At 36.4% G+C, this 57,671-nt stretch carries 50 protein-coding genes and 1 tRNA gene (2 of these 51 running past the window's edge); 34 read left to right on the plus strand and 17 right to left on the minus strand.

Going from position 1 to position 57,671, the window contains the following annotated elements; genetic code table 11:
* The 8 genes in view from ilvD to thrC are tightly spaced (at most 34 nt apart) and all read left to right on the plus strand, a layout consistent with a single transcriptional unit that may run on beyond the window.
* Positions 1-1,311 carry the 3' portion of a dihydroxy-acid dehydratase gene (ilvD, locus tag ACTIEI_RS04830; protein WP_439505153.1) on the plus strand. 369 nt of this gene lie to the left of the window's left edge, so the window shows 1,311 of its 1,680 coding nt (coding positions 370-1,680); its start codon lies off the left edge, out of view; the stop codon is at positions 1,309-1,311.
* Between the two features lie 9 nt (positions 1,312-1,320).
* A complete protein-coding gene (ilvB, locus tag ACTIEI_RS04835) occupies positions 1,321-3,084 on the plus strand; it encodes a biosynthetic-type acetolactate synthase large subunit (RefSeq protein ID WP_439505154.1) in 1,764 nt (587 codons plus the stop codon).
* Positions 3,085-3,089: 5 nt separating this feature from the next.
* Complete coding sequence (gene ilvN / locus ACTIEI_RS04840) at positions 3,090-3,677, plus strand: acetolactate synthase small subunit (RefSeq protein WP_439505155.1); 588 nt, start codon at positions 3,090-3,092, stop codon at positions 3,675-3,677.
* A gap of 34 nt (positions 3,678-3,711) precedes the next feature.
* Positions 3,712-5,196, plus strand: a complete 1,485-nt coding sequence (gene ilvC, locus ACTIEI_RS04845; RefSeq protein WP_439505156.1) for a ketol-acid reductoisomerase — start codon at positions 3,712-3,714, stop codon at positions 5,194-5,196.
* Positions 5,197-5,207: 11 nt separating this feature from the next.
* Positions 5,208-6,470, plus strand: a complete 1,263-nt coding sequence (ilvA, locus tag ACTIEI_RS04850) for a threonine ammonia-lyase (RefSeq protein ID WP_439505157.1) — start codon at positions 5,208-5,210, stop codon at positions 6,468-6,470.
* Between the two features lie 12 nt (positions 6,471-6,482).
* Positions 6,483-8,921 carry a bifunctional aspartate kinase/homoserine dehydrogenase I gene (thrA, locus tag ACTIEI_RS04855; RefSeq protein ID WP_439505158.1) on the plus strand — a complete coding sequence of 813 codons (2,439 nt, stop codon included), beginning with the start codon at positions 6,483-6,485 and terminating at the stop codon, positions 8,919-8,921.
* Positions 8,922-8,923: 2 nt separating this feature from the next.
* A complete protein-coding gene (locus ACTIEI_RS04860) occupies positions 8,924-9,853 on the plus strand; it encodes a homoserine kinase (RefSeq protein WP_439505159.1) in 930 nt (309 codons plus the stop codon).
* Positions 9,850-11,145: a threonine synthase gene (gene thrC / locus ACTIEI_RS04865; RefSeq protein WP_439505160.1), complete on the plus strand. Its 1,296-nt coding sequence runs from the start codon at positions 9,850-9,852 to the stop codon at positions 11,143-11,145. Before ACTIEI_RS04860 ends, thrC begins: the two co-directional genes overlap by 4 nt.
* Position 11,146: 1 nt before the next feature.
* Here the strand turns inward: thrC and ACTIEI_RS04870 are convergent, their stop codons facing one another.
* Positions 11,147-12,619, minus strand: coding sequence for an amidohydrolase (locus tag ACTIEI_RS04870; RefSeq protein WP_439505161.1), 1,473 nt, complete (start codon positions 12,617-12,619; stop codon positions 11,147-11,149).
* Positions 12,620-12,688: 69 nt separating this feature from the next.
* Here ACTIEI_RS04870 and ACTIEI_RS04875 point away from each other — a divergent pair, with 69 nt between their 5' ends.
* On the plus strand, positions 12,689-13,999 hold the full coding sequence (locus ACTIEI_RS04875) for a sugar porter family MFS transporter (RefSeq protein ID WP_439505162.1): 1,311 nt from the start codon (positions 12,689-12,691) through the stop codon (positions 13,997-13,999).
* On the opposite strand, the gene ACTIEI_RS04880 is transcribed toward ACTIEI_RS04875, so the two are convergent.
* On the minus strand, positions 13,996-14,556 hold the full coding sequence (locus ACTIEI_RS04880) for a hypothetical protein (protein WP_439505163.1): 561 nt from the start codon (positions 14,554-14,556) through the stop codon (positions 13,996-13,998). The genes ACTIEI_RS04875 and ACTIEI_RS04880 overlap by 4 nt on opposite strands.
* A gap of 41 nt (positions 14,557-14,597) precedes the next feature.
* Positions 14,598-16,016, minus strand: coding sequence for a hypothetical protein (locus ACTIEI_RS04885; protein ID WP_439505164.1), 1,419 nt, complete (start codon positions 16,014-16,016; stop codon positions 14,598-14,600).
* Between the two features lie 81 nt (positions 16,017-16,097).
* Between ACTIEI_RS04885 and ACTIEI_RS04890 the strand changes: the two genes are divergently transcribed.
* The 3 genes from ACTIEI_RS04890 to ACTIEI_RS04900 all read left to right on the plus strand — a co-directional run bounded on the left by ACTIEI_RS04890 (position 16,098) and on the right by ACTIEI_RS04900 (position 23,836).
* The gene (locus ACTIEI_RS04890) at positions 16,098-18,515 is read left to right on the plus strand and encodes an alpha-L-rhamnosidase-related protein (protein ID WP_439505165.1); all 2,418 of its coding nucleotides are present in this window, start codon (positions 16,098-16,100) and stop codon (positions 18,513-18,515) included.
* 195 nt (positions 18,516-18,710) lie between these two features.
* Positions 18,711-20,114: a hypothetical protein gene (locus ACTIEI_RS04895; RefSeq protein WP_439505166.1), complete on the plus strand. Its 1,404-nt coding sequence runs from the start codon at positions 18,711-18,713 to the stop codon at positions 20,112-20,114.
* Between the two features lie 185 nt (positions 20,115-20,299).
* Entirely contained in the window at positions 20,300-23,836 is a 3,537-nt protein-coding gene (locus ACTIEI_RS04900; RefSeq protein ID WP_439505167.1) for a PKD domain-containing protein, read from the plus strand.
* Between the two features lie 250 nt (positions 23,837-24,086).
* Here the strand turns inward: ACTIEI_RS04900 and ACTIEI_RS04905 are convergent.
* The 3 genes from ACTIEI_RS04905 to ACTIEI_RS04915 form a co-directional block, all read right to left on the minus strand.
* Positions 24,087-24,158: transfer RNA gene (locus tag ACTIEI_RS04905), tRNA-Arg, on the minus strand.
* 54 nt (positions 24,159-24,212) lie between these two features.
* The gene (locus ACTIEI_RS04910) at positions 24,213-25,793 is read right to left on the minus strand and encodes an amidohydrolase family protein (protein ID WP_439505168.1); all 1,581 of its coding nucleotides are present in this window, start codon (positions 25,791-25,793) and stop codon (positions 24,213-24,215) included.
* Positions 25,794-25,834: 41 nt separating this feature from the next.
* Complete coding sequence (locus ACTIEI_RS04915; RefSeq protein ID WP_439505169.1) at positions 25,835-26,617, minus strand: carboxypeptidase-like regulatory domain-containing protein; 783 nt, start codon at positions 26,615-26,617, stop codon at positions 25,835-25,837.
* A gap of 142 nt (positions 26,618-26,759) precedes the next feature.
* On the opposite strand from ACTIEI_RS04915, the gene ACTIEI_RS04920 reads away from it, so the two are divergent.
* Both ACTIEI_RS04920 and ACTIEI_RS04925 read left to right on the plus strand, forming a co-directional pair.
* Complete coding sequence (locus ACTIEI_RS04920; RefSeq protein ID WP_439505170.1) at positions 26,760-27,410, plus strand: tetratricopeptide repeat protein; 651 nt, start codon at positions 26,760-26,762, stop codon at positions 27,408-27,410.
* A gap of 2 nt (positions 27,411-27,412) precedes the next feature.
* Positions 27,413-27,886: a GNAT family N-acetyltransferase gene (locus ACTIEI_RS04925; protein ID WP_439505171.1), complete on the plus strand. Its 474-nt coding sequence runs from the start codon at positions 27,413-27,415 to the stop codon at positions 27,884-27,886.
* Here ACTIEI_RS04925 and purN read toward each other — a convergent pair.
* Complete coding sequence (gene purN / locus ACTIEI_RS04930) at positions 27,878-28,450, minus strand: phosphoribosylglycinamide formyltransferase (RefSeq protein ID WP_439505172.1); 573 nt, start codon at positions 28,448-28,450, stop codon at positions 27,878-27,880. The two genes, ACTIEI_RS04925 and purN, sit on opposite strands and share 9 nt — an antisense overlap.
* A 3-nt stretch (positions 28,451-28,453) precedes the next feature.
* Entirely contained in the window at positions 28,454-28,735 is a 282-nt protein-coding gene (locus tag ACTIEI_RS04935; protein WP_439505173.1) for a hypothetical protein, read from the minus strand.
* 186 nt (positions 28,736-28,921) lie between these two features.
* On the opposite strand from ACTIEI_RS04935, the gene ACTIEI_RS04940 reads away from it, so the two are divergent.
* The 14 genes from ACTIEI_RS04940 (at position 28,922) to ACTIEI_RS05005 (ending at position 44,819) form a co-directional block, all read left to right on the plus strand.
* Positions 28,922-30,178 carry a c-type cytochrome gene (locus ACTIEI_RS04940; protein WP_439505174.1) on the plus strand — a complete coding sequence of 419 codons (1,257 nt, stop codon included), beginning with the start codon at positions 28,922-28,924 and terminating at the stop codon, positions 30,176-30,178.
* An 84-nt stretch (positions 30,179-30,262) separates the two neighbouring features.
* Positions 30,263-33,373 carry a TAT-variant-translocated molybdopterin oxidoreductase gene (locus ACTIEI_RS04945; protein WP_439505175.1) on the plus strand — a complete coding sequence of 1,037 codons (3,111 nt, stop codon included), beginning with the start codon at positions 30,263-30,265 and terminating at the stop codon, positions 33,371-33,373.
* A gap of 63 nt (positions 33,374-33,436) precedes the next feature.
* Positions 33,437-34,879: an NrfD/PsrC family molybdoenzyme membrane anchor subunit gene (gene nrfD / locus ACTIEI_RS04950; protein ID WP_295190302.1), complete on the plus strand. Its 1,443-nt coding sequence runs from the start codon at positions 33,437-33,439 to the stop codon at positions 34,877-34,879.
* Positions 34,880-34,964: 85 nt separating this feature from the next.
* Positions 34,965-35,555: a DUF3341 domain-containing protein gene (locus ACTIEI_RS04955; protein WP_439505176.1), complete on the plus strand. Its 591-nt coding sequence runs from the start codon at positions 34,965-34,967 to the stop codon at positions 35,553-35,555.
* Positions 35,556-35,582: 27 nt separating this feature from the next.
* Positions 35,583-36,221 carry a c-type cytochrome gene (locus ACTIEI_RS04960; RefSeq protein ID WP_439505177.1) on the plus strand — a complete coding sequence of 213 codons (639 nt, stop codon included), beginning with the start codon at positions 35,583-35,585 and terminating at the stop codon, positions 36,219-36,221.
* A gap of 56 nt (positions 36,222-36,277) precedes the next feature.
* The gene (locus ACTIEI_RS04965; RefSeq protein ID WP_439505178.1) at positions 36,278-37,507 is read left to right on the plus strand and encodes a quinol:cytochrome C oxidoreductase; all 1,230 of its coding nucleotides are present in this window, start codon (positions 36,278-36,280) and stop codon (positions 37,505-37,507) included.
* 54 nt (positions 37,508-37,561) lie between these two features.
* A complete protein-coding gene (locus ACTIEI_RS04970; RefSeq protein WP_439505179.1) occupies positions 37,562-38,629 on the plus strand; it encodes a cytochrome c oxidase subunit II in 1,068 nt (355 codons plus the stop codon).
* Positions 38,630-38,684: 55 nt separating this feature from the next.
* Positions 38,685-40,502: a cytochrome c oxidase subunit I gene (locus ACTIEI_RS04975; RefSeq protein WP_439505180.1), complete on the plus strand. Its 1,818-nt coding sequence runs from the start codon at positions 38,685-38,687 to the stop codon at positions 40,500-40,502.
* Between the two features lie 89 nt (positions 40,503-40,591).
* Positions 40,592-41,500 (plus strand): heme o synthase, encoded by a 909-nt coding sequence (gene cyoE, locus ACTIEI_RS04980; protein WP_439505181.1) that lies wholly within the window; start codon positions 40,592-40,594, stop codon positions 41,498-41,500.
* Positions 41,501-41,518: 18 nt separating this feature from the next.
* Entirely contained in the window at positions 41,519-42,094 is a 576-nt protein-coding gene (locus ACTIEI_RS04985; protein ID WP_439505182.1) for a cytochrome c oxidase subunit 3, read from the plus strand.
* A gap of 75 nt (positions 42,095-42,169) precedes the next feature.
* A complete protein-coding gene (locus ACTIEI_RS04990) occupies positions 42,170-42,850 on the plus strand; it encodes a cytochrome c oxidase subunit 3 (RefSeq protein WP_439505183.1) in 681 nt (226 codons plus the stop codon).
* A 28-nt stretch (positions 42,851-42,878) separates the two neighbouring features.
* Positions 42,879-43,325, plus strand: coding sequence for a cytochrome C oxidase subunit IV family protein (locus tag ACTIEI_RS04995; RefSeq protein ID WP_439505184.1), 447 nt, complete (start codon positions 42,879-42,881; stop codon positions 43,323-43,325).
* Between the two features lie 78 nt (positions 43,326-43,403).
* Positions 43,404-44,216, plus strand: a complete 813-nt coding sequence (locus ACTIEI_RS05000) for an SCO family protein (RefSeq protein WP_439505185.1) — start codon at positions 43,404-43,406, stop codon at positions 44,214-44,216.
* Between the two features lie 18 nt (positions 44,217-44,234).
* Entirely contained in the window at positions 44,235-44,819 is a 585-nt protein-coding gene (locus ACTIEI_RS05005) for a DUF420 domain-containing protein (RefSeq protein WP_439505186.1), read from the plus strand.
* A gap of 100 nt (positions 44,820-44,919) precedes the next feature.
* On the opposite strand, the gene ACTIEI_RS05010 is transcribed toward ACTIEI_RS05005, so the two are convergent.
* Positions 44,920-45,258: a single-stranded DNA-binding protein gene (locus ACTIEI_RS05010; protein WP_439505187.1), complete on the minus strand. Its 339-nt coding sequence runs from the start codon at positions 45,256-45,258 to the stop codon at positions 44,920-44,922.
* Between the two features lie 365 nt (positions 45,259-45,623).
* Here ACTIEI_RS05010 and ACTIEI_RS05015 point away from each other — a divergent pair, with 365 nt between their 5' ends.
* A complete protein-coding gene (locus tag ACTIEI_RS05015; protein WP_439505188.1) occupies positions 45,624-45,866 on the plus strand; it encodes a hypothetical protein in 243 nt (80 codons plus the stop codon).
* On the opposite strand, the gene ACTIEI_RS05020 is transcribed toward ACTIEI_RS05015, so the two are convergent.
* The 5 genes from ACTIEI_RS05020 to ACTIEI_RS05040 form a co-directional block, all read right to left on the minus strand.
* Positions 45,853-46,206 carry a septal ring lytic transglycosylase RlpA family protein gene (locus ACTIEI_RS05020; protein WP_439505189.1) on the minus strand — a complete coding sequence of 118 codons (354 nt, stop codon included), beginning with the start codon at positions 46,204-46,206 and terminating at the stop codon, positions 45,853-45,855. The genes ACTIEI_RS05015 and ACTIEI_RS05020 overlap by 14 nt on opposite strands.
* A gap of 44 nt (positions 46,207-46,250) precedes the next feature.
* Entirely contained in the window at positions 46,251-47,336 is a 1,086-nt protein-coding gene (gene gcvT / locus ACTIEI_RS05025; RefSeq protein ID WP_439505190.1) for a glycine cleavage system aminomethyltransferase GcvT, read from the minus strand.
* 115 nt (positions 47,337-47,451) lie between these two features.
* Positions 47,452-49,692, minus strand: coding sequence for a PspC domain-containing protein (locus tag ACTIEI_RS05030; RefSeq protein ID WP_439505191.1), 2,241 nt, complete (start codon positions 49,690-49,692; stop codon positions 47,452-47,454).
* A 20-nt stretch (positions 49,693-49,712) separates the two neighbouring features.
* Complete coding sequence (locus ACTIEI_RS05035) at positions 49,713-50,051, minus strand: PadR family transcriptional regulator (protein ID WP_304759018.1); 339 nt, start codon at positions 50,049-50,051, stop codon at positions 49,713-49,715.
* A gap of 46 nt (positions 50,052-50,097) precedes the next feature.
* On the minus strand, positions 50,098-50,295 hold the full coding sequence (locus tag ACTIEI_RS05040) for a hypothetical protein (protein ID WP_295233286.1): 198 nt from the start codon (positions 50,293-50,295) through the stop codon (positions 50,098-50,100).
* A gap of 391 nt (positions 50,296-50,686) precedes the next feature.
* Between ACTIEI_RS05040 and ACTIEI_RS05045 the strand changes: the two genes are divergently transcribed.
* From ACTIEI_RS05045 to ACTIEI_RS05060, 4 genes are read left to right on the plus strand one after another with little or no spacing between them, the layout of a single operon-like run.
* The gene (locus ACTIEI_RS05045) at positions 50,687-51,019 is read left to right on the plus strand and encodes an ArsR/SmtB family transcription factor (protein ID WP_439505192.1); all 333 of its coding nucleotides are present in this window, start codon (positions 50,687-50,689) and stop codon (positions 51,017-51,019) included.
* Between the two features lie 29 nt (positions 51,020-51,048).
* Positions 51,049-51,936, plus strand: a complete 888-nt coding sequence (gene arsM, locus ACTIEI_RS05050) for an arsenite methyltransferase (protein WP_439505193.1) — start codon at positions 51,049-51,051, stop codon at positions 51,934-51,936.
* Between the two features lie 11 nt (positions 51,937-51,947).
* Complete coding sequence (gene arsB, locus ACTIEI_RS05055; RefSeq protein WP_439505194.1) at positions 51,948-53,003, plus strand: ACR3 family arsenite efflux transporter; 1,056 nt, start codon at positions 51,948-51,950, stop codon at positions 53,001-53,003.
* 38 nt (positions 53,004-53,041) lie between these two features.
* On the plus strand, positions 53,042-53,683 hold the full coding sequence (locus tag ACTIEI_RS05060) for a hypothetical protein (protein WP_439505195.1): 642 nt from the start codon (positions 53,042-53,044) through the stop codon (positions 53,681-53,683).
* Here ACTIEI_RS05060 and ACTIEI_RS05065 read toward each other — a convergent pair.
* From ACTIEI_RS05065 to ACTIEI_RS05075, 3 genes are read right to left on the minus strand one after another with little or no spacing between them, the layout of a single operon-like run.
* Positions 53,676-54,956, minus strand: coding sequence for a M16 family metallopeptidase (locus ACTIEI_RS05065; RefSeq protein WP_439505196.1), 1,281 nt, complete (start codon positions 54,954-54,956; stop codon positions 53,676-53,678). The two genes, ACTIEI_RS05060 and ACTIEI_RS05065, sit on opposite strands and share 8 nt — an antisense overlap.
* Positions 54,957-54,968: 12 nt before the next feature.
* Positions 54,969-56,204, minus strand: coding sequence for a M16 family metallopeptidase (locus ACTIEI_RS05070; RefSeq protein WP_439505197.1), 1,236 nt, complete (start codon positions 56,202-56,204; stop codon positions 54,969-54,971).
* 38 nt (positions 56,205-56,242) lie between these two features.
* Complete coding sequence (locus tag ACTIEI_RS05075) at positions 56,243-57,436, minus strand: aspartyl protease family protein (protein WP_439505198.1); 1,194 nt, start codon at positions 57,434-57,436, stop codon at positions 56,243-56,245.
* Between the two features lie 118 nt (positions 57,437-57,554).
* Between ACTIEI_RS05075 and mqnC the strand changes: the two genes are divergently transcribed.
* Positions 57,555-57,671, plus strand: partial view of a cyclic dehypoxanthinyl futalosine synthase gene (mqnC, locus tag ACTIEI_RS05080; protein ID WP_439505199.1) — the beginning only. The gene runs 1,011 nt beyond the window's last position; only the first 117 of its 1,128 coding nucleotides appear in the window; its start codon is at positions 57,555-57,557; its stop codon lies beyond the right edge, outside the window.

Below are 57,671 nucleotides of genomic sequence, written 5' to 3' on the forward strand. Positions count from 1 at the left end.
GATAAAAATATGCCTGGGGCTTTAATTGCTATGGGTAGATTAAATCGACCCGCTCTCATGGTTTACGGCGGTACTATTGCACCTGGTCATTACAAAGGCCAAGACTTAAATATCGTTTCTGCTTTTGAGGCACTTGGTCAAAAATTAGCTGGGCAGTTAGATGAAAATGATTTCAAAGGAATCATACAACATGCCTGTCCTGGGGCAGGCGCATGTGGAGGTATGTACACAGCCAATACAATGGCTTCTGCTATTGAAGCATTGGGGATGAGTTTGCCCTATTCGTCTTCTAATCCTGCTTTGAGTGTAGAAAAGCAACAAGAATGCTTAGATGCAGGAAAAGCGATTCAATTGTTAATGGAAAAGAATATTCTTCCATCCGCTATTATGACGCGTAAAGCATTTGAAAATGCAATTACTATCATTATGGTATTGGGCGGAAGTACCAATGCAGTATTGCATATGATTGCGATGGCTAAAAGTGTTGGAGTTGCTTTAACACAAGATGACTTCCAAACGATTTCGGATCGAGTACCTGTGTTGGCAGATTTTAAACCGAGTGGTAAATATTTAATGCAAGACTTACACCAATATGGTGGTGTGCCTTCTGTAATGAAATATCTTTTATCTAAAGGATTATTACACGGGGATTGTTTAACTGTTACAGGGAAAACCCTTGCAGAAAATTTAGTAAATGTGCCCGATTTAGATTTTGATCAACAAAAAATAATACTACCAATTGAATCTCCTTTAAAAGCAACTGGTCATTTGCAAATTCTTTATGGCAATTTGGCAACAGGGGGTAGTGTTGCAAAAATTAGTGGTAAAGAAGGAGAATTATTTGAAGGACCTGCAAGAGTATTTGATGGTGAACAAGCATTAATTGAGGGTATTCAATCAGGAAAAATTCGAGAAGGTGATGTGGTAGTCATTAGAAATGTTGGGCCCGTTGGAGCTCCTGGTATGCCTGAAATGTTGAAGCCAACATCGGCTATTATTGGTGCAGGGTTAGGCAAGTCTGTCGCGCTTATTACGGATGGTCGTTTTAGTGGAGGCACTCACGGATTCGTGGTGGGTCATATCACCCCCGAAGCGGTAAATGGCGGTTTAATTGGCCTAGTGCATGATAATGATATCATTGAATTAAATGTGGCTACCAAAAAAATGACCTTAAAGGTTTCAGATGAAATCATCGCTACTAGAAGGGCTCAATGGGTTAAGCCCGCTTTGAATGTAACCAAAGGCGTTTTGTTTAAATATGCTAAATCTGTAAAGGATGCTTCTGAAGGTTGTGTAACGGATGAAGCTTAAATTTTTTGTATGAGTTCAATTGTAAAAGAAGCCGATCAAATTGAGACATTAATTGAACTTGCTTCAACTGAATCTTTTGAAGCGAGAGAGATTTCTGGTTCACAAGCAGTATTGGAAGCCTGTATTGCTGAAGGAGTAGACACCATATTTGGTTATCCTGGCGGTGCTATTATGCCCATTTATGATGCTTTGTACGATTATAATGATCGTTTAAAGCATGTGCTAGTAAGACACGAACAAGGGGGTATTCATGCAGGTCAAGGTTATGCAAGAAGTAGTGGTAAAGTGGGGGTAGTATTTGCGACAAGCGGACCCGGGGCAACTAATTTAGTTACTGGTTTAGCAGATGCAATGATTGATAGTACACCCTTGGTTTGTATTACCGGACAAGTATTTGCTCATCTATTAGGAACAGATGCTTTTCAGGAAACTGATGTAATTAATATTACTACCCCTGTAACTAAATGGAATTATCAAATTACCGATGCTACAGAAATTCCACATGTTTTATCGAAAGCATTTTATATAGCAGGTTCTGGAAGACCAGGTCCTGTATTAATTGATATTAGCAAGAATGCACAGATTCAAAAATTTAATTACGAAGGATATACAAAGTGCACTCATATTCGGAGTTATAGACCCAAGCCGATTGTGCGAAAAGAATATATAGAAGCTGCCGCTCAATTAATTAATGAGGCTAAAAAACCATTTGTGATTTTTGGACAAGGGGTAATATTGGGAAGGGCAGAAAAAGAATTTAAAGCATTTATAGAAAAAGGCGGGTTGCCTGCTGCTTGGACCATTTTAGGTTTAAGTGCATTGCCTACTGATCATCCACAAAATGTAGGCATGTTGGGCATGCATGGCAACTATGGTCCGAATGTGTTAACCAATGAGTGCGATGTGTTAATTGCGGTAGGAATGCGTTTTGATGACCGCGTTACAGGTAGGTTAGATAAATATGCCAAACAAGCAAAAATTATTCATTTAGATATTGATCCTGCTGAAATAAATAAGAATGTAACGGCAACTATTCCTGTATGGGGAGATTGTAAAGAAACATTGCCGCTGCTCACGCAATTGATTAAAGAAAAACAACACAAAGAATGGTTGGCGCTATTTAATCAATATACCAAAGACGAACAAGCGGCAGTCATTCAGGCTGAATTACATCCAACCCAAGGAGAGCTAACAATGGGGGAAGTCATTCAATTATTGAATGAGTTAACGGGTGGAGACGCAGTTGTTGTAACAGATGTTGGTCAACATCAAATGGTAGCATGCCGATATGCAAAGTTTAATGAAACCAAAAGCAATATCACTTCTGGTGGATTAGGCACTATGGGTTTTGCATTACCTGCTGCAATTGGAGCAAAATTTGGTGCACCTCAAAGAACCGTTGTTGCAGTGATTGGAGATGGTGGTTTTCAAATGACATTGCAAGAAATGGGAACCATTATGCAAACTGGTCTGAATGTAAAAATCTTGATTTTAAATAATCGGTTTTTGGGAATGGTGCGTCAATGGCAAGAATTATTTAATGATAAAAGATACTCTTTTGTAGATATACAAAGTCCTGATTTTGTTCAATTAGCTAAAGCGTATGCTATTGATGGCGCAAGTGTTGATGATCGAGCATCGCTAAAAGACGCTTTGCAGAAAATGTTGGATCATGATGGATCTTATTTACTGGAAGTAATCGTTGGAAAAGAGAATAATGTTTTCCCAATGGTTCCACAAGGATGTAGTGTTTCTGAAATAAGATTAAAATAATTGCAATGAAAAAAGAATATACCATTACTGTTTACACAGAGAACCAAGTAGGGTTACTCAACCGTATTGCGATTATTTTTTCTAGAAGAAAAATAAATATCGATAGTTTAAATGTTTCTCCTTCAGAAGTAGAATCTATTCATCGTTTTACCATTGTGATTAATGAAACAGTAGAAATAGTTAGAAAACTCTGCCTGCAAATTGAAAAACAAGTGGAAGTGCTGAAAGCTTATTATAATACCAATGATGAAATCATTTGGCAAGAAATGGCTTTGTACAAAGTGCCTACCGATGCAGTGGCTGAAAAACTACAAGTAGAACGTTTGCTAAGAGAATATGGTGCAAGGGCAGTAGTCATTAGAAAAGACTATACCATTTTTGAAACTACAGGGCACAGAGAAGAGACTGATCGATTAATCCAATTTTTAGAACCTTATGGGTTGATAGAATTTGTAAGAACTGCTAGAATCGCAATTATTAAAGCCAGTAGCGGATTCCATGAAAAGATTCGTGAATTTGAAGCAGTAGAACCTGCTGAAGAATTAATTGAGAACGAATTCCTAGATAAGGGTCAGGCTGTTTTTACTATGTAATCTAAATTTTAAATAAAACAACAAAACAAATAATATGGCAAACTATTTCAATTCTCTACCACTACGTGAGCAACTCAATCAATTGGGTGTTTGCGAATTCATGGACCAGTCTGCTTTTGCTGATGGAATCAATGCATTGGTGGGAAAAAAACTAGTCATAATCGGATGTGGTGCACAAGGGTTGAATCAGGGATTGAATATGCGTGATTCAGGCTTAGATATTGCGTATGCGTTGCGCAAAGAAGCTATTGAACAGAAAAGAGCTTCCTATATAAATGCAACTGAAAATAATTTTGTAGTTGGAACTTATGAAGAATTGATTCCAACAGCCGATGTGGTGATTAACCTTACTCCTGATAAGCAACATAGCGCTGTTATAAAAACAGTTATGCCACTCATGAAAAAAGGGGCTACGCTTTCTTATTCTCATGGATTCAATATTGTAGAAGAGGGAATGCAAATTAGAGCAGACATTACAGTAATTATGGTTGCTCCCAAATGTCCAGGTACCGAAGTGCGTGAAGAATATAAAAGAGGTTTTGGGGTACCTACTTTAATTGCTGTTCACCCTGAAAATGATCCTGAAGGGAAGGGCTGGGATTATGCCAAAGCTTATTGTGTTGCAACAGGTGGTCATAAAGCGGGGGTATTAAAATCTTCTTTTGTTGCCGAAGTAAAATCAGATTTAATGGGAGAGCAAACGATACTTTGTGGTTTGTTACAAACTGGTTCTATTTTATCATTCAATAAAATGATTGAAAAAGGAATTAATGCAGGGTATGCTGCCAAACTCATTCAATATGGATGGGAGGTAATTACCGAAGCGCTTAAGCAAGGGGGCATTACTGCTATGATGGATCGTTTGTCTAATCCCGCTAAGTTAAAAGCATTTGAATTATCTGAAGAGCTAAAAAATATCATGCGTCCCTTATTTCAGAAACACCAAGACGATATTATGAGCGGTGCTTTTTCTTCAGGTATGATGGAAGATTGGGCCAATGGGGATAAAAAATTATTGACTTGGAGAGAAGCAACGGGGTCAACTGCTTTTGAAAAAACAGCACCTGGCACTATGAAAATAAGTGAGCAGGAATATTTTGATAATGCACTGTTATTGGTAGCTTTTGTTAGGTCAGGTGTTGAATTGGCTTTTGAAACAATGGTTGAAGCTGGTATTAAAGAAGAATCTGCTTATTATGAATCCTTGCATGAAACACCTTTAATTGCTAACACTATTGCGAGAAAGAAATTGTACGAAATGAATAGGGTTATTTCGGACACTGCAGAATACGGATGTTATTTATTTGACCATGCTTGTAAGCCTTTATTGGCAGGCTTTATGGAAAATATCCAATCCGACGTGATTGGGAAAAATTTTAATGAGGGCAAAGACAATGGGGTTGATAATAAAACTTTAATAGCGGTTAATGCCGTTATACGTTATCATCCTGTTGAGATAGTAGGTGAAAAATTAAGACAAGCAATGACCGATATGAAAACCATTGCAACTAACCTTTGATTCAATCAATTATGATCGACAACCATACTATCACAGAAACTTTTGGTTTAGATATTGAGGCAGCTAGTTTAAAACTACGTCAAGTGGTAAAACATACCCCTTTGATTTATAATGCTTCCTTGTCTAAAAAATACGAATGTGCCGTGTACCTCAAGAGAGAAGATTTACAAATTGTTCGTTCGTATAAGTTGCGTGGTGCTTACAATATGATTAGTAGTTTGTCTGAAACCCAAAGAGCCAATGGCGTTGTTTGTGCTAGTGCGGGCAACCATGCGCAGGGTTTTGCTTATAGTTGTAAAGTGCTCAATATAAAAGGAGTAGTCTTTATGCCTATTATAACACCTAATCAAAAAGTTTCTCAAACTAAAATGTTTGGAGATGGTCATATCGAAATAAAATTAGTAGGGGATACTTTTGATGATTGTGCCACAGCTGCAAAAGCTTACACGGAAGCCAATGGAATGACTTTTATTCCACCATTTGATGATCTAAAAATTATTGAAGGTCAAGCAACAGTGGGAGTAGAAATTTTAGAAGAGCTGGCGCATATAGATTATTTATTTGCTCCTGTGGGAGGTGGTGGATTGATTGCTGGCGTTGGGGCTTATTTTCACAGCAAGTCTCCATCCACCCAAATTATTGGGATTGAACCTGAAGGAGCTCCTTCAATGACTGCTGCTTTACAAGCAGGTCATCCTGTGAAATTAGATCATATTGATCCTTTTGTAGATGGAGCAGCAGTTAAAAGAGTAGGTGATCAGCCATTTGTGATTTGCAAGGAAGTTATTGATGAAGTGGCATTGGTAAACGAAGGGAAAGTTTGCTCAACTATATTGAAACTATACAATGAAGATGCCATTGTAGTGGAGCCAGCTGGTGCTTTATCTATAGCAGCATTGGATGATTTTGCTCAAGTAATTAAAGGTAAAACAGTGGTTTGTATTGTAAGTGGAAGCAATAATGATATAGACCGAATGCAAGAAATAAAAGAACGTTCTTTACAGTATGAAGGGTTAAAACATTTTTTCTTAGTTCGTTTTGCACAACGGCCAGGTGCATTAAAGGAATTTGTAAATCTTGTACTAGGTCCAACGGATGATATTGTTCGTTTTGAGTATATGCAAAAACATAACAAAGAAACGGGTCCTGCTTTGGTAGGGATTGAAATGCAGAACAAAGCAGATTATGATCGTCTACTAGAGAACATGAAACGATACCATATTAATTTTACCCCTATCAACAAGAATGATAATTTATTTGGTTACTTAATTTAATAATAATTTTTTATGCAGGTATTGAAGTTTGGGGGAAGTTCTGTTGCGAACGCAGAAAACATCAATAAAGTTGTAGCCATTGTTTCAAGCGCTATGCAGAAAGATGCTACGATTCTGGTGGTGTCTGCATTGGGTGGAGTTACGGATGAATTAATTGCGATTGGTGTTTTGGCTTCAACCGGAAATGAAAAATATAAAGAACAAATTCAAGCCCTTGAAAATAAACATTTAACTGCGGTAAGAGCTTTGCTGCATATTCAAAATCAAAGCGCAACCTTAAGTTGGGTAAAGCAACAATTGAATGAATTAGAGCGAGTAGCTGATGGAATATTTTTGTTGGGCGAATTATCAGCTCGAATAAAAGACCGTTTGGTAAGTTATGGTGAGTTATTGTCTTCTTATATCATTAATGCAAAATTAACCGAGATGAATTTGCAGCCAGTTTGGGCAGATTCAAGACAGTTGATTTTGACTAATGAGCAATATGGTAATGCAACTGTTCAATTTGAACAAACGAATAATCAAATTGGTGCTTTTTTGCAAACATATCCTGCACAACTATATGTTGCTCCTGGTTTTATTGCTTCCAATAATAAAAAATATACGACTACTTTGGGTAGGGGTGGTTCTGATTATACTGGGGCTATTTTTGCAGCAGCTACCAATGCAACTATTTTAGAAATTTGGACAGATGTAACTGGTATGATGACCGCAGATCCACGGTTGGTTCAAAATCCAAAACCCATCGAAGCCATATCTTATCAGGAAGCGATGGAACTTTCTCATTTTGGGGCAAAGATTATTTATCCTCCTACTATACAACCGGTAATGAAAAAAAATATTCCGGTATGGGTGAAAAATACCTTTGAGCCAGATGCAGCTGGTACAGTAATTCAGCAGCATGCCGTCACTAATAATGATATAGTTAGAGGTATTTCAAGCATCAATAAAATTGCATTATTGAGTTTAGAGGGAAGTGGCATGATTGGTATACCTGGATTTAGTAAGCGTTTGTTTGAAGTGTTGGCTATGCGCAATATCAATGTGATTTTAATTACACAAAGCTCTTCTGAATATTCTATTTGCGTAGCTATTAATGAAGCTGATGCGCTGCTTGCTCAACAATCTATTGATGCTTTTTTTGCTTACGAAATTGAAAATGGAAAAGTTAATCCGGTAACGGTAGAAACCGACTTAAGTATTCTTGCAGTAGTAGGCGAACAAATGAAAAGCCACCCAGGCATCAGTGGTAAAATGTTTGGCGGCTTGGGGAGAAATGGGATCAATGTTCGCGCAATAGCTCAGGGCTCTTCAGAAAAAAATATCTCTGCTGTTATTGCAGCTACTGATGTTAAAAAAGCCATCAATGTATTGCATGAAGACTTTTTTGAAACTACCTATAAACAACTAAATGTATTTATTGCGGGGGCAGGGAATGTAGGGAGTAAGTTATTGAGTCAATTGCATAATCAAATGCAATACTTAAAAGAACATATGCGTTTGCAAATACAAGTTGTTGGAATTGCAAATAGTAGAAGAGTGCTTTTGGATGATGCGGGTATTGATTTAACCAATTGGAAATCTTTATTGGATCATGCACCAGAAGCCAATATTCATTCGTTTGCAGCTTCAATCATTCAAAAGAACTTGCGCAATAGTGTTTTTGTTGACGTAACAGCTAACGATACAGTTGCATCGGTGTATGGAAGTTTATTGTCGAAGAGTATTGCAGTGGTTGCATGTAATAAGATTGCTTGTTCAGCATCCTATGCAGATTATAAAAAGCTGAAATCATTAGCCAGAACATTTAATACCCAGTTCTTATATGAAACCAACGTAGGAGCTGGTTTGCCGATCATTGGAACCTTAAATGATTTATTAAGAAGTGGTGATAAAATCAATAAAATTCAAGCGGTATTATCAGGCACGTTGAATTTTGTTTTTAATCATTATAATGGAACCATTCCTTTTGCACAGGTAGTAAAGCGTGCACAGGATGAAGGGTATACTGAACCCGATCCTCGATTAGATTTAGGAGGAACCGATGTCATGCGTAAAATCATGATTTTGGCTAGAGAAGCAGGGGAGCCTATGGAAATGAGTCAAATTACTAATGAAGCATTTTTACCAGCCAGTTGTTTTGAAGGCTCAGTAGATGATTTTTATGCAGAGATGGAAAAACAAGAACCACATTTTAAACAATTGTACGAAGCCGCAAAAGCAAATAATGCAAAATTAAAATTTGTTGCTGAGTATGATAAAGGAATAGCTAAAGTTGGTTTGCAACATATTCCCGCTAATTCTGATTTTTATCATTTGTATGGAAAAGACAATTTGGTGTTGTTCTATACGGAGCGCTATCCAGAACAACCTTTGGTAGTTAAGGGAGCTGGCGCTGGAGCGGAAGTAACTGCATCTGGAGTATTTGCTGATATTATTAGAGTAGCATAATCATGGCAAATAAAATAATTATACATAGTCCTGCTACCGTTGCCAATATGGTTTGTGGGTTTGATATATTAGGGTTTGCGGTAAATGAGCCTTTTGATATCATGTATATTGAATTCAAAGACGAGCCGGGCATTACCATTGTAAATGAAGACGAATTCAACTTGCCTACAGATCCACAACAAAATGTAGCAGGTGCTGCTTTAATGGCACTAATGGAAGCCTATTCCACTCCAGTTGGGTTTAAGCTTACCATTAATAAACAAATTAAACCCGGTAGTGGGGTAGGGTCAAGTGCAGCCAGTTCTGCTGGTGCAGTTGCTGGAGCAAATGCATTATTGGGAAATCCATTTTCAAAAGAAGACTTAGTTCGGTTTGCCATGAATGGAGAAAAACTGGCTTCAGGAGTAAAACACGCGGATAATATTGCACCCTGTATTTATGGAGGTGTTACATTGATTCGTTCTGTTTTTCCATTAGACATTATTAAACTTACAGTCCCTGATTTATTTGTAACAATTGTACATCCACAGATAGAAGTAAGAACTGCTGACGCAAGGAGTATATTGAAACAGCAAATTTTATTGAAGGATGCCATTAAACAATGGGGAAATATTGCTGGGCTGGTTGCAGGCTTAGAACAGGGAGATTATGATTTGATTGGAAGATCTTTAGAAGATGTATTGATAGAGCCTACCAGAAGTATTTTAATTCCTGCTTTTGATCAGGTAAAAAATATTAGTAAAGAATTAGGTGCTTTGGGTGGAGGAATTTCAGGTTCAGGCCCTTCCATATTTATGTTGAGTAAAAATGAACATACTGCTAAAGCAGTGCAAATGGCAATGAACCAAATTTATGATTCAATTGGATTAAGCTGCCATACGTATGTAACTACCATTAATACCAATGGGATTCAATTAATGGATGCGTCATGAAATATTTTAGTTTAAATAAGCAATCGCCCCTTGTTAATTTTAAAGAAGCTACTATATTGGGGCAGGCCCCTGATAAGGGGTTATACTTTCCTGAACAAATTCCTATTCATGCACCCGATTTTATCGACCAGCTTACAAAGCTATCGAAAGAAGAAATTGCTTTTCGTGTAATGGAGCCATTTGTAGGAGACGTAATACCTGCTGATGAATTATATCGTATCGTTAGTGAAACAGTCAACTTTCAATTCCCTTTAAATTTTATTCACGCTGGAATTGCATCACTTGAATTATATCATGGTCCCACTTTTGCATTTAAAGATGTGGGTGCTAGATTCATGAGCAGGTGTCTTTCTTACTTCTCAAAAAACCAATCTAACAAGATTACTATTTTGGTGGCAACTTCTGGAGATACGGGTGGTGCAGTAGCCAATGGCTTCTTAGGCGTAGAAGGGATTGATGTAATCATTTTATATCCTTCCGGAAAGGTAAGTCCAGTTCAAGAATTACAACTGACTACTTGTGGTGAAAATATTACCGCATTAGAAATTGATGGAAGCTTTGACGATTGTCAGGCGATGGTGAAAGCAGCCTTTGCAGATGATGACATTAATGCTGCAATGCAGTTGAGTTCTGCCAACTCTATTAATGTTGCCAGATGGCTTTCACAACAGATTTATTATTTTTTAGCCTACCAACAATGGGAAGAAAAAACTGCTCCAGTGATAGCGGTACCTAGTGGTAATTTTGGAAATCTTTGTGCGGGAATTATGGCGTATAAAACCGGGTTACCTGTTAAGCATTTTATTGCTGCTTGTAATGTAAATGATGCAGTGCCTTATTATTTACAAACCAGTATTTTTAAGTCAAAGCCTACTACGCCCACTATTTCAAACGCAATGGATGTGGGCAATCCCAGTAATTTTGTAAGAATATTGGAATTGATGAATCATGAGTATATTGCTTTTAATTCATTGGTTTCTGGATATACTATTTCAGATGAAACAACTATTCAAACGATACGTGAAGTTTATCAACAAAATAATTATTTATTAGATCCTCATGGAGCAGTTGCGTATGCTGCTTTACAGCAATATCAACAAAATCATAATAATGCTGCTGGCTATATTTTAGAAACAGCTGATCCAATAAAGTTTCCCGATGCCATTAACACCGCAATTGGCGTAGCGCCTAAAATCCCGCTTGCGGCAATGGAATTGTTTACGAAAGAAAAAAGAAGCATACCGATGTTAAACGAATATGCTTCCTTTAAAGATTATTTATTGAGTAGATAATTTAGTCTCTATAATTCAGTGCTGGTTTTCTATCTCCTAACAAGGGCTTGTATTTATAGTCTCCTACGCTCTTTATGAATTCTTCTTTTGCTTTAACAATCACAGCAGGTTTACTAAATAAATCAATTGCAGTCAGCGCCATTGTTTTTGAGGCAACTAGCATTCCTTTGGTGCCTATTTCTGTACCGCCGCTGGCAACCGCTTGCCAGCTATGGGCAGATGTTCCAGGTATCCAAGTAGCCGCTTCCAATCCTACTGTTGGAACTACATAGCTTACATCACTTACATCGCTTGAACCTCCCCCTGCATTGGTTTCTTTTTGTAAAGGTTTTATGGTACTAGCTTCTTCTATTGCAGGAGCTTTGTTAAAAAAGCTTGCTTGTAATTTTTTCCCAAATGCTTTTTCTTCTTCTGTATAAACAACACCCCCAACTTTTTCTAAATTTTCTTGCATGAGGGAAGCCAATGTTTTATTAATCAATAAATCATGGGTTCCTCCTACTATTTCATATTGCATGGTGGTTCCAGTACCCAATGCTGCTCCTTCTGCAGCCTTGGTAATTCTATCAAATACATCTACTGTTACTTCTCTTTTTGGGTGGCGTATATAATAGTATACTTCGGCATAGTCGGGTACTACGTTGGGTGCTTTACCTCCATTGGTAATAACATAATGTATTCTTGTTTCTTGTGGAATATGTTCACGCATCATATTGGCCATATTGTTCATGGCTTCTACCGCATCTAAAGACGAACGCCCATTCTCTGGAGACATTGCAGCATGAGAGGATATTCCATAAAATTTAAATTTCGCAGATTTATTGGCAATAAAGCTGGTCATATATACTTTATTTTCATCATCAGGGTGCCAATGGATTACGGCATCCACATTGTTGAATAATCCTTCACGAACCATATATACTTTACCGCTACCACCTTCTTCCGCTGGGCAACCATACACTTTAATAGTGCCGCTGATTTTTTTCTCTTCAATCAATTTCTTAATAGCAATGCCAGCCGAAACAGAAGCGGTTCCAAATAAATGGTGACCACATCCATGGCCTCCTACTTTTCCCTCGATGGATTTTTTCTCTGCAATGGCTTCTTGCGCTAAACCTGGCAATGCATCATATTCTGCTAGAATGCCAATTACCGGACTGCCTGAACCATAAGTGGCTACAAAAGCGGTTGGAATACCCGCTACACCTGTTTCTACAGTGAATCCCGCGTCTTTTAAGTTTTGTACATGTAAAGCTGCACTTTTGGTTTCTTTATAACCCAACTCTGCATAATCCCATATCTGCAAAGCTGTTTGCTTGTCTTTTAGGTAGCTAGCGTCTAGAAATTTCAAAGTACTTTCTTTTAATCCGCTTAATTCAGTTGCTGCTGAAATGGACGGCGCTTGTTTGATATTTTTTTTCTGTCCGTAACTATTAACTGCAACGAGTAAACAAAAGACAAAGACTTTTTTCATAAGATCAAATTTCGGTTTATATTGTTCTGCATTCAACTATTGAATATATTACTTTTTACAAAGCTTGCTATGAATAATAAATTAGCCATTTGGTCTATTACCGTTGGGTTAGGAGGTTTTTTGTTTGGGTTAGATGTTGCCGTAATTTCAGGCGCCGAACAAGCCATTCAAGAATTATGGTCGTTATCCGATTGGATGCATGGAACAGCCATTGCGATGGCCTTATATGGTACAGCTTTTGGAGCGGCATTAGGAAATATTCCTGCAAATAAAATAGGTAGAAAGCAAACCCTAATTTGGATAGGTATTCTTTTTTTGGTCACTTCCATCGGAGCTGCATTATCTACCAATGTGTATGTCTTTATGTTTTTCCGTTTTGTTAGCGGCTTAAGTATCGGTGCATCTTCTGTTGTTGCCCCTGTTTATATTTCAGAAATCGCACCTCCTAAATACAGAGGCCGAATGGTTATTTCATTTCAATTAAATGTTGTTGCAGGAATATTGATAGCTTACTTTTCTAATTATTTGTTAGCAGGAGTGGGTGGAGAAAACGATTGGCGTTGGATGTTAGGTGTGGTTGCAATCCCCTCCTTGTTTTTTTCTTTATTAATGTTGATTACACCAGAAACCCCGAGGTGGTTGGTGCTTTTTAAAAAGGATGATGTAGCTGCTGCAAAGGTATTGTCATTAACTGGAGAAGATGCACCTAAAGTAATTGCAGATATTAAAGCCTCAGTTGGAAAAACAGTAACGGAGTCCTTGTTCAATAAAAAGTTTTTCAAACCCCTTCTACTCGCTTTCTTGATTGCTTTTTTTAATCAGCTATCTGGCATTAATGCCATTATCTATTTTGCGCCAAAGGTTTTTGAAATGGCAGGAATTGGCCGTGAGGGAGCACTGCTGTCTACTGTTGGAATTGGGGTAATGAATTTGATCTTTACTATTACAGGCTGGTATTTGATCGATCGTTTTGGAAGAAGGGTGTTGATGTTTATTGGCTCAATCGGTTATATTTTCTCCTTAACCATGATTGCGGTTTCTTTTAATAGTTCAGATCAATCAATGGTAGTGTACTATGTTTTTGTATTTATTGCCGCCCATGCAGTAGGGCAAGGTGCTGTTATTTGGGTTTTCTTATCTGAACTGTTTCCAAATTCGGTTAGAGCAAGTGGTACTTCTTTTGGAAGTTTGGTCCATTGGGTTTTTGCAGCACTAATTGCGCAAGTATTCCCCTACTTTGCCGCCAATGTTTCGGGCACTATTATTTTTGGATTCTTCGCATTCATGATGGTATTACAATTACTGTATGTTTGGAAGATGATGCCAGAAACCAAGGGAGTTGCTCTAGAAGATATGGGAGGAACAATAGTGTTACACTAATCCTTCCAACCCCATGGGGCAAGAGGTGTTTCAATTGGTTTCTTTAGATTGAAGGAAACGGTAAATAATCTATCTGATCCAATTCTTCTTAAGTTATAAGTAAAACTACTATCGTTAATAGTAATCCACCATACATTAGAGGCTGCTGCAGGAATTGTTTTTTGTGTTTGAATGTCTGCAGGGAATATTTGCATATTCGCAAATCCGTCATTAGTGGATGTTCCGCCGTATTGTGTTATTATATCTTCTGATCCATCTTCGTGTCGATGATCGTGTTTAAGTGTTATGCTTGCTTTCTTTTTGGTAAGTACCCATGTTCTGGATCGATTATCACCCACATTAAATGGAATACGAATACGATTTTCTTCGCAGGCTTTTACATGCATCACCAATTTCTTATCCTTAAAATCTGCAGTAGCTCCACTGATAATTATACCTTCATAAGCTTTGCCGCAATGTTGCTGCAATACAGTCCAAAAGCTATCTAATTTGCTAATGGGTTTTTGTGCAAATCCTTTTAGTGAAATAAACAATATTACTATGGTTATATATTTCATTTTTTAATTTTGAAACAATATACAGCATTGATTTTTTTAAATTAAAATAAATAACCATAAATCTCATTTCTAAAAATATAATTCAACCATACCACATCATCTATGCACATAATGGCAAATACTTGGTATTGATTATTTCCTAAAAGGGCATCTTTTTTATACTGAAGAACGTATAATTTACCACCATTGATATTTCTTGGTTCACTTAAGTAAAATTCAATAGGCTCTTCGCCTGGTTTTAATGTTATACTCGCTTCTTCAGCAACTAGTTTGGCCAATTGAAAAGCAGTTTGTTCTGCATCAAAACGATTAACACTTTTTTCAAGGGGTATCATTAATTGATAAGTACTCAATTTATCTTTTCTATGAATTACTTGACCAGCTGCTTTTGGGTTAAGCACATATAAATCTGTTGGAATCATGCCAGCACCTTTGTCATTTATATCCCATTTACTACCTGGTTTGTACAAGCTCCTAAAGGCTCGGTCATCAGCATAAGCAATCATTGCTTTGCGCATTACTTCTATAATATTTTTGATCCTAAAATCTTTAGGAGGTTTGTTTTCTGCCCAAGTGATATAATTGCTATCATTTTGAATAGTATAGTAAAGGTCATGGTTTGGTATGAATCCGATTTGCGGGAAGATGGCTGCATTCTCTTTTGCGGGTATCCTGATATATAAATTCTCTTGATTCTCATTCCAAAAACTAAATAAATAATAGGCTTTTAGTTTTTTCAAATCTTCTGTACTTAGTGTAGTTATGCCTTTGGGCCAAACATTGGCATTTTCAGTTCTAAGCAGCTCTAATGAATCAATCTGAAAATGTTTTTTCATCCTGGCTGTTTTTATTTCCTTGAAAGGCAGATATGAAGTGAAGCTGGAATTATTTGTATACGTTGAAAGTTTATTTAATTGAACAGGATATTTGGTAAATGCCTGCATTTTTTTGAAGGAAGTACTCGTGTCTGCCGTTTGCTGAATTTTACTAAAACTAGTACTCAAAACAACATGATAGTGCTCAACTACTAAGCAAAATGGTTTTTTAAATTGATACATTTCAGGTATATGCTGATTTGAATGAGGATAAAATTCTAAAACGTGAAATTCATTTGTTAATGCTTGAACATTCCATCCATTTAAGCTTTGAATAATTTTTTCTTCAGCTTCAGTAATACCATCTTGAATCCATTCTGGTTGTCCTTCTTTTTCAAGTCCATTTAATACCCTTTTTGCGTCAGATCCTGAATAGCCCCATCCTTCTTGTAGGCTCTTATTATAACGTTTCCTGGTTTCTTTGTCTTTTACCATAGGGGCATCAAAAACAATGCCTTTAGCGCTAAGTATGCGAAAATGATTCCTATAATTATCAGTTTCGCTCCAACTTTTTGCTGTTGCATTTTTACCAAAGCAACTTGAAACAGTAACTAATAGTAAATAGCAGTAATGTTTGAAATCCATATTCAGATAATTAGCAAGTAAAAATAAGTTCCATTAACTTTAATCAGATACCGTTTAGACGGTACAATAAATTTACATTTTATGAGAAAGTTGGATCAGCTAATTGTACTAATCGCATTGGTGTTTTCTAAAGGAATACTTTATGGGCAAGGCAATGCCAATAACTCAATAGTACCCCATTTTAAATATGCCCCCTCTTTAAAAGGGAAACCAGTATTCTTAGGAACCCCTTTTAATACTGCAGGCGATAAATTGTATTTGATTGGACATCAGGATGGGAGTTTCCCTGATTTAGGTTGGCATGTAAAAGATGAAATGGGCGGCATCTGGCATCACCCCATTAAATTAATGGATGGCTTTGAAGCGAGTATTCAGGTAGGAGCAAAAAAGTATATGTTTGATAAGGCCACTGATTTTGTCAATTATCCCTTTGGCAATAAACATATTTATACGGTGGGATCAACACCGCTAAGTATTGAGCGGTATCAGTTTGTTCCAGACCAATTGCCTGGTGTACAGATTGAGTATGCGATTAAAAATTCGAGTAATCAAACTATTCAAATCCAATTCCATTTTGAAGCTGTTTCTAATTTGATGCCTGTATGGTTGGGTGAAAGAACGGGAATGGTCAACTCCAAAGATTTAGCCAGCTATGATCCGCCCAATAACAGATGGATGGTAAAAGATTCATTGAATCCATGGTATGTTATTTATGGTACAACTGTAAAAGGTGATGCAAGTCAAATGATCTACTCTAAAAAGAATAAGCCCAATACCACTATTACGAATACCACTTACAAAATCGAGATTAAACCTAATAGTATATTTTATTTACCATTCACCATTGCGGGTTCGGCTATATCTAAGGAACAAGCTATTCTACATTATACTCAACTCAATAATACTGCAGCACAGCTTTTGACAATAAAGAAAAAGCGGGTTTTAAATCTGAATAATTTTGCTCGCTTAACATTAAATGATCATGCAATTACAACTAGTTTTGAATGGTTGAAGTATAACAGTGATTGGTTAACCTTGGATGTTGATGGAATTGGTAGGGGAGTGGTTGCGGGATTGCCCGATTATCCTTGGTGGTTTGGCGGAGACATGGCTTATACATTAAAGGGTTTAATTGCGTTGGGTAGAAAAGACTTAGTGTATAGTTCAATTGATTTGATTCATCGTATTTCAGAAAAGACCAATGGAAATGGAAGAATAGTTCATGAAGTTTCAACCAATGGTGCTGTTTTTAATCCAGGGAATGTAAATGAAACACCACAGTTTATATCGCTGATTTGGGAAGTTTTTTGTTGGACTGGAGATAGAGAATTTTTGCTAAAATATTTGCCATCTGTCGTTAAGGGATTGAACTGGGTCTTAACTGAAAATGATGCTGATAAGAATTTATTACCTGACGGTGCAGGAATGATGGAAATTCATGGATTAACTTCTGAAATGATTGATGTTGCTGCTTATACACAGAAAGCTTTTGCAGATGCAGCTAAAATGGCATGGTATTTAAAACAGGATTCATTAGCTAGAGATTATCAGCAAAAAGCGGACCTACTAAAAGAAAAAATCAATAGCCAATTTTGGGTGGAGAAAAATCAATCCTATGCCGACTTTATTGCAACAAAATCACAAGCATTGCATTTGATAGAAGACGCAATTGTAAGAGCAGATACATTGGGGAATAAATGGGCAGTTGCTGCATTGAAACAAATGCAGTCTCAAACTATAGCTGATACGGCTACAAATAATAAAGGTTTTGTAATGCACCATAACTGGGTAGTGAATACGCCACTTGAAACGGGAATTGCTGAAAAAGATCAAGCCATTAAAGCATTGAATACCGCCAAAAGATTTTCTAATGGGTTCGGAATGTATGTGACCGGCATTGATAAAAATGAAAAAAGAGACTTGCAAGAGTATTCATATGCAGCAAGCGTGGGCAAAAATGATTTCACCTATACTGGTACAGTAATGACCTTACCCACTGCAGTTCAAATTATAGCCGAGAATAATTATAGAAGGCCTAATGAAGCATTTAATTTATTAAAACGAGTAGATAAAACCTTTGGCTATGCGTTGCCTGGTTCTATGTATGAAGTATCGCCTGATTATGGAATGATGACGCAGGCTTGGAATGTATATGCATATGGAGAGCCAATTGTAAAGCAGTTTTTTGGCATTCAACCACAGGCATATAATAAACAATTAAAACTATCTCCATCATTACCTACGGCCTTAACCTATGGTAAATTAGATAATGTAATCATGGGGGAGAATAGTGTATCTGTAGACTTTAAGAAGACAAGCAATGCAATCACTTTTACTGTAAAGCAAACGGCTAATGATTGGGATATTTTGTTTGAACAACCAGCAGGTAAATACAAAGTATGGAAGCTAAATGGAAAGCTTATTCAACCTGAAAAAATAGGGTCGGTTGCTCGTATAAAAATCGGTTCAAAAAATGCACATATTTCTTTAAGTAATTAACTTATTTGTGTTATTTAAATTGATTTAATTTTAATATCAAGAAAAGAATAGTTTCTACATAAAATAATTAAATGCTTAAAAGTTGATTTTTATTATCTAAATAATTATACTTTGAATTAATTTAAGGAATAAATATCCTACAGTTGTTGGCGTATTTTTGGAAAATCCATATCCACAGAATACCCTACACCAATCATGCATACTCTTTTTCAGTACTTCAATATTATTGCTCTTTCCTTGTGTTTCTTTGGTTTAATTATCGTTTTTGCTAAGGGAAAAAGAAAATCACCTATATTCTATTTATTTGTTTCAAATGCTATTTTGATATTATCATCAATAGTGTATTGGTTATTTACAACAAAAGCAATCCTTCAACATCCCCATTTTATAAGGGTTCCGGGTCCGTTTTATTATTTATTAGGTCCTAGCATGTACTTGTTTGTTCGGTCTATGCTTAACAGGGAAGCCTATTTTATCAAAAAAGATTGGTTGCATGCTATTCCATTCTTGTTAGGTGTAATTGAATTAATTCCTTTTTATTTTAGTGGCGCGGAGAATAAATTAGCCATTCTTCAAAATTCTAATTTTGATTTTGCTACCCATATTGCTAATTTTAATGAGGGCGTTATTCCTAAAGAACTTAATTATATTTTAAAAGCGTGTAGTTGGTGTATCTATTTTATTATTTCCGTTAAAATATATTACACTTACAGGAAAAAAATTAAATCAGATATTATCACTGATTATAAGCGAAAATTTGCTTTTATCCGTTTTTTCCTATGGACTCGTTTAATTGGTTTTATTCTTTTGAATCTTACAACGCTTTTAGTCCATAATAATCAATTTTACACCATCTTTTTATTAGCGAGTAATTTTATCAGTATCATTAACATTTTCCTTTTAGCATTTGAGTACCCTGAAATGGTTTATAATAAAGATTTTTATTCTATTGCAGACAATAATCGGGAGAATTTGATGAAGATTGTTTTGAGTCAAACTGAAAACCTGAAGCTGCTTGAAAATAGTAAGTATGAAGCCAATATTTTATTAGACTATCAATATCGGGTTATCTATTTTAATAAATTGGCAGAGCTCAAATTTTTTGAATTATATAATCACCAATTGAAGCTTGGCGACGATTTTACCAGTTATTTAGAGCCTGCTTCAGAGAATAACTTTATTTACTATTTTGAACAGTCTTTACAGGGTAAAACAGTCACATTAGAAGAAAAATTTATGCTCTTTGATAATTCTGATTTTATTTGGTTTTTAATGAGCTTTACTGCCCACCATGCTAAAAATGGGGAATTAATTGGCGTTTCAATCAGCGCAACGGAGATTGATGCAAAGAAAAAGATGGAGGAGTTGCAGACTAAATACCTTCAAAGTCTAGATGAATTGGCTTGGAAAAGCTCTCATACCTTACGTGCACCAGTTGCTAATATGATGGGTATACTTCAACTCTTAAATGAACCATCTGTTGATTTGGAAGAAGACGAGACCAAAATGTTTTTAGCACATCTATCAAAGGAAGTACATGTTTTAGATACCGTTATTAAAGAAATGGTTAGTAATGCAAGAAACGAGATAGATAGTTAGTTTTTTATTTTCTGGGATAGATTAATGTATGTGTATATATAATTGAAATTCAATTTGTTATATCTAAATAGGGAGAATTATTTTCTATTATATTAAAAAAACTTTAACAATTATAAATAAATCCATATGTTTACTGTCTGAAATCCAAGCTTGTGAAGGGCTAATAAATAATTAATTAGCCATTTATGATCAAAAACTTTACACTAAAAGTATTCCTACTTTTTGTTGCCGCTGCTTTAACAGGGTCAACTTTGAGTGCTCAAAACACAGTAAATTTTACTGTAAATAATGCTGAGCAGTGTTTGCCAGACCATAGTTTTACATTTACCAATACTTCAACAGGCACTTTCGCCAGTTATAGTTGGAATTTTGGAGATAATACTACTTCATCAGCTGTAACTCCTCCAGCTAAAATCTATGCTCAGCCTGGAGATTATAATGTCACCCTAATTGGGACTGACGCTGCTGGTAACACTTCTACTGTTGTAAAAAAAGTTACCGTGCATCCTTTGCCAGTGATGAATTTTGCAGTTTACAATGGGGGTACTGCTGGCTCAACTTATAATTTTGTAAGTCAAGGAACGATCAATGTTGGTCTTATCGCTACCAATGCATGGGATTTTGGCGATAACACTACTGCTACGGGAGCGAACGTGAATAAAGTATTTGCTAGTGCGGGTACTTATACTGTTAAATTAACGGGAACAAGTTTGGCTGGTTGTGTGAGTAGTGTACAGCGAGATATTATAGTAGCAGCAGCACCACCAAATAACACAAATAATAGTGTAGGTTTTGCTGTGAATAATGCTGAACAGTGTCTACCAAGCCATAGTTTCACATTGACCAATACATCAACAGGCAACTTTGCAAGTTACAATTGGAACTTTGGAGATAATACTACTTCAACGCTAGAAACGCCTCCTGCTAAAAGCTATGCTCAAGCTGGAGATTATAATATTACCTTAGTTGGCACTGACTTTTCTGGCAAAACTTATACTATTGTAAAAAAAGTTACCGTGCATCCTTTGCCAGTAATGAATTTTGCAGTTTATAACGGCGGATGGGTAGGCGCCACTTATAATTTTGTAAGTCAAGGAACAATTAATGCTGGTCTTATCTCCACTAATGCTTGGGATTTTGGCGATAACACTTCTGCAATGGGAGCAAACGTTAATAAAGTATTTACCAGTGCAGGTACTTATACTGTTAAGTTAACTGGAACAACGCTGGCGGGTTGCGTTAGTAGTGTAGAGAGAGATATTGTTGTTGCTGCAACAGCCCCACCAAGTAGTCCTACTCCACCTAGTACGAACGCATCTTTTACCGTAAATGACAATGCACAATGCGTTACTGGAAATAGTTTCACTTTTACCAATACAACATCAGTTACTGGCGGCGAAACCTATTTATGGGATTTAGGAAACGGGACAACCGCAACAACTAAAGATGCTAGTGTGTCTTATACAACAGCTGGTAATTATTTAGTTAAATTAACCGTAACTAAGGATGGTCAAAATTTTATTACAACACAACAAGTGGTTGTATATCCGAAGCCTGTCGTGAATTTTAAAATTTTAGAAAAACAAGTAAATGGTAATTCTTACACATTTATAGATGAATCTACGGTAGCTTTTGGTAATCTTACTTACTTATGGGATTTTGGCGATGGAACTACTTCTACCTTAAGTAATCCTTCAAAAGAATATACGGCTGCAGGTACAACCTATACTGTTACTTTAACAGTGAGCAATTCTGAGGGATGTTCGGAGAGCTTAAGTAAAACAATCACTACTTGCCCTAAAATTAGTACTACCGATTTCACTATCCAATCAACTGGAGTTTGTGAAGGTGCCAATAGTTTCAACTTTACGAATACAAGTGTTGCTACAGCAACTGGTGGTAGTGTTATTTCTTATCGTTGGGTATTGGGTGACGGAACCGAAGCTACTACCCAAAATGTTTTAAATAAATCCTACACTGCTGATGGCGATTATGAAGTGAAGCTATTTGTAACAAATACATTGGGTACTTGCACAGTAACTGAAACTGTTTCTAAAAAAATAACAGTATATCCTAAGCCTAAAGCGGGTTATGTATTGTATTTAAATACGAATTTGCAAACTATCGTTCCTTCAGATATTATTGAGATTTGCAATAATGGTGGCACACCAGGCGGTGGACACGACTTCCAATACATTAGCAATTCTACGATTAAGAGAGGTCAAATGTTGTATGATTGGAATTTTGGAACAACCAATATTACTTTCCGTGAAGGCGATAAAACTTTTGTTAACCCAAGAATTATTTTCCGTGAAAATGGATTGTTCCCTGTTGAGTTAACAGTAACTTCATTAGAGGGTTGTACCGATAAATTCTTGCATTATATCAATATAATCGACTTGAGCAATACTGATTTTTCAATTAGTCAAGCGCCAAGACAGCCATCTGCAACTCCTGTAATTACGGCGCAAGTCACTTCTATACCGCCTGCAGGTACTTATACGTACAGATGGAGTTCTACAGGAACACCTGATGCACCAGTTTTCAATGCAAATCATACTACTCCTTATACATTCGATAGAACAGTAGGTGGTGTGACTCAGAATGTCCGATTAAGAGTGAGCTCTCCAGGGGGCTGCACAATTACTAGAACTAAGCCGTTTACTAGTTTGGTTCAGCCTGTTATTGCTAGCTTAACTCCAACTTTTGCCGGTTTTAATCAAACAAATGGTCGTCCACAATTCAATGTAACAGCAAGTGGAACGGTAAATGAATTATCTAATACCTCTTTCAGCTCAATTTTAAATATGGGACAAGGAGCTGACGTACTAACCAGTAGCAGTACACCTACTCAAACGATGATCAGCACAAATGTGACTAATTTCACCTATACTGCTAGCTTCCCGAATGATTTAGCAACCATCAGTTACAGGGTAATCAACAATAATGGCAATCTTGATGCTATTAGAACAGAGCAAGTACAGGTATATGCAACACCTATTGCAAAAATAGCAATGAGGGTACTACTCAGGGATATGAATCTTGATCCAAATGGTGCAGATCAATATATTATTAGAGACAACAGCGAAATTGCATTTGGAAGTTTATTGAACTATGATAGAACCTTCACGATAGAAGTTAAAGATGTGTCCAACGCTGTTATCACTACTAATACATATACTTTCCCTGCCGGATTGGCTTTTAGTGATATTATTTTCAATGTAACAAATCAGGTAGCAAACTCTTATTCACTCCATGTTAACTTGCAGTATAATCATCCTAATCCATTGCGTTATGATGTAAACATGGCTCGTGCTACGGCAGTTCACAATACTATTGTCGGTGGATCTGGTACGGGCAATTATACTCCATTCGCTGGTGGCGGAAGTGGTAGCGGCAGCGGTACAAATCCGGTAATTATTTTAAATGGAGGTGTAGTAAACAGCAGCTCAACTACAACAAATCCGTTTACCGTGCATCCTAACCCTGCAACAAGCTTTACCAATGTGAGCTATGTTCCTGGTAATAATAGTCATGTCACCATCAATATATACAGCACTAATGGTGTTCTTGTGAAGAGTCAAAGAGAAGCGATTACATTTACTGGCTTCAGAACATCTAGGGTAAATGTAAGTAACCTAGTCCCTGGATCTTATATCATTCAGGTGGTGAATAGCAACGGAACTAAGCGTATTGGTTCAGCTAGGTTCTTGAAATATTAATAGAGTTTTTTAGATAAAGTAAAAGGTTGCTAGCGATGAGTTAGCAACCTTTTTTGTGCCAAGATTGTGTCTTTGCTTTGCAAGCCAAGATTGTCGGTCTACGACCGACTTCTATCCGTATTGAACTTACTCAAATCCCCTACACCAACCTTCGGTTGTTGTTGGGTTTATTTCCACTCATCCGCTCAATCAAGCAAGCTTGTTTCGCGTCTTCGCAAAAATAAACCCAACACTTCGTGTCGGGTCTTTGTGGTCTCGCCAAGAATCGAACTTGGATCTAGAGTTTAGGAAACTCCTATTCTATCCATTGAACTACGAGACCATGACTCAATCGCCCCAATCAATTGGGTTAGAATCGGCGCAAAAGTAATAGAAATTATTTTACTCCCGGTTGCTTTAACTGCCAACCTGTTTTCTTTTTTTCTGCTTCTACCATTTCTTTTACATCTGCTAATAATTTTTTAGCGTCGTAAACTATTCCATCTTTAATAGTATACACTACTCCGCCCTTGCGTATGATTTCATTTTGATCATTTAATTCAATAGCGCCTGTGCCGTAGAAGTATTGTAAATTTTTTAAGGGGTTGCCATCCACTACACATAAGTCGGCTAGTTTGCCTGGTTCAATTGTTCCCAATTCTTTGTCTACTCCTAATGCTTGAGAAGCGTGCATAGTAGCGGCACGTATCACTTCTAGCGGCTGAAATCCCGCTTCGCGTAATAATTCTAATTCTCTTACAAAACCAAAGCCATATAATTGATAAATAAACCCATTGTCCGATCCTGCTGTAACTCTTCCGCCTCTGTTTTTATATTCATTAATAAATGTCATCCACAATTTGTAATTGTTTTTCCATTCAATTTCTTGTTCCGTTCCCCAGCTATGCCAATATGATCCGTGGGATACTCTGCTTGGTTCATAAAACTTCCATAGCGAAGGCAAGGTATAATCTTCGTGCCACTCTGCTCTGCGCGCGCGCATCAAATCTCTATTGGCTTCGTAAATATTCATCGTAGGGTCTAGCGTAAAATCTGCAGCAATTAATTCGTTCATCACTTTATTCCATTTCTCGCTATAAGGCGCTGCTGCTTGTTTCCATAGCTTTCCTGCCTCCTCAAATCTGTGTTGTTCGTTGTTGTAATTATAATCTGCTGGATAATTTTGCAGCGTTCCATTTTCTAACATGGCTTCAGGTAATCCATACCAATGTTCCATACTAGTCATTCCCGCTTTTGCAGACTGTACCACATTCCATCTGGCTACATCTAATTGTGCATGATGTGCTGTACTTCGCAATCCTAATTTTTTATTCTCTCGAATGGCCGCATCCATTACTTCGGGTGATGCACCAAAAAATTTAATTCCATCGGCCCCTTTAGTTGCATTTTCATTGACCCATGCTCTTGCCTGTTCTGCATTGATGATAGGTGTTTTGCTGCCCTGTCCAAAAGCTGTATATGCATAAATGCGAGGTGCGGTTATACTATTTGTTGCACTCTTCTTTTTATGATCTAGTACCCATTCTAAACCATTACCTGCAGATGGGTCACGTATCGTAGTAATTCCATGGGCCATCCATAATTTAAATACATATTCTGCTGGTGTTCCCTGCGCTTTACCACCAATATGTCCGTGCATATCTATTAAGCCAGGTAAAATATATTTACCACTGCAGTCTATTTCTTTGCCTCCTGTTTTTAATGCGGGTCTAGATTTAGGGTCAATGGGCATGCCCGGATTTCCTACATTAGCAATGCGTACTATCTTGTTATTCTCAATGATAATATCAACAGGGCCATATGCAGGTGAGCCTGTTCCGTTGATGACCATTGCTCCTCTTAAAATTAATTGCGTATATGGGCCTTGGCCTTCTTTCACAATTGGTGAAGGAGGTATTTGCGCTGCTATAATCGAACTGCAGCATACACCTAACAAGACAATTAAATATTTTAGCATACAATAAATTTTAGTGAAGATAGGTGCTCTTATGCTTAATTTTATTTGTTAGGTAAAACAAATGAAACAGTTTTGCTAGCCTGTGTGCTTAGGCTTGGGAAAACTACGGTATTATTGATTGGATTGGTATATTGATCGGAGAGAAAACTATCTCCATGGCCTTTTACATAAATTATTTGTCCTTTCTTAAATCCAAGACTTTCGAAATAACTAGTAGTTAAATTAAAATCATTCAATTGAGCTTGAGCGCCATTCGTTTTTATTTTAACTTCAGCTACGTAATTGCTTGCACTCACATTTGGATTATCGCTAAAAAATAATCTTACAAATTTATCTTTCCCTGATGGGTTATTAAAGATGGGATCAATATGAACTCCTGAAATTCCAATTGCTTGTATTGTTCCACTAAAAGGGGTAATAATTAAATCAGTGATTGAAATAGATGAATTGACTGCCATTGATTCACTTTTTGAAATAATTGTGCTAACATGATTTGTTGCTGCATGGTAAAGCCCCATTATTTTTCCAGTTCCATAACCTTCTTTTGCATAACTGATATCATAAGTTCCATAAGGGATGCTATCCAATTTCCATTTACCATCGGGTCCGGTTTGAGTACTAACTGAGCTGTTGTCTATACTTACCGTGACTCCACTCATATCGGCTTGACGACTGCCTTCTTCATCATACAAAACAATCATTCCTTGAATATTCGCTCTGTTTTGTTGCGCTAAAACTAAATTTGGAACTGGTATACTATTGGTACTACTGTTTTTACTGCAACCTATATAGATTAAAATGATGAATACAATTATTTTTTTCATATTAATTTTTTATAATGAGTAAATTATACATTTTTTTTCTCTTTATTTTCCTTAAAAGAATATTCTATAATCATTGCTGAGTTTGTAATATGCTATATTCAAATGGCTTATATCGCTTATCTTTGCAGCCCAAATTAGATACATGAAGTTTTATAATACGATTATTAAGTTCCGATTTTGGTTAAGCCTTTTGGCAATTGCCGCTGCAGTAGCCGTTAACTTATCTAGTGGTTTCTGGCCTGCTTTCATACTTTATTTTATTGGAGTAATTGGATTGGCTAGTCATTTTTTTATTGGCCCATTGAGGTTAATTCAAGAGCCAATGGAAAGAGGTGATATGGACGAAGTGGAGCGTATTCTTAACACAGTTTGGTATCCTAATTTATTGTACAAACCTGTACGTTCAACCTACTATACAATTAAAGGCAATATGGCCATGATGAAGCAAGATTTTGATAGTGCCGAAAAGCATTTGAAAAAAAGTTCTGAGCTTGGATCACCCATGCCTGAAGCAGAAGGAGCAAACAAGCTTCAATTAGGAATGATGAGCATGCAACGTGGAGATCTTAAACAAGGTGAAAGCTATATTAGGGCTGCTATTAGAGCTGGTATTGCAGACAAAGAAAGTGAGGCGGTTGCTTATATTAGCATGTGTCAAATCTTTATGAATAAAAGAGAGTTCAGGGCTGCTAAAGATTATTTTAGAAGAGCGAAAGCTTGTAAGCCTACTACTAAACAAGTGGTTGATCAAATTAAAGAAGTAGAGAAATACATTTCTCGCATGCCTGGATAATCATGATTCAAATTAAACATATTACAGCAGAAGGTGCCGAGCTAGAAACAGCTCGGCATTTGTTTAAGGAGTATTCCGATGAATTGGCGGTAGATCTATGTTTTCAAAGCTTTGACGCCGAGTTGAAAGATCCTTTAAAAAAATATGGGCCACCTTATGGCAGTCTTTTATTAGCATTTTATAATGGTGTTGCTGTGGGTTCTGTAGCATTGCAACAATTACCGGAAGAGGGCATTTGTGAAATGAAAAGATTATTTGTGCAACCTGCTTTTCGGAAGCACAAAATAGGAGACGCACTAGTTGATGCAATTATAAAAGAAGCAAAAAGATTAGGCTATACTAAAATGAAATTAGATACCTTAGAACGATTGCAGGCTGCCATACATTTATACCTCAAATATGGCTTCGAAATTACTACTGCTTATTATCACAATCCCTTGCCAGAAGTGGTTTATATGGAAAAAATCTTAAGCTAATTTTTTCAACAAATTCTCAATCACTATTGGAAAATGCGCATGCTCTAGTGCATGTATTTTAGCAGCTAAACTAGAAGGGGTATCTGTATTGTCTATGTTACATTTAGCTTGAAAAATAATATCGCCCTCGTCGTAATGAGCATCTACATAATGTATAGTGATGCCGCTCTCTTTTTCTCCTGCGGCAATTACCGCTTCATGCACAAAATTGCCATACATTCCCTTGCCTCCATATTTCGGCAATAATGCTGGATGAATATTCACAATACGATTTGGGAAAGCATCAATTAATGTTTCAGGAATCTTCCATAGAAAACCTGCAAGAACGATAAAATCGATTCCTCTTGATTTTAGTTCATTCACAAAATCGGCAGTTTCATAAAACCTGCTTCTATTTATAATTAGGGTTTCTATGTTAGCTGCAGCTGCAATCCCCAAAACCCCCGCTTCTTTTTTATTAGAAACAATTAGGTCGATTATAACTGCCTTGTTACCAGCAAAATGTTCAATTATTTTGGCTGCATTAGATCCTGCTCCTGAAGCAAATATGGCCAATTTAAACATGTACTATTTTTTTTTGGTCATTTTGTCCTTAATTCTACCTAGGTAACGTTTGAAAAAACTAAATTGACCAAACGGCACACTGACCAATAAAACACAGAAGGGCCAAAGTATGGTCACCACTACAACGTATATCATAAAATAAATAATCCCACGCTCTAAAGTGGTTAAAGAAAGTAGTTGTCTACCCAAGTATCCACATAAACTACCTCCTAACGCAAATGTGGTAAAGATGAGGGTAAACTGAAGCCAGCTTACCTGCCATTTATTTTTTAAACGATGCAGCATGGCTGCAAAAGTGCTTTAAAAAAATCAATTCAGGACAATCAAATCGTATTCTTTTGTTAATTCATTATAGATATATACGACCTATGAATAAAAAAATTTTTTCCCTATTGCGTAATTGTCACAATCGTATCATATTTTTGCCTCCGTTTACGGATATTTTTCCACACCAGAACCATCGTTGTGCATATGATATTGTCTAGATCCATAGCAAAAGCCAGCATTGCCGCTTTTTTATTTTTTGTGAGTCTGTGTTTCAGTGTAGCCGCCAATGCCCAGGACGGTAAAGCGCTTTTTAGCGCCAATTGTGCGTCTTGTCATGCTCCACATAAGAAATTAACAGGTCCTGCGCTAGCAGGGGTTGAGTCTCGTTGGTCCAGTAAGGAAAACTTGTACTCTTGGATTAGAAACAGTTCAGCATACCTAAAAACAGGAGACCCTTATGCAGTTAACTTGTACAATGAGTACAATAAAATTGCGATGAACGCTTTCCCTACTTTAAAGGATGCTGAAATTGATGCAATCCTTACCTACATTAACAGTGTGCCTGATCCTTCTAAAGCTCCTGCTGCAGGTGAAGGTGCTGGAGCTGCTGCAAATGTAGAAGCGGATAACTCTTTGTTATTTGGTATTTTAACCCTGATTTTAGCTGTCGTGGCTTTGATCATGTTACAAGTCAACTCTAATCTTAAAAAATTAGCTGATGACAAGACTGGTCAGCCTGCACTTGAGCCAATTCCTTTCTGGAGAAATAAAGCTTATATAGCAATGGTTACGGTTGTTTTGTTTGTAGTGGGTGGATACTTAACTACAAAAGGCGCTATGGCTTATGGAAGAAGTCAGGATTATCAGCCAGAACAACCTATTTACTATTCACACGCAGTCCATGCTGGCACTAACCAAATCAACTGTCAATATTGTCATACAGGCGCTGCTCAAGGAAAGCAAGCTACAATCCCTTCTGTAAATGTTTGTATGAACTGTCACCAAGCTATCAATGAATATAAAGGGGAGAAAATCTACAATGAAGCGGGTGAAGAAGTTGATGGTACTGCAGAAATTAAGAAACTATACAAATACGCAGGATTTGAAGAGGGTAAACCTTGGGATCCGAGCAAGGCAAAGCCAATTGAGTGGGTTCGTATCCACAACTTACCTGATCACGTTTATTTTAACCATGCTCAGCACGTAAAAGCAGGACAAGTTGCTTGTCAAACTTGCCATGGAGAAATCCAAAAAATGGGTGAGGTTAAGCAGTTCAGCGATTTAAGTATGGGTTGGTGTGTTAACTGTCACCGTGAAACAAAGGTTCAGTTTAAAGACAATGGTTTCTACAGCATCTATGAAAAATACCATGCAGATTTAAAAAGTGGTAAAATCGATAGCACCAAAGGAATCACTGTTGAAAAAATTGGTGGTACCGAGTGTCAGAAATGTCACTACTAGATTTTAAAAGTTAAAAGGGTTGTTTTAAATATATCATTCGAACGTGGAAATTGTTCATCGGTTTCCAACTGTTAATCAATAATTATGGAGCAAAAAAAGCACTGGCAAAGTTTTGGAGAGCTGAATCAGTCTGCAGCGTTTAACAAGGATGTAAAAGACGAATTCAATGAAGAACTACCTATTGTAGAAGATGAAAGCAAAAGCTTTCTCGAAGCAAAGGCTCCCCGTCGCGACTTCTTGAAATACTTAGGTTTCAGTACTGCTGCAGCAGCTGCCGCAGCAAGTTGTGAAATGCCTGTAAAAAAGGCCATCCCATTTGCTAATAAGCCTGAAGACGTTGTGCCTGGTATTTCTAAATACTATGCAACTACTTATGTACAAGACGGCGATACAGTAAGCATATTGGCTAAAGTACGTGATGGCAGACCCATAAAAATTGAAGGGAACGATCTTTGTCCTATTACTAAAGGAGGTACATCTGCTCGTGTTCAAGCTTCTGTACTTGATTTATATGATACTTCACGTTTACGTTTCCCTACCATTGATGGCAAGGAAGTAACTTTTGAAGCTGCTGATAAAGCGGTTGCTGCTCAAATGGGCGGTAATATTGTTTTGTTAACCAGCACAATTAACTCTCCATCTACAAAAGCAGTAATTGCGCAGTTCTTGGCTAAATATCCAGGAAGCAAGCACGTTACATATGATGCGGTTTCATACAGTGCCATGTTATTGGCTAATGAAGCTACTAACGGTGTTCGTGGCATACCTTCTTACCATTTTGAAAATGCAAAAGCCATTGTAAGCTTAGGTGCAGATTTCTTAGGTACTTGGTTAAATCCTGTGGAGTTTTCCAAGCAATATGCGACTGGTAAAAAATTAGATGAGAAGAATCCTACCATGAGCAAGCATATTCATTTTGAATCTGTTGCTTCATTAACTGGATCTAACGCAGACGAAAAATATTTACACCGTCCTTCTGAAACCCTTGCTATTGCTGCTGCTTTATTGAGTGCAGTAAATGGTACTGGTGTTACAGGTATTGCTGATGCAAAATTAAAAGCGGGCATTGAAGCTGCTGCAAAAGCATTGAATACACATAAGGGTGCTGCTTTAGTTGTTGCAGGAAGCAATGATGTAAATGTTCAAATTATTGTAAATGCCATTAATAACGCCATTGGTGCGGGTGGTTCTACCATCAACTGGGGTGTTTTATTAAATACACGTGCTGGTGTTGATGCCAATTTTGCTCAACTCGTAGCCGATATGAATGCTGGTTCTGTAGGAACTTTGTTAATCCACGGAGCAAACCCTGCTTATAGCTGGTTTGCTGCTGATCAGTTTAAAGCTGGATTAGCTAAAGTGAAAACAACTGTATCATTTGCAGGTAAAGTAGACGAAACCGCTGAATTATGTAAGTTCGTTTTACCTGATAACCATTTCTTAGAAAGTTGGGGTGATGCAGAAGCAAAAACTGGACACTTCTCTTTTATTCAACCAACGATTTATCCTCTTTTCAAAACACGTCAGTGGCAAGACAGTCTATTAAAATGGAGTGGCGCCACTGAAGACTATTTAGCTTATTTAAAGAATTTTTGGTCTGCTAAATTAGGTGGTATTAATGGTTGGGATAAAGCTTTACAAGATGGTGTAGTTGCTTTAGGTGATTCATCAGTCAGTGCTGGAAACTTTAATGGTGCTGCTGTTGCAGGTGCATTGGCTGCAGCTTCTTCTTCTAAGAAAGGCGGTAAAGTAGAATTAGTATTATACGAAAAAGTGGGTATTGGTGCTGGTCAAGGTGCAAGTAACCCATGGTTACAAGAATTACCAGATCCAGTTACAAGAGCTACTTGGGATAACTACTTAGTGGTTTCTCCAGCAATGGCTAAAACCTTATTAGGTATTGATATCAGCAATGGTGGTCAAGCCGATGCATATGAAGTTAATCCTCCAAAAAAAGTGGTAAAAGTTACCATAGGTCAAAAATCTATTGAACTACCTGCTTTGATTGTACCTGGTACACATCCTGAAACAGTAGGTATTGCGGTAGGTTATGGCCGTGGCGAAAAAGTAGGTAAATCTGCTGCTGGAGTAGGTAAAAATGCATTTCCTTTAGCAGCATTAAGTGGTTCTTCTGTAAATTTCTCTAATGGAGATGTAACCTTAACCTTAACTGAAGAAACTTATCCTGTAGCATTAACTCAAACACATAGCCGTTACGATACTGAGCAAGGTAATCGTACTGAAGTTGTTAAAGAATTGAGTTTAGCTGCTTATAAACACCACCCAACTGAAATCCGCGAAGAGCGTGATAAAGAATTAAAACCTTGGGGTGGTTTAGAAAAATTTGAATCTCAAGGAACCTTATATCCTGTGTTTGAAAGACCAGGTATTAAATGGGGAATGAGTGTTGACTTAAATACTTGTACTGGTTGCGGTGCTTGCGTAGTAGCATGTAATGCAGAAAACAACGTTTCTGTTGTAGGTAAGCCAGAAGTATTACGTGGTCACGAAATGCATTGGTTAAGAATTGATCGTTACTACAGTGGCGATTTAGAAAATCCAAATGTAGTTTTCCAACCATTAATGTGTCAGCACTGCGATAACGCACCTTGTGAAAACGTTTGTCCGGTTGCTGCAACCAACCATAGCAGTGAGGGATTAAACCAAATGACTTATAACCGTTGTATTGGTACTAGATATTGTGCCAACAACTGTCCTTATAAAGTACGTCGTTTCAACTGGGCTGATTACACTGGCTCTGATAGCTTTGGCGACAACCAAAAAGGTGTGGTGAACGATGTTGTTTTAGATATGAACGACGATTTAACCAGAATGGTGTTAAATCCTGATGTTACCGTTCGTGCAAGAGGGGTAATTGAAAAATGTTCTTTCTGTGTTCAACGTTTACAAGAAGGCAAGTTAAAAGCGAAAAAAGACAGCCGTCCATTAAGTGATAGTGATGTCAAAGTAGCTTGTCAACAAGCTTGTCCTACCAATGCGATTACTTTTGGTAATGCAAACAGCAAGGAAAGTGCTATCACAATAGCAAGACAAGAAAATCCTAATCGTCAATTCTATGTATTAGAGCAATTGCACGTATTACCTGGGGTTACTTATCTGGCTAAAGTAAGAAACACAGATGATATGCCTCATCACGAAGCTGCTGAAGCAAAAACAGAAAAAGCACACGGATAATTTTTTGAAATTGAAATAACCAGATGCTGCCTTCGGGCAGATCAAGGACCAAAATAAGAACAGATGCATTTAAAGTACGAATCACAGCTCAGGGAACCACTGGTGTATGGAGATAAAACATACAAGCAGGTAACAGAAGACATAGTTCGCCCTATTGAAGCCAAGCCTACCAAATTATGGTATGTAGGTTTTTATATTGCTGTTGCCTTACTCATGTTTGGTGTCTATAGCGTATACCGTGAAGTAACATATGGTATAGGTCAGTGGAACTTAAATAAAACAGTGGGTTGGGGATGGGATATCACCAATTTCGTTTGGTGGGTTGGTATTGGTCACGCCGGTACCTTGATTTCTGCGATTTTATTGTTATTCCGTCAGGGATGGAGAACAGGGGTAAACCGTGCTGCAGAAGCGATGACTATTTTCGCGGTAATGTGTGCGGGTCAGTTCCCTATCTTCCATATGGGTAGAGTATGGATGGCTTTCTTTGTATTGCCTTACCCTAACTCACGTGGTCCATTGTGGGTAAACTTTAACTCACCATTGTTGTGGGACGTATTTGCGATCTCTACTTACTTTACCGTGTCTCTTTTGTTCTGGTATTCAGGCTTGATTCCTGACTTCGCTACTGTAAGAGATCGTGCTTTTACTAAATTACGTAAGCGTTTATATGGTATTGCTTCTTTTGGTTGGACTGGTTCTACCAAACATTGGCAGCGCCATGAGAGTCTTTCTCTAGTATTGGCGGGATTGAGTACACCGCTAGTATTGTCGGTTCACACCATCGTATCTTTTGACTTTGCTACATCCGTAATTCCTGGATGGCATACTACTATCTTCCCTCCATACTTCGTTGCGGGTGCAATCTTCTCTGGTTTCGCCATGGTGCAAACCCTAATGATTATTGTTCGTAAAGTATTTGCAATGGAAGACTATGTAACCATCGGTCACATAGAAGCAATGAATAAAGTAATTGTATTAACCGGTTCAATTGTAGGTATTGCTTACTTAACAGAATTGTTCATGGGTTGGTATAGCCAAAATAAATATGAAGGATATACATTCTGGTACAGCCGTGCTTACTTGTTCTCACCTTATGGTTGGAGCTATTGGGGTATGATGGCTTGTAACGTATTGAGTCCTCAGATCTTCTGGTTCCGCAAAATGAGAAGAAATATTTTTGTTACCTTCTTCATGAGCATCATCGTAAATATTGGTATGTGGTTCGAGCGTTTCGTAATCATTGTAACTTCTTTGTATCGTGATTACTTACCTTCTAGCTGGTCTGTATACTATAGCCCAACTATTTGGGAAATCGGTTTCTATGCTGGAACATTTGGATTGTTCTTTACTTGCTTCTTCTTATTCGCTAAATACTTCCCAGTAATTGCAATTGCAGAAATTAAGTATGTATTGAAGACTACCGGTGAAGGATATAAAAACCAAATGGCAAATATAGAAGAACAAAAACTAGAAGAGTTTGTGCACGAACATGCGCATCACTAATAGTTAACCTGTTTGTGGCTCTTGGTAAATGATTAAAATTATTTACTGCGCTTGCAGCGATGCAATTGCAGACAAAAAATAAAGTATGGCAAAAAAGAAATTTGTAGTAGGCTGTTTTGATGACGAAGCAGTTTTATTTCCAGCAGTAAAAAAAGTACGTACTGCAGGTTACAAAATCCATGATGTTTACACGCCATTTGCTGTTCATGGTTTAGACCATGCAATGGGTTTGCGTGAAACCAGCTTACACACTGCAGGATTTATTTATGGTATTACAGGAACTGCTACTGCATTAAGCTCTATCAGTTGGATTTTTACCAAAGATTGGCCTTTGAACATTGGTGGTAAGCCACACTTTGCACTACCAGCTTGGATTCCTATCATGTTTGAGTTGACTGTATTATTTGCAGCGGTAGGAATGGTACTAACCTTTTGCTACTTATGTCAATTGGCTCCGTTTGTAAAGAAGCATCATTTTCATGCTCGTGCAACCGATGACCTTTTTGTAATGGTTATAGAGTGTACCGATAAAACCAATACCGACGATTTACAAGCATTTTTACAAAGCAATGGTGCTTTAGAAACCAAGGTTGAAGTTGCTGAAGATGGTTGGTGGTTAGGTAGATACGATAAGGATGAAATGCCTTTTGAAGAAAAACAAATTGTTGCCGCTTAATTGTAGAACACTTAGAATTAACGAATCATGAAGAATACATTAATCATAGCTTCTTTAACTGCGGCATTAGCATTAACTGCATGCAGTGATGTTAAGCGTACACCTGGTACTATTTATATGCCAGATATGGCTTATAGCCGTGCTTACGAGTCTTATGCTGACCATAGTAATTTGGCAGAGAAAGGAATTAATTACACAAGTCTTCCTGTTGCAGGTACTATTTCTCGCGAAGAAGACATGCCTTTCCATATCCCAATGGATAAGTCAGGTGATACTACTAATTATACAGCATCTAAGGCTGTTCCTAACCCATACGATTCTTTAAGTAAAACCGATATGGAAGAAGCAGAGCGTTTGTATTTAATTAATTGTGGTATTTGTCATGGAACTGACTTAAAAGGTAATGGACCAATTTATAATGATGGGAAAGGACCTTATCCAGCTCAGCCAAAGAATCTGATTGGAGACCCTGTCGTTTCTGTTATGCCTGCTGGTCAAATGTTCTATTCATTGGCATATGGTAAAAACTTGATGGGTTCATATGCTTCTCAGTTAAGTCGTAAACAACGTTGGCAAGTAATTGCTTACATCAAAGCAAAACAACAGGCAAGTAAAGCAAAAGCAGCTCCTGCTCCGGCAGCAGACGCTACTGCAACAACAAAATAAATTTAGCAAATGGTCCTGCTAATAGGATCAATACTAACTGAACTAAAAGAGTAACAATGGCATCTTTAAGAACACAATTTGAAGTTCCCGGAAAAATGAAAACCTGGTCTTATGCCTTGATTGGCTTGGGCTTGGCTGCATTACTGTATGGAATGTTCACCAAAGGTTTTAGTTCCGATGAGCACGAACAAGTGCATTTCTGGGGAACACTAATGTACAATACTATTTTCTGGACATTAATTTGTAATGCCAGCATGTTCTTTATTTCTGTTACTACTTTGGCGCAAGCTGGGTTTACCCAAACCTTTCGTCGTATTCCAGAAGCAATTTCTACGTTGGTGCCCATTTTTGGTGCCATCACTTTTGCAGTGTTATTGTATATCGTTTTTGGACATAAACACCATATCTACCATTGGTTAGATACGGAAGCAGTTGCTGCCGATCCTATCTTAAAAGGGAAAGCAGGTTTCTTAAATCCTACTTTCTTTGTAATCTGGACTACATTGACCATTGCCTTGTGGAGCTTTTTAGGCTGGAGAATTCGCAAATTAAATGATGAAGCTGATGCTGGTCCAATGGATCGCGAAACCAGTGAGAAATTCATCCACAGAGGTACTGTAAGAACAGCCATGTTCACTGTATGGTTTGGTTTAACCGTAGGATCTACTGTTCCTTGGTTATGGATGATGAGTATTGATGCACACTGGTATTCTACCATGTATAGCTGGTATACTTTTGTAAGCTCATTCGTTGCTGGCATGTCATTGATTGCGCTTTGGGTAATTTACTTAAAGAACAAAGGGTATTTAGAATTAACCAGTCAAGAACACTTACATGATATTGGTAAATTTATGTTTGCCTTCTCTATTTTCTGGACTTATTTATGGTTCTCTCAGTATATGTTGATTTGGTATGCGAACATTCCTGAAGAAACTGTTTACTTTAAACATAGAACACAAGGCGCATATAAAGGAATTTTCTTCTTTAACCTTATTGTAAACTTCTTATGTCCTTTGTTGATTCTGATGAAGCGTTCTGCTAAGAGAAATTACACATTGGTAACATTTATGGCAGTTTTAATCATCTTTGGACATTGGATTGATTTCTATCAAATGGTAATGGGCTCTTTGATGAAGGAACACGTTTCATTGGGCTGGTTAGATTTTGGTATACTAGCGTTTTTTGTAGGAGCAATGATTTTATTTGTAGGTACTGCTCTATCTAAAAAGCCATTGATTGCTAAATATCATCCATACCTTAAAGAAAGTGTAATTCACCAAGTATAGTGAACACGTTTAATTTAATTTTTGTTAGACATTAGATAATATATATACAGCATTATGACAGCTTTATTAATCATCGCGGTATCGTTACTCATTTTTGTAGTGATCTTTCAGATCTCTAAAGCAAGTGAGTATGTGGCAATTTTGAAAGGGGAAGAGCATAGCCGTAAACAGAACAATAAGATTAATGGTTTTTTGATGGTCGTGTTCTTGGTTTTAGGACTAATTGGAGTATGGTACTGCAATGAAGTGTTATACGATAAAACATTGCTACCTCAAGGTTCAGCCAGTGTAGAAGGAGAGCGTGTAGATTCTATGTTATGGTTAACACTAGCTGTAACTGGATTTGTTTTCATTGGAACACAAATTGTTCTTTTTTGGTTTGCGTATAAATACCAAGAAAATGAAAATAGAAAAGTTTACTTCTTTGCACATAGTAACAAGTTAGAAGCTATCTGGACTGTAATCCCAGCCATTGTGTTAACTGTTTTAGTGGTAATTGGTTTGAGAAACTGGTTCTTGTTTACTGGTGAAGCGCCAAAAGAAGCAATGGTAGTTGAAGTTACTGGTAAACAGTTTGGATGGATTTTCCGTTACCCAGGTAAAGACGGCGCATTTGGTAAAAAGTATTATAAGAACATTGATAATGCATCTAACTCTCTTGGTTTAATATGGGATGACCAACTAGGGCATGATGACTTAGTAATGGAACAAACTATGTACTTAGTTAAAGGACGTCCAGTAAAATTAATCATTGGTTCAAGAGATGTTATTCATGATGTGGGTTTGTCTCATTTTAGAATGAAGATGGATGCTGTTCCTGGTATTCCTACAACTATGTGGTTTACTCCTAAATACACAACAAAAGAAATGAAAGAGAAAACAGGAAATCCTGATTTTCAATTTGAAATTAGTTGCGACCAAATGTGTGGAAATAGTCACTATTCTATGAAGGGTGTTATTGAAGTATTAGATCAAGCAGAATATGATGCTAAAATGGCTGGTCAATCACCTTATTACTATTCTGCTTTTCCTGATAAAGATCCAGCAAACGCAAAAAAAGATACGGTAAAATTAGTAGCTAAGCCTGTTGAACTAGCATCAAAAGTTACCGCCAAATTATAGAACAACAAACAACCAAGTTTAAACTAGGTTGTAATAACTAATAAAGAATCAGTGTATGAGTAACGAAGCCGTATTACACGCACCTGCTGGAGCAGGTTTACATCACGAAGCGCATGGTGATCATCATCATGAGCATCACCATGAGACATTTATTTCGAAGTATGTCTTTAGCATGGACCATAAAATGATTGCTAAGCAATTCCTGATTACAGGCATGGTTTGGGCAGTATTGGGTGGTTTAATGAGTGTACTTTTCCGTTTACAGTTAGGTTATCCTGAAGCAAGTTTTCCTTGGTTGGAAGATATTTTAGGTAAATGGGCTGAAGGTGGTAAAATTACCCCAGATGCGTATTATGCTTTGGTTACTACACACGGAACTGTATTGGTATTCTTTGTATTAACCGCAGGATTAAGTGGAACTTTTGCCAACTTCTTAATTCCATTGCAAATTGGAGCAAGAGACATGGCTTCTCCATTTATGAATATGTTGAGCTATTGGTTCTTTTTTGCAGCAAGCATTGTGATGTTATCTTCTATGTTTGTTGAGTTTGGACCATTCAGTGGTGGATGGACGGCTTATCCTCCATTAAGTGCATTGGCTTCAGCATCTCCAGGTTCTGGAACTGGTATGGATTTATGGTTAATAGCAATGGCATTGTTTGTAGTATCTTCTTTATTAGGAGGTTTAAACTATATTGCTACCATTTTGAACATGCGTACAAAGGGAATGAGTATGACTCGTTTGCCTTTAACTATCTGGGCATTGTTCTTCACTGCAGTATTAGGAGTATTATCATTCCCCGTATTATTCTCTGGTTTTATCTTATTGATTTTCGATAGGAATTTTGGAACTAGCTTCTATTTATCAGACATATTTATTAATGGGGTTGGTGCATTACCTAACGAAGGTGGTAGTGCGATTCTTTACCAACACTTGTTCTGGTTCTTAGGACACCCTGAAGTATATATCATTCTTTTACCAGCAATGGGTATGGCTTCTGAAATCCTCTCTGTAAACTCTCGCAAGCCTATCTTCGGTTACATGGCCATGGTTGGATCATTGTTTGCGATTGCCATATTAGCTTTCTTGGTTTGGGCGCACCATATGTTTGTAACAGGGTTGAATCCTTTCCTTGGTTCGGTGTTTGTATTACTTACCTTATTAATTGCGGTACCTTCTGCTATTAAAGTATTCAACTGGTTAACCACATTATGGAGAGGTAATATTCGCTTTACTCCTGGTATGATGTTCTCAATTGGTTTTGTGAGCTTATTTATCTCTGGAGGTTTAACTGGTATTTGGTTAGGTAACTCTGCGTTAGATATTCACTTACACGATACTTATTTTGTAATTGCACACTTCCACATTGTAATGGGTGTTGCTAGTATGTTTGGAATGTTTGCGGGTATTTACCACTGGTTCCCTAAAATGTACGGTCGTTACATGAATAATACCCTTTCTTACCTACACTTTTGGATTACTTTAGCTGGAGCATACATGATTTTCTGGCCAATGCACTACCAAGGTTTAGCAGGTATGCCAAGAAGATATTATGACTATAGTGTATGGGAAAGCTTCAAGCAATTTGCTGAATTAAACAGATTCATTAGCACTGTTGCAATGATTGTATTTGCAGCGCAGTTATTGTTCTTGTTTAACTTCTTCTACTCTGTTTTTAAAGGAAGAAAAGTAACTACACAAAACCCTTATGGTTCAAATACTTTAGAGTGGACTACACCTGTTAATCCTGGTCATGGAAACTGGGTAGGAGAGATTCCTGAAGTACATCGTTGGGCTTATGATTACGGTAAAGATGGTAAAGAATTCATTTCCCAGACTACACCGGTGGGAGCCGATGAAAGTAGTCACTAATAATAATTTGCTGAGTAATTTTTTATTCAGTTGAAATACTTCAATGCTCCCGGATAACGGGAGCATTGTTTTTAAACTATAAGGACGGAATGACAAAATCCAGTGAGCATAAGTTAGAAAGCCAAAGTTTTTCTTTAGCAGCAAAAGTTAAAGACTATATGTTGTTGATAAAGTTTACTTTAAGCTTTACAGTAGTGTTCTCTTGTGTGATTTGTTATTTGCTAGCCCCTAAAGTAGTTGAGTATAATTGGTACATGATATTATTACTGTTTTTGGCTGGAATGCTGATTACAGGTAGCGCCAACGCCATTAATCAAGCAGTTGAGAAAGACACTGATGCGATGATGAAGCGCACTGCTAAAAGACCAGTAGCTAATGGTAGCATGAGTCAAAATGAAGCATATACTTTCGCAATTATTGCAGGCATTGTAGGGGTTGGTATGATGTGGTATTTCTTTAATTTATCTTCTGCCTTAGTATCTGCATTTAGTTTATTCTTGTATGCGTTTATTTATACCCCACTTAAAAAGATTAATTCTATTGCAGTATTGATAGGAGCTTTGCCAGGTGCATTACCTTGTTTAATTGGTTGGGTTGCAGGCAATGATGATTTTTCAATAGGAGGCTGGGTTTTGTTTGGTATGCAATTTTTGTGGCAATTCCCCCATTTTTGGGCAATTGCTTGGGTAGCACATGAAGACTATTCTAAAGCTGGCTTCAAATTACTACCAGCAGATAAAGGACCTACCAAGTTCACCGCTATTCAAACCATCATGTATTCTGTTTTAATGATTCCAATAGGTATGGTTCCCTATTTTATTGGTTTAACGGGAATAACCAGCTTGTGGATTGTATTAGCTTGTAATTTATTTATGGTTTTTCAAAGTGCACGATTGTATAAAGAAATGGATGTGAAAGCAGCTAGGAGAGTGATGTTCAGTAGTTATATTTATTTGCCGATAGTTTTGCTCGCATTACTGGCGGATAAAATTGGTTAACCATTTAAAAAAATTAAAATGAGTACGATAGCAAATGAAGCACCCAAAAGAATTCACCCACATAAATTTACTTTATGGGTGGCAATGGGTAGTATCATTATGATGTTTGCTGGTTTAACTAGCGCCTATATTGTAAAAAAGAATCAAAGCAGCTGGCTAGAATTTGATTTGCCAGTTGTTTTCATGTACTCTACATTAGTAATCATACTAAGTAGCGTAACGATTCATTTAGCTGCAAAAGCGTTTAAAGCAAGAGAAATGAGCCGTTATAGAATGTTAATTACAGTAACAGCTATTTTGGGATTGGTTTTTATGGGATTGCAGATTTTAGGTTTTATGGATTTAGAAGCTAGAAATATAGCTTTAACAGGTGCTAGAAGTAATTCTGCTGCATCCTTTTTACTTGTTATTACCGGATTGCATATGCTTCACGTACTAGGCGGAGTAATTGCATTAATGGTTATGTTTATTAAAGCGTATGTAAGTAGTGTTAAAAATTACAGTAGTTTATCCATTGAATTGGTGGGTACTTACTGGCATTTTGTAGATATACTTTGGATTTATTTATTCATCTTTTACAATTGGATTAGCTAATTACAAAAAAGTTGTGTTTTATGCACCTTTTTTCAACTCTAGCCAATACTTTTGTGTACGAAATTTTACTTTAACATGGCAACAACTGCAACAGCACCTACCACTAAATCATGGAGTGGAGGTAAGAGTCCCTTCAACGTAGAGTACGGCAAAGTAATGATGTGGTATTTTCTCATGAGTGATGCCTTCACTTTTGGAGCATTCTTGATATCATACGGCACCATTCGTTTTTCTACCAATGGATGGCCTGACCCTAACGAAGTATTTAAAAGTTTTCCATTTTCTCCAGAGGGCATGAATGCCCCATTGGTGTTTGTGAGTATTATGACTTTTATTCTGATCATTAGCTCTGTTACAATGGTTTTGGCTGTACAGGCTGGTCATAATATGGATAAAAAAGGGGTAGTTAAAAATCTTATCTGGACTATTATTGGAGGTATCGCCTTCTTGTCTTGCCAGGCATGGGAGTGGAACCACTTACACCATGAAGGTGCTTGGTGGGGTAGTAATCCATTTTTAAACCATGATGGAACGGCTTCTTCAACTAACTTTACCAACTATTTCTTTACTATTACTGGATTCCATGGCTTCCACGTATTTTCTGGTGTAATCATTAATATCATTATGCTAATAATGGCAATGACCAATAAGTTTGAAGAAAGAGGTCATTACTTAATGATTGAAAAAGCTGGATTATACTGGCACTTTGTAGACTTAGTTTGGGTATTTGTATTTACTTGTTTCTATTTGATTTAATTAACTTATTCATAGCTAATATTATTTTATGTCACATACAGCAGAGCATAACGAACATGCAGGTGGAGGAACCAAAGAAGTAATCCGTATCACGGTCATTCTTACAGTACTAACCATTATTGAATTATTAATTGGTTTTTGGATGATTGATATTCCATTAACTAGCGAAGGCCTTAGGTTGGCTTTGAAAGGAACCATAGTTATCTTGATGATGGCAAAAGCCTTTTATATCGTGGCTTATTTCATGCACTTAAAACATGAAATGAAGAACCTTATCATGACAATCGTAGTACCTTTGGCTTTATTTATTTGGTTTATTATTGCCTTTTTATACGATGGTAACTCCTTTAAAAACTTGCGTAATACATATGATCCTTACTTTAAAGAGCAAAGCACCATTAAAGTAGAGAAAAAAGCGCATGGCGCAGCTGATAAACATGAAACTTCTAAGGATGGTAAAAAAGCTAGCCACTAGTTTTATTTATTAGTCAGAATATATTTTATTCATTAATGAACCATCGCTGCATTGCGATGGTTTTTTATTAATACAGTTATGAAAAAGAAATCTATACTTGGTTTACTGGTAGCATTAGGTGTTCCAATTTCTTGTTATCTCTGGTTAAAAAATGCTAGTGAGACTGCAGTGGTTATGCCTAGGCATTATTTATTAGATACAGTAATAACCAAAGTAGAAAAGGGGAAGTCTGTAACTGATACTATATGGCATACAACCAAAAATATAAAACTTAGAAATCAGCTAGGTGACAGTGTAAGTTTATATGATCCACAAGGTAAAATTATTGTAGCGGATTTCTTTTTTACCAGTTGTAGGAGTATTTGCCCAAGGCTTACTATAAATATGTCAACATTACAGCAATCTTTTAAGAAAGGCGGTAATGTTCGCAACAAGATTGATACTTCCATAGTTCATTTCATGTCTTTTACCGTGGATCCTGAAAATGATTCTGTTTCTGTATTAAAAAAATACGCTGATCGGTTTGATGTGATACATGATAATTGGTGGTTTTTAACAGGAAATAAAAAAGATATTTATCAATTTGCATTTGAAGAGTTAAAAGTAGATCAGTTTAGTGAGGAGCCGGTGAGTCCAGACTTTGTTCATACTAGTAGATTTGTTTTAATAGATAGAGCTCATAAAGTAAGAGGGTATTACAATGGTTTAGATAGCTCAGAAATGAAAAAATTGGCAAGGGATATTGGACTATTAATGTTAGAAAAGGACGGCACAAAAAAGAGCGGAATATTCAGAAAAATTTTGGATCTGAGTTGGCTTTGGTTAATTATTGTATCTGCAATTATATTTTTTGTTGTTTATATGCAGGGAAGAAGAAAAATCAATGGATAAAAAATAAAAAGATAGAACATGCTTAAACCTAGTATTGCAAAGAATGACCGTATGGCCAATTGGTTAATTGGCATATTTTCTTTGGTGGTATTTTTTGTTGTAGTTGTACTTAGTAAGTTTAAACTAGACTTAGAGCTAGGATTCGATGTACATATTTTTGCAACCATCAATGCGTTTGTAAATGCTACTATTGCCGTGGTATTAGTAGCAGCTTTGATTGCTGTTAAAAAGAAAAACTATGAATTGCATAAGAAATTCATGATGACGGCTTTAGTGCTATCAATCCTTTTTTTATTATCGTATATAGCACATCATTTATTAGCTGGGGAAGCAAAATTTGGGGATACCAATCATGACGGTATCGTAGACGATGCAGAGAAAATTGCGGTTGGTAGTTTGCGGATAGTATATTTAATTATCTTGATTACGCATATCATTTTAGCAGCAGTTATTTTACCTTTTATTTTGTTTACTGCGTATCGTGGATTAACAAGTGAGTTTCCAGCACATAAGAAATTGGCAAGAATAACCTGGCCTTTGTGGTTTTATGTAGCGGTAACTGGTCCAGTTGTTTACTTTATGATTAGTCCTTACTACAACTAATCAGCTTAAATACCCTTATTACCAGTAGTGCAGTTTCGGATGGGGATCTTTGCTGCATCTACTGATATAATAAGGTATTGCTGAATTGGGGGGATTGTAATCAAGCTTTTTTAGTTAATATAAGCAGTTCGTTTGCTTGTACTTCGGTTGCATACCTTTTTACTCCTTGCTTATCGGTGTAATTGCGATTGATCAGTTTGCCTTCAATCACAACCTCGGTACCTTTTACCAAGTATTTTTCGGCAATATCTGCCAGCTTACCCCATGCTACTACATTGTGCCACTGGGTTTCAGTTACTTTTTCACCTTTGGCATTTTTGTAATTTTCATTTGTTGCTACACTTAAGTGAGCTACTTTTTTGTCTTCGCCAATTGATTTAATTTCTGGATCTTGTCCTAGATTTCCAATTAATTGGACTTTGTTTTTAACTGCGTTCATAACGGTTCAGTTTAAAATTTGGTAAATAAAGCAGTGCGTACTGCCGTTAACTCAACAAATATGATTCGTCCATTTGGTTAACACCCTATTTTAAACATCTACTAGCGTTTATAAACGTTTGCAAACGTTTGTATACCATTCTGAACCGTTAAAATGCGGGTCTGATATAGTATTTCTACATCTACTACAATTAGAATTGTTTTTTATTTTCAAACACTAAGAATCAATTATTTTTTATGCAAGAGAGTTATAAACAATGTTTGCATTGTACTAAAAAAATTGCAGGGAGAACCGACAAGAAATTTTGTAATAATCATTGTAGAAGTAGTTACCATAATCTTTTGTACGGCGATAGAACTAATTATATGAGAAGAGTCAATGGCTTGTTGATGCGAAACAGGAAAATACTCTCTGATTTATTTGAAGTGAATAGAACAGGAGCAATCATCCCTTTAAGTGAATTATACCTCAAGGGATTTAGTATGGCTTATTTTACGCATCAACAAAAAAGATCAAAAAGTAAACTATTGACTTATTGTTATGAGTATGGGTATCATTTTATTGGAGAAGACACAATTAAAATTGTTCTGCAATTTAATAGCGAATAGTTACTTTGGTTACACCTGTATTTACTAAATCAATTTTTTTTGCTGCTTTTTTACTTAAATCGATGATTCTACCTTGAATAAAAGGCCCTCTATCATTAATACGAACTTTAACTGATTGGCCGTTACTTAGATTGGTTACTTTTACTTTGGTGCCAAATGGCAAGGTTTTATGTGCAGCAGTTAGTTTACGTTGTCTAAATATTTCGCCATTACTGGTTTTTCTTCCATCGTATTTGTCTGCATAATAAGAGGCTACCCCACTTTCACTACCTTTTCTAAAGCAACTAGTGAATCCAGCAGAAATAATCAATAGCACTAAAAAAACAAAAGGCTTTCTCATTCTATTAGAACGAAAAAGCCTAAGAATTATTGGATTAAATACAATTAAGCAAAGGGCGCTTTAACCACTTTTGCTTTTACTAAAGTATTTCTTATATCAATATAAATTTCAGAATCAATAGCTGTATGTGATACTGCAACATAGCCTAACCCAATAGCTTTGTTTAATGAAGGAGCTTGTGTGCCACTTGTTACTTTTCCAATAGTATTGCCTGTAGCATCTTTTATTAAGTAATCGTGGCGAGGTATACCTCTTTCTAACATTTCAAATCCTACTAATTTACGTTGTACGCCCTCAGCTTTTAGTTTTTCAATAATAGCCTTAGCAGTAAAATCTTTTGTAAACTTAGTAATCCAACCTAGCCCTCCTTCTAATGGAGAAGTGGTATCATCGATATCATTGCCATATAAGCAATAGCCCATTTCTAGTCTTAAAGTATCTCTTGCACCTAATCCAATAGGTTTTAATCCTTGTGGACCTCCAGTTTCAAAAATAGCATCCCAAATTTTATCTGCTGCACCATTGCTGTCTTCAAAATAAATTTCTACACCACCTGATCCGGTATATCCAGTGGCACTAATCAATACATTCTCTACCCCCGCAAATGTCCCTTTTACAAAAGTGTAGTATTTCAAATTCATGATATCCAACTCTGTCAAGGGTTGTAATATTTTTGTTGCATTTGGACCTTGTATGGCCAATAAACAGGTTTTATCACTAATATTATGCATTTCTACTTGTTGGGTATTGAATTGGCTAATCCAATTCCAATCCTTCTCAATATTAGAAGCATTCACCACTAACATATAGGTTTTATTAGGTTCTATACAGTAAACAATTAAATCGTCTACAATACCACCTGTAGCGTTGGGTAAGCAGCTATATTGAGCCTGACCTGCAACTAATTTTGATGCATCATTGGTAGTTACCCTTTGAATTAAGTCTAGTGCATGGTCGCCCTTTAAAATGAATTCTCCCATATGACTTACATCAAAAACACCTGCATTTTTTCTAACAGCAGCATGTTCATCATTAATTCCAGTATAACTGATGGGCATATTGTATCCAGCAAATTCAGCCATTTTGGCTCCTAAGGCAATATGTTTTTGTGTAAAAGGTGTGTTTTTCATTGAGCAATAAATTAGGCTGCAAAAATAAGTGAATCAATACGAAACAACCTTAAAAAGCAAGAACCCCATCTCAATTTAGAGACGAGGTTCTTTTTCCAACCTGTGCCAACCTTCTTTATGATTGTAAATTCAGTAAGGAAAATCTTCCTAGTTCTGTACCTAACTCAATCATATCAAGTGATTCGGTCATTTTTGTTTTACCCACTGGAGTTGAAATAGTAGGGTCAACATTTGAAACTTTTTGATAACGGTAACGAGTAGTATCAATTGGTTTTTCTAACTCTTTCTTTAAATCTTCTGCTTCTTTTTGCTTACGCTCATATTCTTTACGTAGATCTTCTCTACTTTTTTTGTATTCTTCTATGGCACTTTTCTCAGAGTCGCTGTCATTTTCTTCATCATCATTTAATTCTCCAGCTTTCTTTACTCTTTCTAATCCACCAGGAGTCATAATGTATTCCTGATTAGACATCCAACTTTCGTATCCTTCATTATTCCATTCGTCGTCCCAATCGTAGTCGTTGCGGCCAGAATTAAAGCTGATATGATTAAGTCTTCTCGAAACATTATCATCAATTTCTATTTTCTTTCCTACTGGAACAAAAATGGTTACTGTAACACCTTGATTTCTAAACTTAGTCCCTTTGTTTAATTTAAAACCACGGTCTAAATAAAGTACACTATCGGCTTGTGTAGCACCATAATTGATTTGATTGATATTTCTCAAAGCAGCAGCTTCATCAGATCCATTACTGAATTTTACATAACTAATACGGTAAAGTGAATCTGTGCTTTTGGCTATGCGAACCCTTACATTATTTAATACCAAACTGTCGTCGTCTATTCTTAATAAGCCGTCCATTCTAAACCATTTACTTCTCACTACTCTAAAGTTAGACTCTGCTACTTTTATAGTTAGCTTGTTACTAGTAGGTTGAACAATTTTAATATCGCCTTTATCTTTAGCACCTGCATCAAAGTTTTGTGCAATAGATGCTATCAAGAGAACTACACTAATCCACCCCAGTGTCCATAATCCCCCAAAAGTGAATCCTAAATATTTACTACCTGCAGTTGCTCCAATAATTCTACGAACTAACCAAGTAAGTAAACCTATTGCTGGAACAAATAAGAATAATATCAATGTAGTCCATGAAAGGAAATTCTGCCAGAAACCTTCTAAAAAGAAATCCTTTAGTGGAAACACACTTACACTACCTGCAATCATTCCTAATAAAGCCACTAGAATGGTGAATGCCAATATTCCTGCTAAGAATAAGAAAAATGCTTTGAATAAGATTCCAATTGCATTGGCTAATTTATTACCGCTTTTTTTAGAAACATTACTTGCCTCTGAAGCAAATTGTTTGCTTTTTTCGTTCACCGTACTGCTAAATTCTGAAGAAAATTCTTTCGCTTTTTCTGAGAATTCACCTCCCCATTTTTCTGCACGAGCTTTAAAACCTTCTAAATCTTCTTGAATGGTATTTTTTATGGTATTTAAGTCTACTTTTTCCCCCCGCATTTCTAATTTCTCTGAAGCACTTTTTGCTTCAGGAATTACCGCCCATAATACAGCATAGATTACAAACAAAGTACCACCGAATGAGCCGAATATAAATCCAGGGAATGGATTAAATTCAAACCAGAATAAAGAACTAACAAAGGAAGAAAAAATACCTACTACCAATGGTAAGGCAAAAATCAATCGGGGGATCCAAACCGCTATGTCAAAGTAGGTAGCGATACCGCTGGCAACACCCGCAATCACTTTTTCTTCTGGGTTTCTGTATAATCTTCTATTGCTGGTTACATGATCCAATGGCTTGGATGGCAAGATAATCCATAACAATAAATACAATAAGAAACCTGATCCCCCACCAAAAAACAAGACTAAAAAGAGTAATCGAACAACGGTAGGGTCAATTCTAAAGTAAGCTGCAATCCCACTACAAACACCGCCTAACATTTTTTCGTTGGTGTCTCTATAAAGTCTGCCTCTTGAAGCACCTGGTTCAGTGTATTGGTTAAAATTAGACTGCTGTTGTTGTTGTTGTTGGTTGCCACCTAATTGCGATTGCATATTAGTTTCTTCACCTTCAAAATCTTCAGGTCTACCCATACTATTAATGATATTGTTTACATCTTCATCAGTAATACAAGTGCTCCCTTTTTTAAGGCTTTCACCAAAAAGTTCTGCAATACGACCTTCAATGTCGTTGATGATTTCATCTCTTCCTTCTTCATTAGCAAAGAAGCGGCGTAAGCTTTCAACGTATACTTTCAGTACGTCATAAGCCGATTCCTCAATAGGAATTACTCTGCCTTGGAAGTTTATATTAATTACCTTTTTCATGGTATGTTTATTTAGCTTGGTTAAGGTTGGTTTTGGTTGTTTTCGTTTTCTGGTGATGCTATTGGTTGGGTTAGCACTTGAACTGCATCGGCTAGTTCTTTCCAGGTTCTTTCGAGTTCGCTGTAAAAAGTGAGGCCTTTTTCAGTCATAACGAAGTATTTACGTGGTGGTCCGCTATTACTTTCTACCCATCGATAGGTGAGCAATTCTGCGTTTTTTAACCTGGTAAGCAGCGGGTACAAAGTACCTTCCAGAATATGAAGGTTGGCTGCTTTCATCCGATCAACTAGATCACTAGGGTAAACTTCTCCCTGGCGAATGATTGAAAGGATACAAAACTCCAATACGCCCTTCCGCATCTGACTCTGTGTGTTTTGAATATCCATGGCCTAGATTTTTATTGGATTAATAAACAAGAATTGGTTTAACTGGAGCTATACGGCTGAAACGTTGAATTTTCCAAAGTTGAGCTACTGTAAATCTTTTCTTGGTTTTTGGTTCATTGTTCATGTTTGAAGCAATGGTCTCTTTTACCACTTGAGTTAAATTATTTAACTCGGTTTTGTTTAGTTGAACAAGTGGGTTGATGGTAGTGATTTTCATGTTGATTATTTTTAGTTCGTTTGTTGTTTAATTACTTTGACAACACAAAGATGGGGTATTTTTTAGTACTATGCAACACATAGTACCAAGTATTTTTAGGTAATAGGTTGACTTTAGAATTAGGTTTTAAATAATTAATTGAAAATCAATTAGTTACGATTTTAGTCTATTTTATGAAAGGGATAATCGGTTTCATAAAAGGATGAATGGTGGTTGCTGTTTTTTGCCATTCAATCGCTGGCGGAGTATCTAAACATAATAGTTGGCAGAGTAGGTATCTATATTAGCGTATGTATTTCTATATAACCCAGATCAAAATATTTTAATCGTAAAAATACGATGAATCAAATTTTATCTTTAGCTTTGCTTTATCGTATAAAAACGATTAATTATGGCCTCTCCCAAATTAGAAGAATTTATTAAAGCAGAACAAGAGTTAGCACAATTTGCTAAAGCTTTATCACACCCGGCTCGTATTGCTATATTAAAAGTATTAGCACAAAAAAATGAATGCGTGTGTGGAGAGATTGTAGATGTATTACCATTGGCACAGTCAACTGTTTCACAACACTTAAAAGAATTGAAAGAAGCAGGTCTTATAAAAGGAACTATTGAAGGACCAAGAAGTTGTTACTGCATCAATTGGAAAGCCTTCGAAAAATTCAATAGCTCTTTCAATCAACTATTTAATAAACTAAAAGTGCAACAACAATCTTGTTGCTGAATGAATTTTAAAAACGTAAAATATATTTTATGCAAACCGATGAACAATTAAAACAAATCGTAAAAGAGAAATACGCAGAAATTGCAACACAATCTACTGCTGATAATAAAGCATCATGCTGCGGTGCAGGTGGGTGTAGTACAGAAGTATATAATATCATGAGCGATGATTATACTACAATGGAAGGGTACAATGCCGATGCCGATTTAGGATTGGGTTGTGGACTTCCTACACAATATGCACAAATTAAAGAAGGTGATACAGTAGTAGATTTAGGAAGTGGGGCAGGTAATGATTGTTTTGTTGCAAGAGCACATACAGGTGAAAAAGGAAAAGTGATTGGGATTGATTTTACGCCTGCCATGATTCAGAAAGCTAGAATGAATGCAGATACATTAGGTTTTAATAATGTAGAGTTTCGTGAAGGTGATATTGAGCATATGCCGTTGGGAGGGAATACAGCTGATGTGGTAGTAAGCAACTGTGTATTAAATTTAGTTCCGAATAAAGATGGTGTAATAAAAGAAATCTATAGAGTGCTTAAGCCAGGTGGCCACTTTAGCATTTCAGATGTTGTACTAGTAGGCCAATTACCGGAGGCATTAAGAAAAGACGCTGAAATGTATGCAGGATGCGTAGCAGGTGCAATACAAAAAGAAGTCTATTTAGAATTAATTCGTTTGAATAAGTTCGAAAATATCATCTTGCAAAAAGAAAAACCTATTATTATTCCAAATGATATTTTGCAAAACTATTTAAGTGAAACTGAAATTGAAGCTTTTAATAACGGTGGTGCAGGTATATTTAGTGTAACCGTTTATGCTGAAAAACCCAAAGAAATTACTGTAACAGAAAACCCTGAAATAAATAATAATGCTTCAATAACCTGTTGTACTCCTGGTGGGGGCTGCTGTTAAACTTTTGTAATATGGAACATTGCGCACCAGCTGCTAATCGAAAGAAACTTTCTTTTTTAGACCAGTACTTAACGCTATGGATTTTCATAGCTATGTTAATAGGAGTAGGTTTAGGATATTTTATGCCAACAGTTTATACTAAATTAGAAGCACTCTCCAATGGGACGACTAATATACCTCTGGCTATCGGATTAATACTAATGATGTATCCTCCATTGGCAAAAGTGAATTATAGTAAAATAGGGGAAGTCTTTAAAAACATCAAAGTCTTAAGTCTTTCCTTGCTATTGAATTGGGTAATTGGTCCTGTTTTGATGTTTATTTTGTCAATTATCTTTTTGAAAGATTATCCTGAATACATGATTGGATTAATCTTGATTGGGTTGGCTAGATGTATTGCAATGGTGGTAGTGTGGAATGATTTAGCAGAAGGTAATCGAGAATACGCAGCTGGTTTGGTAGCATTGAATAGTATTTTCCAGGTTTTCTTCTACAGTTTTTACGCTTATTTATTCATTACTTTTTTACCTCCTTATTTTGGGGTTAAAGGATTGAATGTGAATATCACCATAGGAGAAATTGCACAATCAGTGGGTATTTATTTAGGTGTTCCTTTTGCTGCTGGAGTAATCAGTAGGTATGTATTAATTAAATGGAAAGGGATGGATTGGTTTAATAATACCTATGTCCCGTTTATTTCGCCCATTACATTAATTGCTTTATTATTCACCATTATTATTATGTTCAGCTTGAAAGGACAATTAATCGTGGAAATTCCAATGGATGTTTTACGAATAGCAGTACCATTGGTAATTTATTTTTTAGTTATGTTTATCATTAGTTTTTTAATTGGGAAAAAACTAGGAGCAGATTATTCACGTAATACTTCCATTGCTTTTACCGCAACAGGTAATAATTTTGAATTAGCAATTGCTGTAGCCATTGGCGTATTTGGCATCAATAGTGGCCAAGCATTTGCTGGTGTGATAGGTCCTTTGGTAGAAGTGCCGGCATTAATTGCTTTAGTTAATTTGGCATTTTGGTTTAGAAAAAAATTATACAAGTGAAATACCTAATTCCTTTTTTAATAGTTAATAGTTTAGTTATGTCGTCTTTAGCACAACAACCTACGTTGTTCTCTCCTATTCAAACTTTTTTTAATGAAGCCAAGACTAATTTTAATCAAATTCCTGCCGAGCGTAAATGGGTATTAAAAGAAATAAGTGAATATGTATCACAAAAGAAAAAGTTAGGCAAAGACATTGAGCTCACTTTTATCTGTACGCACAATTCAAGAAGAAGCCATATTTCGCAAATTATGGCACAAGCAGCGGCTGCATATTATAGTATAGGAAATGTATATTGTTATTCAGGTGGTACAGAAGTGACTGCTTTTAATATCAATGCAGTTAATGCATTAAAGAATTTGGGATTCGAAATAACTGCTATTAACTCTTCTTCGAATCCTGTTTATGAAGTTAAATACAGTTTACAAACCCCCAAGCTAATTGCTTTCTCAAAAGTTTATACCAGTATGCCCAATCCTCAGAAGGAATATGGAGCTGTATTAACTTGTTCTCAAGCAGATTCATCTTGCCCTATTGTGCAAGGGGCAGATGGAAGATTTAAATTACCCTATGAGGATCCAAAGCTATCGGATGGTACTCCACAACAAGACCAAGTTTACAATGAAAGATGCAAACAAATTGGCCTTGAAATGTTGTATCTATTTAGTCAAGTTAAATAACTGTAAGCTCATAAAATTCCTCAGGGTTCAAATATTTTTTGGCGAGTTCATTTAATTCTTCTGCTCCTGTTGATTTGATGAGTTGAACGCTATTGTAAAAATATTTTTCGTCTAAATTATTAAGCACATAGTTTTTCCATCTAGCGATTAATTGAAAAGGCCCATCTAAATCTCCTAAGACCGAACCTAACATATAATTTTTAACTAGACTAAGTTCATCTTCATCTATCAGTTCATTTTTTAGTATTTCCATTTCTTTATAGACCTCACTAATAGTAGCCTCACATACATCTCTGCCGGCTTCTGTACTAATCATCCATGCAGTCTCCCCCATATGATTTTGTATATAACTATGTATTCCATAGGTATATCCTTTGTCTTCTCTAATATTACTCATTAATCTTGATCCAAAGAAGCCACCAAAAATGTTATTCAATATCTGTGTTTTCTGGTAGTCGGGATGATGTTTATTTGGAAATGGACGTGCAATTCTGATGGCACCTTGTACTCCATTTTGGTCATTAACAACATGATGTTTCTTTTCTTCTGCTGATTGTAAATGGTATTCAATATGCGGGATAGCTCTTTTTTGTAATGGTAATCCACCAAAATATTTATTTAACTGGCTTTGAAGATTGCTTGGAATTTTTCCTGCAGTAAAAATGGTACAATGACCTTCAGTATAAAACTGTTTAAAAAAAGCAATCAATTCCTCCCTGTTTAGCTGGTCATAATCGAGTGTAGATGTATACTTGCCATAAGGATGATGGAAGCCATAGACATATTCGTCAATTAATCTATTGGCAATAAAGTCGCATTTTTTTAGATTAACGGAAAGTTTTTGTTTTTGATTTTGTTGATAAGTGCTCAACTCTTCTTCTGGAAAAATAGAATCGCAAATTAATTCAGCAACAACAGGTAGTAATTCATTAATATGTTTTGATAAACAATGTAAAGTGATAGAAGCTGTTTCATTATAACAGGTTCTATTTAAATAAGCACCATAGAACTCAAAATGGTCATTAATTTGAAATGCAGTTTTATTAATTGTTCCATTTTTTAATAAGAAATTAGTAGTGCCAGCAACAATATTCTTTTGTTCAAACCAGTTACCCGCTTTAAATACCCATTCTATCATGAGTACGTCTTGTGTGCCAGCGTTCATGCTGTAGACTGGAACTGTATTATCTAATTGATATTGCTCGCATGTTCTAAGGTTTAAATCAAAACTAACTGCATCAGTTATTGCGGGTTGTACTTTTCTATTCAACATGTTTGTTCTGCTTTATTTGGCCAGGTAGTGTAATGTGTTGCTATTGTTTTCTCTAAAAATCTGTTTGCTGTAATCAACAATGTCCTGTGGATTTATTTCCTGGTATTTTTCTAATTCAGTATTCATTAAAGAAGCATCACCCATTAGTTCGTACATCGCTAAACTGCTGGCCCTGCTCATGATACTCATGTCTTCAAATGCTATCACACTTTCTGTTTTATTTTTAACTTTCGTTAATTCAGCAATTGCAACAGGATGTTCTTGAATATGGCTAATCTGTTCTGTTATTGCTATCTCAGCTTTATTAATATCTACTCCTTTTACCAATTTGCCTTCAATGGTTAATAAGCCGGCATCTAGGCTTCCAAAATGATAACAATCTAAGTTGGAAAATAATTTTTGTTCTTTTACTAGTGCCTGGTATAAACGGGAAGATGCACCACCTCCTAAAATTTCAGTGATTAAGTCTGATGCATAATACCCTTTATTTAATCGTGCATCCATATGCCATGTTTTCACAAAAGCATCTAAAGGAACTTCAGCTTCAATGGTTAACCTTCTTGCATGGGTTTGAACAGGCTCCTGAGGCAAACAGCGAATATATTTGTCTCCCATTGGTATGGGACCGAACCATTTTTCAGCTAACTTTTTAATTTCTTCTGTTTTCACGTTGCCAGCTACTACTAAAATGGCATTTACGGGACGATAATGTTTAAAGAAAAAATGCTTAACATCGTCAATATGCGCATTCTCAACATGACTTAATTCTTTCCCAATAGTCATCCACTGATAGGGATGAACAGTGTAAGCCAATGCACGCATATGCTTCCAAACATCCCCGTAAGGTTTATTGATATAATGCTCCCTGAATTCTTCGCAAACCACTTTGCGTTGCACAGCTAAACTTTTCTCGCTAAAGGCCAAGCTCAGCATTCTATCGCTCTCTAGCCAAAAAGCCGTTTCAATATTTTGTGCAGGTAACTGACAATAATAGTTGGTTAAATCATTGGTTGTATAAGCGTTGTTATCTCCGCCAGCCCTTTGAAGGGGTTCGTCATAGTCTGCAATATTAATACTGCCGCCAAACATTAAATGCTCAAATAAATGAGCAAACCCGGTTTTTTCTGGATGTTCGTCTCTTGCCCCTACATCATATAGAACGTTCACCACTGCCATAGGAGTTGCAGTGTCTTCATGAACTAAAACTGTTAAACCATTGTCTAAAATAAATCTATTGTATTCAATCATAGTAATGCGTATCGGATTGCAAATTAGTTCATCTTTACTTACTTACGTATGTCTTTAACATTCATGTTTAACAATAAAGGCAAATTATTCCTAAGTACGATTACTTTGATTTTGCCTAAGGCGTTTTGGAAAAGATTTTTATATTCCTGTATATTATTGGAAGCATTATTTTCAATTGAAAATATAATATCATCTGTTTTAAAACCAGCTTTGTCTCCAGGGGATCCTTCAATTATATCTATAACTTTTATCTGCCCGTCAATCAGATAAATTCCTAATCCAGTATAGCTATAGTCGAATGAGTCTGCAAAGTGATTGTTTGGTTTAATAAAAATGCTTTGTTCGGGATAGTTTAGAATAATATTAAATCTCCGTAACAAATCATTCCCAATCAACCCTCCTAAAGATGGGTAGTTGGTTACATTAAAGTCGTCTTCAAAAATGTGTACGGGAACTTTTTTAAACTTGTAATTCCCGATTTTTACCGATTTCATTACTGCAATTTCCATTTGTTTTTTACCCCCTAATCCTTCGGCTTGGGTAGGATAAAATTTCCTTTTGCTTTTAAAAATAGAACTGTCTTCTACATAATCTTTCGAGAGTAAAAAACATAAACCTGCGCCAGTATCAAAAATAAATCTATTTAATATACTTCGACTGTCTTCAACGGTTGCTTGTAATAAAGGAAGTGTTGTAAAATTGGGCTTTAGCAGCTGTCCTCCTCTTGGATATTTAAATCTACCAGGAGTATATACTTCCATCTGTTTTTTATCAAAATCTAAAAGCACAATGTACCTCCTTAAAAAACTAAAACCAATAATCCCATCAATTCTAACGCCATACACACTGGTTAATAATTCATAATTATTGATGTGAAAGTCTAAATTATTAACTGTAATCCCTGGCATTTTTAAAGCGTGATTATAAGCAAAGGAGACTCGCTTAACTCCTGCAATTCCTCTAATTAATTTATCACTTACTGTATTTTTTATCTTTAAGTTTTCTACGGTAGAAGAATCTAATGAAATGCCTCCACTACCTGTATCTAAAACAAAATTGAGTGAATCGTTAAATTCGTCTAGTTGTGCTTTTAAAATAATAATCCCCCCACTTAATTGGAAAAAAGGAATCTTAGTAATCAATTTTGCATCAGGTGGAGCAAATTCCTCCTGCCCTTTTATCTGTGTTGAATACAAAAGGAATAAAAACAATATGGCATTGATAAGTTTCATCCTTGTATAAGTTAGTCGATTTTTGTTGCAAAATGCAGAATATTTACATGGAGTCGACGTTTTGTTGATACCCGGTTGGGTGAACCATATCTGCATTAACTTTGTTACTTATACAATTATGATGGAATTAGCCAATTTATACCAGAGAGCCCTCAATTTTGACTTTTTAAATGTAGAAGAGGGGATGTTTTTATTTGAACAAGCGCCCTTGGCAGATTTGATGCAAATTGCAAAC

It is taken from the genome of Sediminibacterium sp. (genome assembly GCF_051860225.1).
Taxonomy (GTDB): Bacteria; Bacteroidota; Bacteroidia; order Chitinophagales; family Chitinophagaceae; genus Sediminibacterium.

Bases quoted from the DNA above. Each gene is read 5' to 3' on its own strand.
- ilvB (WP_439505154.1), top strand. From the start codon at position 1,321: ATGAGTTCAATTGTAAAAGAAGCCGATCAAATTGAGACATTAATTGAA.
- ilvN (WP_439505155.1), top strand. From the start codon at position 3,090: ATGAAAAAAGAATATACCATTACTGTTTACACAGAGAACCAAGTAGGG.
- ilvC (WP_439505156.1), top strand. From the start codon at position 3,712: ATGGCAAACTATTTCAATTCTCTACCACTACGTGAGCAACTCAATCAA.
- ilvA (WP_439505157.1), top strand. From the start codon at position 5,208: ATGATCGACAACCATACTATCACAGAAACTTTTGGTTTAGATATTGAG.
- thrA (WP_439505158.1), top strand. From the start codon at position 6,483: ATGCAGGTATTGAAGTTTGGGGGAAGTTCTGTTGCGAACGCAGAAAAC.
- ACTIEI_RS04860 (WP_439505159.1), top strand. From the start codon at position 8,924: ATGGCAAATAAAATAATTATACATAGTCCTGCTACCGTTGCCAATATG.
- thrC (WP_439505160.1), top strand. From the start codon at position 9,850: ATGAAATATTTTAGTTTAAATAAGCAATCGCCCCTTGTTAATTTTAAA.
- ACTIEI_RS04870 (WP_439505161.1), bottom strand. From the start codon at position 12,619: ATGAAAAAAGTCTTTGTCTTTTGTTTACTCGTTGCAGTTAATAGTTAC.
- ACTIEI_RS04875 (WP_439505162.1), top strand. From the start codon at position 12,689: ATGAATAATAAATTAGCCATTTGGTCTATTACCGTTGGGTTAGGAGGT.
- ACTIEI_RS04880 (WP_439505163.1), bottom strand. From the start codon at position 14,556: ATGAAATATATAACCATAGTAATATTGTTTATTTCACTAAAAGGATTT.
- ACTIEI_RS04885 (WP_439505164.1), bottom strand. From the start codon at position 16,016: ATGGATTTCAAACATTACTGCTATTTACTATTAGTTACTGTTTCAAGT.
- ACTIEI_RS04890 (WP_439505165.1), top strand. From the start codon at position 16,098: ATGAGAAAGTTGGATCAGCTAATTGTACTAATCGCATTGGTGTTTTCT.
- ACTIEI_RS04895 (WP_439505166.1), top strand. From the start codon at position 18,711: ATGCATACTCTTTTTCAGTACTTCAATATTATTGCTCTTTCCTTGTGT.
- ACTIEI_RS04900 (WP_439505167.1), top strand. From the start codon at position 20,300: ATGATCAAAAACTTTACACTAAAAGTATTCCTACTTTTTGTTGCCGCT.
- ACTIEI_RS04910 (WP_439505168.1), bottom strand. From the start codon at position 25,793: ATGCTAAAATATTTAATTGTCTTGTTAGGTGTATGCTGCAGTTCGATT.
- ACTIEI_RS04915 (WP_439505169.1), bottom strand. From the start codon at position 26,617: ATGAAAAAAATAATTGTATTCATCATTTTAATCTATATAGGTTGCAGT.
- ACTIEI_RS04920 (WP_439505170.1), top strand. From the start codon at position 26,760: ATGAAGTTTTATAATACGATTATTAAGTTCCGATTTTGGTTAAGCCTT.
- ACTIEI_RS04925 (WP_439505171.1), top strand. From the start codon at position 27,413: ATGATTCAAATTAAACATATTACAGCAGAAGGTGCCGAGCTAGAAACA.
- purN (WP_439505172.1), bottom strand. From the start codon at position 28,450: ATGTTTAAATTGGCCATATTTGCTTCAGGAGCAGGATCTAATGCAGCC.
- ACTIEI_RS04935 (WP_439505173.1), bottom strand. From the start codon at position 28,735: ATGCTGCATCGTTTAAAAAATAAATGGCAGGTAAGCTGGCTTCAGTTT.
- ACTIEI_RS04940 (WP_439505174.1), top strand. From the start codon at position 28,922: ATGATATTGTCTAGATCCATAGCAAAAGCCAGCATTGCCGCTTTTTTA.
- ACTIEI_RS04945 (WP_439505175.1), top strand. From the start codon at position 30,263: ATGGAGCAAAAAAAGCACTGGCAAAGTTTTGGAGAGCTGAATCAGTCT.
- nrfD (WP_295190302.1), top strand. From the start codon at position 33,437: ATGCATTTAAAGTACGAATCACAGCTCAGGGAACCACTGGTGTATGGA.
- ACTIEI_RS04955 (WP_439505176.1), top strand. From the start codon at position 34,965: ATGGCAAAAAAGAAATTTGTAGTAGGCTGTTTTGATGACGAAGCAGTT.
- ACTIEI_RS04960 (WP_439505177.1), top strand. From the start codon at position 35,583: ATGAAGAATACATTAATCATAGCTTCTTTAACTGCGGCATTAGCATTA.
- ACTIEI_RS04965 (WP_439505178.1), top strand. From the start codon at position 36,278: ATGGCATCTTTAAGAACACAATTTGAAGTTCCCGGAAAAATGAAAACC.
- ACTIEI_RS04970 (WP_439505179.1), top strand. From the start codon at position 37,562: ATGACAGCTTTATTAATCATCGCGGTATCGTTACTCATTTTTGTAGTG.
- ACTIEI_RS04975 (WP_439505180.1), top strand. From the start codon at position 38,685: ATGAGTAACGAAGCCGTATTACACGCACCTGCTGGAGCAGGTTTACAT.
- cyoE (WP_439505181.1), top strand. From the start codon at position 40,592: ATGACAAAATCCAGTGAGCATAAGTTAGAAAGCCAAAGTTTTTCTTTA.
- ACTIEI_RS04985 (WP_439505182.1), top strand. From the start codon at position 41,519: ATGAGTACGATAGCAAATGAAGCACCCAAAAGAATTCACCCACATAAA.
- ACTIEI_RS04990 (WP_439505183.1), top strand. From the start codon at position 42,170: ATGGCAACAACTGCAACAGCACCTACCACTAAATCATGGAGTGGAGGT.
- ACTIEI_RS04995 (WP_439505184.1), top strand. From the start codon at position 42,879: ATGTCACATACAGCAGAGCATAACGAACATGCAGGTGGAGGAACCAAA.
- ACTIEI_RS05000 (WP_439505185.1), top strand. From the start codon at position 43,404: ATGAAAAAGAAATCTATACTTGGTTTACTGGTAGCATTAGGTGTTCCA.
- ACTIEI_RS05005 (WP_439505186.1), top strand. From the start codon at position 44,235: ATGCTTAAACCTAGTATTGCAAAGAATGACCGTATGGCCAATTGGTTA.
- ACTIEI_RS05010 (WP_439505187.1), bottom strand. From the start codon at position 45,258: ATGAACGCAGTTAAAAACAAAGTCCAATTAATTGGAAATCTAGGACAA.
- ACTIEI_RS05015 (WP_439505188.1), top strand. From the start codon at position 45,624: ATGAGAAGAGTCAATGGCTTGTTGATGCGAAACAGGAAAATACTCTCT.
- ACTIEI_RS05020 (WP_439505189.1), bottom strand. From the start codon at position 46,206: ATGAGAAAGCCTTTTGTTTTTTTAGTGCTATTGATTATTTCTGCTGGA.
- gcvT (WP_439505190.1), bottom strand. From the start codon at position 47,336: ATGAAAAACACACCTTTTACACAAAAACATATTGCCTTAGGAGCCAAA.
- ACTIEI_RS05030 (WP_439505191.1), bottom strand. From the start codon at position 49,692: ATGAAAAAGGTAATTAATATAAACTTCCAAGGCAGAGTAATTCCTATT.
- ACTIEI_RS05035 (WP_304759018.1), bottom strand. From the start codon at position 50,051: ATGCGGAAGGGCGTATTGGAGTTTTGTATCCTTTCAATCATTCGCCAG.
- ACTIEI_RS05040 (WP_295233286.1), bottom strand. From the start codon at position 50,295: ATGAAAATCACTACCATCAACCCACTTGTTCAACTAAACAAAACCGAG.
- ACTIEI_RS05045 (WP_439505192.1), top strand. From the start codon at position 50,687: ATGGCCTCTCCCAAATTAGAAGAATTTATTAAAGCAGAACAAGAGTTA.
- arsM (WP_439505193.1), top strand. From the start codon at position 51,049: ATGCAAACCGATGAACAATTAAAACAAATCGTAAAAGAGAAATACGCA.
- arsB (WP_439505194.1), top strand. From the start codon at position 51,948: ATGGAACATTGCGCACCAGCTGCTAATCGAAAGAAACTTTCTTTTTTA.
- ACTIEI_RS05060 (WP_439505195.1), top strand. From the start codon at position 53,042: ATGTCGTCTTTAGCACAACAACCTACGTTGTTCTCTCCTATTCAAACT.
- ACTIEI_RS05065 (WP_439505196.1), bottom strand. From the start codon at position 54,956: ATGTTGAATAGAAAAGTACAACCCGCAATAACTGATGCAGTTAGTTTT.
- ACTIEI_RS05070 (WP_439505197.1), bottom strand. From the start codon at position 56,204: ATGATTGAATACAATAGATTTATTTTAGACAATGGTTTAACAGTTTTA.
- ACTIEI_RS05075 (WP_439505198.1), bottom strand. From the start codon at position 57,436: ATGAAACTTATCAATGCCATATTGTTTTTATTCCTTTTGTATTCAACA.